This is a genomic window from Soonwooa sp., assembly GCF_030151385.1.
Classification (GTDB): Bacteria; Bacteroidota; Bacteroidia; order Flavobacteriales; family Weeksellaceae; genus Soonwooa.
In genome coordinates this window covers 1-57,671 of sequence record NZ_JASLDS010000073.1, presented here as the reverse complement: position 1 = coordinate 57,671, position 57,671 = coordinate 1, and the positions used below count along the sequence as shown (strand labels likewise).

General features: G+C 34.0%; 58 protein-coding genes and 1 tRNA gene (1 of these 59 running past the window's edge). 31 read left to right on the top strand and 28 right to left on the bottom strand.

Features of this window, described 5'->3' with window-relative positions:
• A protein-coding gene (locus Q1V95_RS14925) for an amino acid permease (protein WP_300675510.1) crosses the window boundary here: on the bottom strand, positions 1–1,011 show its 5' portion. It extends 396 nt beyond the left edge of the window; only the first 1,011 of its 1,407 coding nucleotides appear in the window; its start codon is at positions 1,009–1,011; the stop codon falls past the left edge of the window.
• Positions 1,012–1,223: 212 nt separating this feature from the next.
• On the opposite strand from Q1V95_RS14925, the gene Q1V95_RS14920 reads away from it, so the two are divergent.
• The 11 genes from Q1V95_RS14920 to Q1V95_RS14870 all read left to right on the top strand — a co-directional run bounded on the left by Q1V95_RS14920 (position 1,224) and on the right by Q1V95_RS14870 (position 11,611).
• On the top strand, positions 1,224–1,685 hold the full coding sequence (locus tag Q1V95_RS14920) for a RecX family transcriptional regulator (RefSeq protein ID WP_300675509.1): 462 nt from the start codon (positions 1,224–1,226) through the stop codon (positions 1,683–1,685).
• A gap of 311 nt (positions 1,686–1,996) precedes the next feature.
• A complete protein-coding gene (locus Q1V95_RS14915) occupies positions 1,997–3,019 on the top strand; it encodes an asparaginase (protein WP_300675508.1) in 1,023 nt (340 codons plus the stop codon).
• Between the two features lie 47 nt (positions 3,020–3,066).
• Positions 3,067–3,153 (top strand) — tRNA-Ser (locus Q1V95_RS14910).
• Between the two features lie 156 nt (positions 3,154–3,309).
• Positions 3,310–4,290, top strand: coding sequence for a WYL domain-containing protein (locus tag Q1V95_RS14905; protein ID WP_300675507.1), 981 nt, complete (start codon positions 3,310–3,312; stop codon positions 4,288–4,290).
• A gap of 69 nt (positions 4,291–4,359) precedes the next feature.
• Entirely contained in the window at positions 4,360–5,592 is a 1,233-nt protein-coding gene (locus Q1V95_RS14900; RefSeq protein ID WP_300675506.1) for a DUF2130 domain-containing protein, read from the top strand.
• A 94-nt stretch (positions 5,593–5,686) separates the two neighbouring features.
• Positions 5,687–6,001 carry an HIRAN domain-containing protein gene (locus tag Q1V95_RS14895; protein WP_300675505.1) on the top strand — a complete coding sequence of 105 codons (315 nt, stop codon included), beginning with the start codon at positions 5,687–5,689 and terminating at the stop codon, positions 5,999–6,001.
• 23 nt (positions 6,002–6,024) lie between these two features.
• Positions 6,025–6,591, top strand: a complete 567-nt coding sequence (locus Q1V95_RS14890) for an SHOCT domain-containing protein (protein ID WP_300675504.1) — start codon at positions 6,025–6,027, stop codon at positions 6,589–6,591.
• A gap of 122 nt (positions 6,592–6,713) precedes the next feature.
• On the top strand, positions 6,714–8,270 hold the full coding sequence (locus Q1V95_RS14885; protein ID WP_366143303.1) for a class I SAM-dependent DNA methyltransferase: 1,557 nt from the start codon (positions 6,714–6,716) through the stop codon (positions 8,268–8,270).
• Entirely contained in the window at positions 8,267–9,109 is an 843-nt protein-coding gene (locus tag Q1V95_RS14880) for a hypothetical protein (protein ID WP_300675502.1), read from the top strand. The genes Q1V95_RS14885 and Q1V95_RS14880 overlap by 4 nt, the downstream gene beginning before the upstream one ends.
• A gap of 14 nt (positions 9,110–9,123) precedes the next feature.
• Positions 9,124–10,314, top strand: a complete 1,191-nt coding sequence (locus Q1V95_RS14875) for a restriction endonuclease subunit S (RefSeq protein ID WP_300675501.1) — start codon at positions 9,124–9,126, stop codon at positions 10,312–10,314.
• A gap of 100 nt (positions 10,315–10,414) precedes the next feature.
• Positions 10,415–11,611: a hypothetical protein gene (locus Q1V95_RS14870; protein ID WP_300675500.1), complete on the top strand. Its 1,197-nt coding sequence runs from the start codon at positions 10,415–10,417 to the stop codon at positions 11,609–11,611.
• Here the strand turns inward: Q1V95_RS14870 and Q1V95_RS14865 are convergent.
• From Q1V95_RS14865 to Q1V95_RS14845, 5 genes are read right to left on the bottom strand one after another with little or no spacing between them, the layout of a single operon-like run.
• The gene (locus Q1V95_RS14865; RefSeq protein WP_300675499.1) at positions 11,573–12,067 is read right to left on the bottom strand and encodes a hypothetical protein; all 495 of its coding nucleotides are present in this window, start codon (positions 12,065–12,067) and stop codon (positions 11,573–11,575) included. The two genes, Q1V95_RS14870 and Q1V95_RS14865, sit on opposite strands and share 39 nt — an antisense overlap.
• Positions 12,064–12,603, bottom strand: coding sequence for a hypothetical protein (locus Q1V95_RS14860; protein WP_300675498.1), 540 nt, complete (start codon positions 12,601–12,603; stop codon positions 12,064–12,066). Before Q1V95_RS14860 ends, Q1V95_RS14865 begins: the two co-directional genes overlap by 4 nt.
• A gap of 5 nt (positions 12,604–12,608) precedes the next feature.
• Entirely contained in the window at positions 12,609–13,550 is a 942-nt protein-coding gene (locus Q1V95_RS14855) for a hypothetical protein (protein ID WP_300675497.1), read from the bottom strand.
• 24 nt (positions 13,551–13,574) lie between these two features.
• Positions 13,575–14,201 carry a hypothetical protein gene (locus Q1V95_RS14850; RefSeq protein WP_300675496.1) on the bottom strand — a complete coding sequence of 209 codons (627 nt, stop codon included), beginning with the start codon at positions 14,199–14,201 and terminating at the stop codon, positions 13,575–13,577.
• A gap of 50 nt (positions 14,202–14,251) precedes the next feature.
• Positions 14,252–14,908, bottom strand: a complete 657-nt coding sequence (locus Q1V95_RS14845) for a DUF6304 family protein (protein WP_300675495.1) — start codon at positions 14,906–14,908, stop codon at positions 14,252–14,254.
• 108 nt (positions 14,909–15,016) lie between these two features.
• Between Q1V95_RS14845 and Q1V95_RS14840 the strand changes: the two genes are divergently transcribed.
• Together Q1V95_RS14840 and Q1V95_RS14835 are read left to right on the top strand one after the other, a co-directional pair.
• On the top strand, positions 15,017–15,718 hold the full coding sequence (locus tag Q1V95_RS14840; protein WP_300675494.1) for a sterol desaturase family protein: 702 nt from the start codon (positions 15,017–15,019) through the stop codon (positions 15,716–15,718).
• A 131-nt stretch (positions 15,719–15,849) separates the two neighbouring features.
• A complete protein-coding gene (locus Q1V95_RS14835) occupies positions 15,850–16,776 on the top strand; it encodes a hypothetical protein (RefSeq protein ID WP_300675493.1) in 927 nt (308 codons plus the stop codon).
• A 59-nt stretch (positions 16,777–16,835) separates the two neighbouring features.
• Here Q1V95_RS14835 and Q1V95_RS14830 read toward each other — a convergent pair whose 3' ends face one another.
• Entirely contained in the window at positions 16,836–17,228 is a 393-nt protein-coding gene (locus Q1V95_RS14830) for a hypothetical protein (protein WP_300675492.1), read from the bottom strand.
• Positions 17,229–17,591: 363 nt separating this feature from the next.
• On the opposite strand from Q1V95_RS14830, the gene Q1V95_RS14825 reads away from it, so the two are divergent.
• The 7 genes from Q1V95_RS14825 (at position 17,592) to Q1V95_RS14795 (ending at position 22,431) form a co-directional block, all read left to right on the top strand.
• Positions 17,592–17,963 (top strand): hypothetical protein, encoded by a 372-nt coding sequence (locus Q1V95_RS14825; RefSeq protein ID WP_300675491.1) that lies wholly within the window; start codon positions 17,592–17,594, stop codon positions 17,961–17,963.
• A 149-nt stretch (positions 17,964–18,112) separates the two neighbouring features.
• Positions 18,113–18,415 (top strand): urease subunit gamma, encoded by a 303-nt coding sequence (gene ureA, locus Q1V95_RS14820; protein ID WP_300675490.1) that lies wholly within the window; start codon positions 18,113–18,115, stop codon positions 18,413–18,415.
• Positions 18,416–18,426: 11 nt separating this feature from the next.
• On the top strand, positions 18,427–18,795 hold the full coding sequence (gene ureB / locus Q1V95_RS14815) for an urease subunit beta (RefSeq protein ID WP_300675489.1): 369 nt from the start codon (positions 18,427–18,429) through the stop codon (positions 18,793–18,795).
• A 1-nt stretch (position 18,796) separates the two neighbouring features.
• Positions 18,797–20,518 carry an urease subunit alpha gene (ureC, locus tag Q1V95_RS14810; RefSeq protein ID WP_300675488.1) on the top strand — a complete coding sequence of 574 codons (1,722 nt, stop codon included), beginning with the start codon at positions 18,797–18,799 and terminating at the stop codon, positions 20,516–20,518.
• 78 nt (positions 20,519–20,596) lie between these two features.
• Positions 20,597–21,271: a hypothetical protein gene (locus Q1V95_RS14805; protein ID WP_300675487.1), complete on the top strand. Its 675-nt coding sequence runs from the start codon at positions 20,597–20,599 to the stop codon at positions 21,269–21,271.
• On the top strand, positions 21,261–21,773 hold the full coding sequence (ureE, locus tag Q1V95_RS14800) for an urease accessory protein UreE (protein ID WP_300675486.1): 513 nt from the start codon (positions 21,261–21,263) through the stop codon (positions 21,771–21,773). Before Q1V95_RS14805 ends, ureE begins: the two co-directional genes overlap by 11 nt.
• A 1-nt stretch (position 21,774) precedes the next feature.
• Positions 21,775–22,431: a helix-turn-helix domain-containing protein gene (locus tag Q1V95_RS14795; RefSeq protein ID WP_300675485.1), complete on the top strand. Its 657-nt coding sequence runs from the start codon at positions 21,775–21,777 to the stop codon at positions 22,429–22,431.
• Positions 22,432–22,580: 149 nt separating this feature from the next.
• On the opposite strand, the gene Q1V95_RS14790 is transcribed toward Q1V95_RS14795, so the two are convergent.
• Together Q1V95_RS14790 and Q1V95_RS14785 are read right to left on the bottom strand one after the other, a co-directional pair.
• Positions 22,581–23,351 (bottom strand): hypothetical protein, encoded by a 771-nt coding sequence (locus tag Q1V95_RS14790; RefSeq protein WP_300675484.1) that lies wholly within the window; start codon positions 23,349–23,351, stop codon positions 22,581–22,583.
• 42 nt (positions 23,352–23,393) lie between these two features.
• Complete coding sequence (locus Q1V95_RS14785; protein ID WP_300675483.1) at positions 23,394–24,176, bottom strand: hypothetical protein; 783 nt, start codon at positions 24,174–24,176, stop codon at positions 23,394–23,396.
• 120 nt (positions 24,177–24,296) lie between these two features.
• Here Q1V95_RS14785 and Q1V95_RS14780 point away from each other — a divergent pair, with 120 nt between their 5' ends.
• Positions 24,297–24,713: an EamA family transporter gene (locus Q1V95_RS14780; protein WP_300675671.1), complete on the top strand. Its 417-nt coding sequence runs from the start codon at positions 24,297–24,299 to the stop codon at positions 24,711–24,713.
• A 132-nt stretch (positions 24,714–24,845) separates the two neighbouring features.
• Positions 24,846–26,012: a hypothetical protein gene (locus tag Q1V95_RS14775; protein WP_300675482.1), complete on the top strand. Its 1,167-nt coding sequence runs from the start codon at positions 24,846–24,848 to the stop codon at positions 26,010–26,012.
• Positions 26,013–26,054: 42 nt separating this feature from the next.
• Here the strand turns inward: Q1V95_RS14775 and Q1V95_RS14770 are convergent, their stop codons facing one another.
• The 10 genes from Q1V95_RS14770 to Q1V95_RS14725 all read right to left on the bottom strand — a co-directional run bounded on the left by Q1V95_RS14770 (position 26,055) and on the right by Q1V95_RS14725 (position 34,726).
• Positions 26,055–26,726, bottom strand: a complete 672-nt coding sequence (locus Q1V95_RS14770; protein ID WP_300675481.1) for a TMEM175 family protein — start codon at positions 26,724–26,726, stop codon at positions 26,055–26,057.
• Positions 26,727–26,792: 66 nt separating this feature from the next.
• Complete coding sequence (lgt, locus tag Q1V95_RS14765) at positions 26,793–27,665, bottom strand: prolipoprotein diacylglyceryl transferase (RefSeq protein ID WP_300675670.1); 873 nt, start codon at positions 27,663–27,665, stop codon at positions 26,793–26,795.
• Positions 27,666–28,069: 404 nt separating this feature from the next.
• Entirely contained in the window at positions 28,070–28,309 is a 240-nt protein-coding gene (yidD, locus tag Q1V95_RS14760; protein WP_300675480.1) for a membrane protein insertion efficiency factor YidD, read from the bottom strand.
• A 341-nt stretch (positions 28,310–28,650) separates the two neighbouring features.
• Positions 28,651–29,259 carry an alpha-ketoglutarate-dependent dioxygenase AlkB gene (locus Q1V95_RS14755; protein ID WP_300675669.1) on the bottom strand — a complete coding sequence of 203 codons (609 nt, stop codon included), beginning with the start codon at positions 29,257–29,259 and terminating at the stop codon, positions 28,651–28,653.
• A 227-nt stretch (positions 29,260–29,486) separates the two neighbouring features.
• Complete coding sequence (locus Q1V95_RS14750) at positions 29,487–30,467, bottom strand: chorismate-binding protein (RefSeq protein WP_300675479.1); 981 nt, start codon at positions 30,465–30,467, stop codon at positions 29,487–29,489.
• Position 30,468: 1 nt separating this feature from the next.
• Complete coding sequence (locus Q1V95_RS14745) at positions 30,469–30,891, bottom strand: PaaI family thioesterase (protein ID WP_300675478.1); 423 nt, start codon at positions 30,889–30,891, stop codon at positions 30,469–30,471.
• Between the two features lie 17 nt (positions 30,892–30,908).
• Entirely contained in the window at positions 30,909–31,475 is a 567-nt protein-coding gene (locus Q1V95_RS14740; protein WP_300675477.1) for a 1-acyl-sn-glycerol-3-phosphate acyltransferase, read from the bottom strand.
• A gap of 314 nt (positions 31,476–31,789) precedes the next feature.
• The gene (locus Q1V95_RS14735; RefSeq protein ID WP_300675476.1) at positions 31,790–32,614 is read right to left on the bottom strand and encodes a GLPGLI family protein; all 825 of its coding nucleotides are present in this window, start codon (positions 32,612–32,614) and stop codon (positions 31,790–31,792) included.
• Between the two features lie 23 nt (positions 32,615–32,637).
• On the bottom strand, positions 32,638–34,386 hold the full coding sequence (locus Q1V95_RS14730; RefSeq protein WP_300675475.1) for a PspC domain-containing protein: 1,749 nt from the start codon (positions 34,384–34,386) through the stop codon (positions 32,638–32,640).
• A 10-nt stretch (positions 34,387–34,396) separates the two neighbouring features.
• Positions 34,397–34,726: a PadR family transcriptional regulator gene (locus tag Q1V95_RS14725; RefSeq protein ID WP_300675474.1), complete on the bottom strand. Its 330-nt coding sequence runs from the start codon at positions 34,724–34,726 to the stop codon at positions 34,397–34,399.
• Positions 34,727–35,611: 885 nt separating this feature from the next.
• Between Q1V95_RS14725 and Q1V95_RS14720 the strand changes: the two genes are divergently transcribed.
• Complete coding sequence (locus Q1V95_RS14720) at positions 35,612–36,493, top strand: hypothetical protein (RefSeq protein WP_300675473.1); 882 nt, start codon at positions 35,612–35,614, stop codon at positions 36,491–36,493.
• 240 nt (positions 36,494–36,733) lie between these two features.
• Here Q1V95_RS14720 and Q1V95_RS14715 read toward each other — a convergent pair whose 3' ends face one another.
• Positions 36,734–38,032: a dihydrolipoamide acetyltransferase family protein gene (locus Q1V95_RS14715; protein WP_300675472.1), complete on the bottom strand. Its 1,299-nt coding sequence runs from the start codon at positions 38,030–38,032 to the stop codon at positions 36,734–36,736.
• Positions 38,033–38,373: 341 nt separating this feature from the next.
• Between Q1V95_RS14715 and Q1V95_RS14710 the strand changes: the two genes are divergently transcribed.
• The 3 genes from Q1V95_RS14710 (at position 38,374) to Q1V95_RS14700 (ending at position 44,627) form a co-directional block, all read left to right on the top strand.
• A complete protein-coding gene (locus tag Q1V95_RS14710) occupies positions 38,374–41,013 on the top strand; it encodes a T9SS-dependent M36 family metallopeptidase (protein WP_300675471.1) in 2,640 nt (879 codons plus the stop codon).
• A 131-nt stretch (positions 41,014–41,144) separates the two neighbouring features.
• Positions 41,145–42,950: a translational GTPase TypA gene (typA, locus tag Q1V95_RS14705; RefSeq protein WP_300675470.1), complete on the top strand. Its 1,806-nt coding sequence runs from the start codon at positions 41,145–41,147 to the stop codon at positions 42,948–42,950.
• 87 nt (positions 42,951–43,037) lie between these two features.
• Positions 43,038–44,627, top strand: coding sequence for a family 10 glycosylhydrolase (locus tag Q1V95_RS14700; protein ID WP_300675469.1), 1,590 nt, complete (start codon positions 43,038–43,040; stop codon positions 44,625–44,627).
• Between the two features lie 89 nt (positions 44,628–44,716).
• Here the strand turns inward: Q1V95_RS14700 and Q1V95_RS14695 are convergent, their stop codons facing one another.
• From Q1V95_RS14695 to Q1V95_RS14670, 6 genes are all read right to left on the bottom strand, one after another.
• Positions 44,717–45,550: a hypothetical protein gene (locus tag Q1V95_RS14695; RefSeq protein WP_300675468.1), complete on the bottom strand. Its 834-nt coding sequence runs from the start codon at positions 45,548–45,550 to the stop codon at positions 44,717–44,719.
• Between the two features lie 9 nt (positions 45,551–45,559).
• Positions 45,560–46,555 (bottom strand): glycosyltransferase, encoded by a 996-nt coding sequence (locus Q1V95_RS14690; RefSeq protein ID WP_300675467.1) that lies wholly within the window; start codon positions 46,553–46,555, stop codon positions 45,560–45,562.
• A gap of 219 nt (positions 46,556–46,774) precedes the next feature.
• Positions 46,775–47,005 carry a hypothetical protein gene (locus Q1V95_RS14685; RefSeq protein ID WP_300675466.1) on the bottom strand — a complete coding sequence of 77 codons (231 nt, stop codon included), beginning with the start codon at positions 47,003–47,005 and terminating at the stop codon, positions 46,775–46,777.
• Between the two features lie 58 nt (positions 47,006–47,063).
• The gene (locus tag Q1V95_RS14680; protein ID WP_300675465.1) at positions 47,064–47,687 is read right to left on the bottom strand and encodes a hypothetical protein; all 624 of its coding nucleotides are present in this window, start codon (positions 47,685–47,687) and stop codon (positions 47,064–47,066) included.
• Positions 47,688–48,045: 358 nt separating this feature from the next.
• Complete coding sequence (locus Q1V95_RS14675) at positions 48,046–49,290, bottom strand: hypothetical protein (RefSeq protein WP_300675464.1); 1,245 nt, start codon at positions 49,288–49,290, stop codon at positions 48,046–48,048.
• A gap of 55 nt (positions 49,291–49,345) precedes the next feature.
• Positions 49,346–50,506, bottom strand: coding sequence for a THUMP domain-containing protein (locus tag Q1V95_RS14670; protein ID WP_300675463.1), 1,161 nt, complete (start codon positions 50,504–50,506; stop codon positions 49,346–49,348).
• 132 nt (positions 50,507–50,638) lie between these two features.
• Between Q1V95_RS14670 and Q1V95_RS14665 the strand changes: the two genes are divergently transcribed.
• The 4 genes from Q1V95_RS14665 to Q1V95_RS14650 all read left to right on the top strand — a co-directional run bounded on the left by Q1V95_RS14665 (position 50,639) and on the right by Q1V95_RS14650 (position 53,989).
• Positions 50,639–51,367: a class I SAM-dependent methyltransferase gene (locus Q1V95_RS14665; protein ID WP_300675461.1), complete on the top strand. Its 729-nt coding sequence runs from the start codon at positions 50,639–50,641 to the stop codon at positions 51,365–51,367.
• Between the two features lie 7 nt (positions 51,368–51,374).
• Positions 51,375–52,073 (top strand): ZIP family metal transporter, encoded by a 699-nt coding sequence (locus Q1V95_RS14660; RefSeq protein ID WP_300675459.1) that lies wholly within the window; start codon positions 51,375–51,377, stop codon positions 52,071–52,073.
• A gap of 143 nt (positions 52,074–52,216) precedes the next feature.
• Positions 52,217–53,194 (top strand): DUF4349 domain-containing protein, encoded by a 978-nt coding sequence (locus Q1V95_RS14655; protein ID WP_300675457.1) that lies wholly within the window; start codon positions 52,217–52,219, stop codon positions 53,192–53,194.
• 114 nt (positions 53,195–53,308) lie between these two features.
• Positions 53,309–53,989 carry an AraC family transcriptional regulator gene (locus tag Q1V95_RS14650; protein WP_300675455.1) on the top strand — a complete coding sequence of 227 codons (681 nt, stop codon included), beginning with the start codon at positions 53,309–53,311 and terminating at the stop codon, positions 53,987–53,989.
• Here the strand turns inward: Q1V95_RS14650 and Q1V95_RS14645 are convergent.
• A complete protein-coding gene (locus Q1V95_RS14645; protein ID WP_300675453.1) occupies positions 53,896–54,294 on the bottom strand; it encodes a PepSY domain-containing protein in 399 nt (132 codons plus the stop codon). The two genes, Q1V95_RS14650 and Q1V95_RS14645, sit on opposite strands and share 94 nt — an antisense overlap.
• A 70-nt stretch (positions 54,295–54,364) precedes the next feature.
• On the opposite strand from Q1V95_RS14645, the gene Q1V95_RS14640 reads away from it, so the two are divergent.
• A complete protein-coding gene (locus Q1V95_RS14640; RefSeq protein WP_300675451.1) occupies positions 54,365–56,584 on the top strand; it encodes a TonB-dependent receptor in 2,220 nt (739 codons plus the stop codon).
• Between the two features lie 117 nt (positions 56,585–56,701).
• Here the strand turns inward: Q1V95_RS14640 and Q1V95_RS14635 are convergent, their stop codons facing one another.
• Positions 56,702–57,568: an RNA polymerase sigma factor RpoD/SigA gene (locus Q1V95_RS14635; RefSeq protein ID WP_079665561.1), complete on the bottom strand. Its 867-nt coding sequence runs from the start codon at positions 57,566–57,568 to the stop codon at positions 56,702–56,704.
• Positions 57,569–57,671 lie beyond the last annotated feature (103 nt).

Below are 57,671 nucleotides of genomic sequence, written 5' to 3'. Positions count from 1 at the left end.
GAAAACGCGTGCACCAGCGAGGGTAATACCATTAACACAACCAAAAGTTGAAATCATCACCAGAACTGCCATAATAATTGTCCCAGCATTTCCAAAGATTTTTTCAGCAGAGGCTACGGCAACACGGTCATTGGCTGCAAAAGCGATTTCGTCGCGTGTTAAGGTGTTGAGATAGACGAGATTAACCAAAAGATACAAAATCATTACAGAACTTGTCCCAATAATCATGGCACGAACAACATTCTTGCGAGGATTTTCGATTTCGCCCGAAACAAAAGTGACATTTTCCCAAGCCACAGAACTAAACACAGAACCTACCATTGCTGCTGCAATGCCACCCAGAACTGTTGTACCCGAAATTGGTAGCCAGCTTGCTGGTTCTTTGTGACCATTAACTTCGGTTCCGAAATTCTGAAAAGCTTCCCAACCAAATTGGAAGTTATTAGCCAACTGAGAATGTTCTACTAAAATAAATCCTAAAGCAATTAATCCTAAAAGTGCGATGATTTTGGATGACGTGAAAATATTTTGAAGCATCTTTCCACTTTGGACGCCGCGTGTATTGATGAATGTTAGAATTAAAATAACAAAAATTGCTAAAATCTGAATCCATGTAATTTTGAAACTTCCACTTTGGAAAAGAGGCGCAGCATCGTTAAGACTCGGAATGAGATAAGCTGTAAATTTTCCAAAAGCCACGGCAACAGCAGCGATTGTTCCAGTTTGGATGACTGTAAAAAGTCCCCAACCGTAGAGAAAACCCATCATTTTTCCGAAAATCTCGGTAATGTAGGTGTATTGTCCTCCAGCTTTTGGAAACATGGCGGATAATTCGCCATAGCTGATTGCGGCAGCAACGGTCATAAGAGCGGTCAACAACCAAACGACAATGAGCCAATAGCCCGAACCAAGATTTCGCATAATGTCCGAACTTACAATGAAGATTCCGCTCCCAATCATTGATCCCATCACAATCATTGTGGCATCCCAAAGTTTTAGTTTCTTTTCCATAGTTTTATTTGAATCAAATATATAAAAGTTTAGAGAAAATTAAAGGAAATTAATTTTAGTGTGATTTTTTTGTAATATTATTTTAATTTGTTTGTCAAAAGCTAATTTTTGAAAGGACTTTGGATGAAAATCATTTTAATGATTTAGCTTTTTTAGTTAAAAATAAATTTTAGTTCTTTGCAAGATATTAGTGAAAGAAAGAGAATGTCGCCATGGAAAAGAAGTCCTACACCTTTGAAGAAATAAAACAGAAGATGCTCAACTATTGCGTTTATCAAGATCGTTGTCATTATGAAGTGGAGCAGAAGATGCGTGATTTTTTGTTGATTCCAGAGGCTAAGGAGGAGATTTTGATGTACTTGATTCAGGAGAAGTATCTGGATGAAGAGCGTTTTGTGCGCAGTTATATTCGAGGGAAGTTTTACATCAAACATTGGGGGCGCAACAAGATAAAACTCAATCTTAAACAAAAACAAATCAACGATAAATTGATTAGTCGTTGCTGGGACGAAATCTACGAGGACGATTATCGCAAACAGATTCAGGTATTCATAGAAAAGCAGTCGGAGATTATTTCTGAGTCTAATGCTTTTAAGAAGAAAAATAAGATTATTAAATTTCTGCTTTCTAAAGGTTATGAATACGAGGTGATTTTGGATGCTTTTGAGGATTAGTTTTTTGCATTGTTCTGAAATCCGCGATTAAGTATTGTTGATAACACGTCTTAAAACATGACGATTAAATCGTACATCTTAAATCTTTGATCATAAATTCTTAAATAATTATCACCAATTTTCTTTTGTTGACAAATCCCTAGCCCCGATGGAAGCGGCATCCTTTTGTGGTGGCGCGAGGCGACGGAGCGTAGCGGAGTCGTCCGAGCGACACAACAAAAGGATACAGCGGACAGCGGGATAAAGCTCCTAATAAAATTGAAGCTTTGTTTTCTTTGTTTTGAAATGGGATATTTGTTTATTTTTGAAGTATGAAAAGAAAGGTTTTGATCATCTATACTGGCGGAACAATCGGGATGGAGAAAGATTATGCGACGGGAAGTCTTGTTCCTTTTGATTTTTCGAATATTTTTAAACGTATGCCCGAAATGAACCTTATGGAATGTGAGGTTTCGGTAAAGTCTTTTGACTATCCTGTGGACTCGTCGGATATGGGACCAAAACAGTGGCAAGGTATTGCAAAAATTGTTCAGGAAAATTATGAAACTTTTGATGGTTTTGTGATTTTGCACGGTACAGATACAATGTCGTATACTGCGTCGGCATTAAGTTTTATGCTTAAAAACCTTAGCAAACCAGTTGTGTTAACTGGCTCACAATTACCAATCGGAGATTTGAGAACTGATGCGAAAGAAAATCTCTTGACAAGTATCTATTATGCCAGTCTTTATGAAAATGACGAAGCAGTTATACAAGAGGTGACTTTGTATTTTGAATACAAATTATTGCGTGGTAATCGTAGTTTGAAGTTTTCGGCAGAATATTTTGATGCTTACCAAAGTCCTAATTATTCAATTTTGGGGCAATCTGGTGTCCATCTAAATATTGATAAAGATAGTCTTCTAAAACCTACATCTAATGATTTTGAAATCGATCTGCATCTTGACGAAAATGTATTGTTTTGGCGCATCTTCCCTGGAATGAATTTTGACTTTTTATTAGAGGTTACCTCTGTTAAAGTCCTTATTCTTCAGGTTTTCGGGTCGGGAACGATTTTTAATAACGAACAGACAGAACGCGTTTTGCGCGAACTTCGTAGCCGAAATGTTGAGATTATCGTCATAAGCCAGTGTGTTTCTGGTGGTATTAGTTTTGGAAAGTATAGCAATAGCAATATTTTTAGCCAAGTTGGTGCTATTAACGGTAAAGATATGACCGCTGAGGCTGCGATTACAAAATCGATGCACTTGCTAAATAATCCTAGGTATAAAGCTAGTTTCGCAGATTTGTTCGATGAAGATATTTGTGGGGAGGTTACTAAAGATTTCCATTAAATATTAGGCAAAGCCAAATAATTAACTATATTTGCAGACTTATAAAAAGAGAGGTGTCCGAGTGGTTGAAGGAGCTAGCCTGGAAAGTTAGTATAGGGGTAACTCTATCGAGGGTTCGAATCCCTTCCTCTCTGCAAAACTTATTGAATATCAATAGGTTACAGAATTAACACCCAAAAAGACACCCACTAATTAGCGGGTGTCTTTTGTTTTTATACCTATCATAACTAGTTTCTTTTGGATTTATATGGTATATTTAAGTACTTTTAAAGGTCATCAAAAAATAAATAATGGCCACTAACAAGAATGCTCAATTACGTTACAATGCATTAGATAAATGCTTTTCCAATCAATATAAAAAGTTCTTTATTGATGATCTAATTGATTATTGCTCCCTTGTTCTAACTGATCATTATGTAAAAGAAACAAAAGTTTCTAGAAGACAGATTTTTGATGACATTGATTTTATGAAAAGCGATGCTGGATTTAATGCACCTATTGTAAGTTATAAAGACGGCAGAAAAGTATATTATCGTTATGATGATCCAGAGTTTTCTATATTAAAAACACCCATTAATCCTGCCGAATTAGATTCTTTAAGAGAAGCATTAGCAACACTCAATAGGCTAAACTCCCTTCCTGGATTTGATTGGGTAGCAAGTTTACAGGCAAAATTGCAATCGGGGTTAAATACAGATTCAAGCAATCAGCAAATTATTAGTTTTGAGGAAAATGAGTTTTTAAAAGGTGTTGAATATCTTAACCAACTTTTTCAATATATTTCAAATAAGCAAGTATTAGAAATCGTATACAAAAGCTTTAAGTCTGATAAGGAATCTTCTTTTTTAATCTCTCCTTATTATCTGAAACAATACAACAATCGCTGGTTCTTGTTTGGTTGGAATCATAAGCTTTCTGTAATTCAAAATCTTGCATTAGATCGAATAAAATCACTTCAACAATCAAAAGATTCGTTTATCAAATCAGAAGAGAACTTTGACGAATACTTTGACGATATCATAGGAGTAAGTAATGATCCAACGAAGAAAGCTGAGAAAATAAGTATTAAACTCACTCCCAACATCATCCCATACATTTCTTCAAAACCAATTCACGGATCTCAAAAAATCAAAGAAAACATCTTAACGATCGAGGTTAAGCACAATTATGAGCTAGAAAGTTTAATCTTGTCTTATGGTGAAAACATGAGGGTTTTACAACCTGAAACATTAAAAGAAAGTTTATCAAATCGTATTTCTAAAATGCATTAATTTCATCAGTGCACCTCCTCTGCACTGATTTTTTTCATCTTTGTACAATAATCATAAAATGTATTAAGTATGAAAACTCAAGAAAGTCAAAACACAAAAAACGAAATCATTTGTCCAAGTTGTAAAACAGCTTTTAAAGTTGATGAATTTGGATTTAGCGAAATCCTGAAACAAATCCGAAACAAAGAATTTGAAAGGGAAATTGATGACAGATTAAAGTTAGCAGAAAAAGAAAAAACATCTGAAATTACTATCACCGAGGAAAGGGTAAAATCCGCATTTCAAAAAACCATTACCAATAAGGATTCAGAAATTTCAGATTTAAGATCCAAACTTAATCAATCTGAATTGGTGAAAAAGCTAGAGTTATCCGAAGCATTAAAATCCTTAGAAAAGGAAAGAGATGATTTAAGATTTGAAGTCAAAATTAAAGAGTCAGAAAAGTTGTTGATTGAAAAAGAAGTTGAGGATAGATATAAAAATAAGATAAACTTGAAGGATCAAACTTTACAAATGAAAGATGATGAAATTGCAAGACTAAGAGATTTTAAACAGAAACTTTCCACTAAAATGATTGGTGAAACTTTGGAGCAACATTGCGAAATAGAATTCAATAAATTGCGCTCTTCTGCTTTCCAGAATGCTTATTTTGAAAAAGACAATGATGCTAAAACAGGTACAAAAGGTGATTTTATTTTTCGCGAAACTGATGTGTCTGGTAATGAGGTTGTTTCTATTATATTTGAAATGAAAAATGAAAATGAAGAAACCAGTTCTAAGAAAAAAAACGAAGATTTTTTTGCCAAATTAGATAAAGATAGAGTTGAGAAAAAGTGTGAATATGCAATTTTAGTTTCCCTTTTGGAAGCAGATAACGAGCTGTATAATTCGGGTATTCTAGATGTTTCTTATAAGTATCCAAAGATGTACGTTATTCGTCCTCAATTTTTCATACCATTAATTACACTATTGAGAAATGCTGCACTGAACTCAATGCAGTATAAATCAGAATTAGCCAACATTAAAAATCAAAACCTAGACATCACCCATTTTGAAGAAAAAATAAATACGTTCAAAGACGGATTTGCCAAAAACTACCTTTCTGCTTCTAAGCATTTTCAAAATGCCATAGCGGAAATAGATAAGTCTATTGCTAAGATGAAAAAAGTTAAGGAAGAATTAACAACAAGTGAGAATCAACTAAGACTGGCTAATCAAAAAGCAGAAGATTTATCGATCAAAAAGTTAACCTACGGAAATGCCACAATGAAGGCCAAATTTGATGAGTTGAAGGTAAATTAAATTATCTCTTTTTTTATAAGAATATATTTTATACTGTGCACTTCCTCTGCACACTTCAATCTCACCTTTGAATTATTAATTAAAACTTTAAAAAATGAAAAAAGAACACTTGTCGCATTTCGACATCGCGGGCTTCACTTATTATGATGGAGTCCTTGCCTTTAAAGATTTAAGAATTGGAACTAAGCTTCGCTTAAAGATTGACAAAGAAAACAAATATGATGCTCGAGCAATCGCCATTTATTATGAAGATTACAAATTAGGATTTGTACCAAGATCCGAAAACAGAATATTTTACAAACTCTTTAGCGTTGGATTGCACAAGTTTGTGGAAGCTCGAATCCAAAGAATTTCTAAAGATGCTCATCCAGAAAATCAAATCTCAGTTGTTGCTCATTTAGTGAATTAATTAACCTTTTAATATTTTAAACTATGAAAAATTTAGTACTACTTTCTCTACTATTAATTGGAATTTTTGCTTCTGCACAGCAAGAACCAAAATTCGAAAATGACACCTTAACAACGTCTACTGGTTTTAAAGCCTACGAAGGACTTGAACTGAAAATCGGAACAGGATCTATGAACGATGGCGACTTTAAATTTATCCGTACCAATGCCAGCTCATTGTTTAATTATACATCTACAACCGGTTATAAAGGCTTAGCGAATCAGGCAAATTCTTTCGCAAGAAGTAATTCGGGTTTATCCTACAGCGTAAAAAAAATTATGCCGCGCGGAAGTAAGAAAAACGGTTACGTCTATTATGTCAAAATTGGACGAGGCTTAATGAACTACGAAGTTGACTTGGAAAATGCAATTAGATCAGGAGAAATAATAGTTCCAAACGAGTTTATGCCAAAATCTAAAAATCAAACGCAGGTTGTTATTTCTGAAAGCAAGTATGACAAACTGAAAAAGATTAAAGAGCTGAAGGATAACGGAATACTTTCGGATGACGAATTCCAGAAAGAAAAAGACAAAATTATGGCTGAAAAATAATTGACAGCCTAAAAAGCCTTGTTAAGATTCAGAGCCTTAACAAAGCTTCCAAAAAAACAACAAATCAAACCCTAAAAACCATGGAAAATATCCCTATTTTTACGTCTTTTAAGAAAAGATATATGATTACTGGCGAATTAAAATCCCAAATAGATAAAATCTGGAACGACTTCTGGACAGGTGGAATTTCTAACCCACTTACTGTTATCGAGCAATTTACGTATTTGATATTTTTGAAACAGTTGGATGATCGTCAGATGCTGTACGAAAAAGACATCAATAGATTGGGAAGTTCTCAACGTAAGCCTATTTATAAGGACAATCAAGAAGCCTTACGCTGGAGCAACTTCAAGGATAAAGATCCAGAAGTAATGTTCGATATCTTTACGCGTCCAAAGAAAGAACTTAATGGCATCACAGCATTCGATTTCATGAAGACTTTAGGTGCTGATGGTGGTAAGTTTTCCGAGTACATGAAAGGTGCAACCTTTATGATTCCAACTTCCAAACTATTGGATAAAGTGGTTCAGCAAATCGACAAATTACCTTTGGAAAAGAAAGATACCAAAGGTGACTTGTACGAATATATGCTTTCTAAAATTGCCGAAGCTGGTACTAATGGGCAATTCCGTACACCAAGACATATCATCCGTATGATGGTAGAATTAATGGAGCCGAGTGAAGAAGATACGATTTGCGATCCAGCAATGGGTACCGCAGGATTTTTGGTGAACGCCAGTCAATATCTTCATGAGGTGCATGAAGATTGGTTTTTAGAAAAAGACTTTAGAGAACATTACAATAAAAAAATGTTCAACGGAATCGAGATTGACCCTTCCATGATGCGTATTGCATCGATGAACCTGCAATTACATGGTATCGAAAATCCGTCTCTAACAGGCGGAAGTGCCTTGGCAGAAAGCAACGAAACAACCAATCAATATTCATTAATTCTTGCAAATCCACCTTTTAAAGGTGCTTTGGACTATGACGAAGTAGAAAAAAGCTTGTTGCAAACCACCAAAACCAAGAAAACAGAATTATTGTTTTTATCATTAATTCTCAGAATGCTAAGAACAGGCGGACGCGCTGCTGTTATTGTACCTGACGGCGTTTTGTTTGGAAGTTCGGGCGCTCATAAAAATATCCGCAAAGAATTGGTAGAAGAACATCAGTTGCAAGGTGTAATCTCTATGCCAAGTGGTGTTTTCAAACCTTATGCTGGTGTGAGTACAGCCATCCTTATCTTCACTAAAACCAATTCTGGAGGTACAGACAATGTTTGGTTTTACGATATGAAGGCAGATGGATTAAGTTTGGACGACAAACGTAATCTATTGATTTCTGAAGACGCTTTTGATCAAGTTTTTTCTGAACCTGAAAACATCAAAGACGAAGTCGCTGGGAAATGCGATATCCCAAACATATTGTTGGATTGGAAAACCATCTACCAACAACCATCAGCCGAAAACTACAAAGACCGTACCCAACAATCTTTCCTGGTTCCTAAAGCAGAAATCGTCGCCAACGATTATGATCTTAGCATCAACCGTTACAAGGAAGTCGTTTACGAAGCTGTGCATTATGACGCTCCAAAAGATATTATTGCAGACATCAAAACCTTGGATGCACAAAGACAAGCTGCCATTATTGAACTTGAAAAAATGTTGCAATCATGAGTTATCACGGTTTTGTAGTTTGCAGATGCTATCAAGATGGGAAGACCATTGCACCACCATTTCCAGAATTGGTTATATTGGATGATGATGGAATTGGTTACAATATTTCTGAGGATAATTTGAAAACAGATGAAGAATGGAATGACTATTTCGATAAAAATGATTTGTTGGATCAATGGAAGCGCACAGCATGTCCACATGAAGACATGGAAATTTCCTCAGAACACATTTGCAATTCTGCGGGAATGTCTGGCTTCAGAAACTATCTTTTTGAGCAAGGAGGAAATGAAAAATTCCCTACTTTGTCCAAAGAATTGCCCACGCATAATGGCGGAGCAATGTCTGCATCACAATCTGAAAAAGCTTTAGCCGAATTGCAATTGCTAAAGTCGTTACAACCCAAAATCGATAAGATTGTATTACGAGAGACAAAGAGTCATGATGTCATTATGATTGGTGACTATAATGAAACAATACGATTTGGTTTTTTTGATTATAACAAGAGCTTGGTATTAGATAGTAGAGGTTTTTTCATACTTGAGAAGAAAAAAATTGGAGGTGTCGAAAACGAATACATATTGTTTCACGCAAAAGAATTTTCGACGGTTGTCGTTGATGAAAAGCGAGTAGCATTTATTGATGAGCATGCAAAAGGTTTAAATATAGGTTCATATTTCCCAATACAGTTAGGCGAAAACAAACCTGCTGAAACCGAAATCGCTTATGAAGTGGTTAAAGAAGAATTTGATGGCGACGACTATTGGATGTCCGTTATAGAATCCTTAGAAAATCTTTGTAAAGCCTCAATAGAAACCCAAAATCCAGTTCACTGGTGTTAGAAATAAAATAAAAAATGGAGAGAATTAGATTAGGTGAATTAGTTAAGGGAAACGGACTTTTTAAAGATGGAGACTGGATTGAAAGTAAAGATCAAGATTTAAATGGAGAAGTAAAACTGATACAATTAGCTGATATTGGAATACGTAATTTTATTAATAAGTCAAATCGATTTATGAATTACGAAAAAGCTTTAGAATTGAAATGTACTTTTTTAGAAAAAGGAGATATTTTAATTGCAAGAATGCCTGATCCAATTGGAAGATGCTGCGAATTTCCTTTTGAAGAAGTAAATAAATATGTTACAGTTGTTGATATTGCTATTTTTAGAAATAAGAACAATGATCTTGATAATCGTTATTTAGTTCACTACATTAATTCTGAAAGTTTTTTAAATAAAGTTTCATCAGGTGTTACAGGTACTACTAGACAAAGGATTTCAAGGAAAAAGTTAGAAGCCATCGAAATCCCACTTCCCTCTTTAGACCAGCAAAAAGCCATTGCGGCAAAGTTGGACAAAGCCGATGAAATCCGCCGCCTCAACCAACAACTTATCGACAAATACGATGCACTTACCCAATCGCTTTTTATCGATATGTTTGGTGATCCTGTGAAAAATGAAATGGGTTGGGAGAAAGTGAAACTGGGAGATTTATGTGGAGTCGGATCTAGTAAGAGGGTTTTTGTAGAAGAGTTAAAAGAGAATGGTATTCCTTTTTATAGAGGTACTGAAGTAGGTGCTCTTGGAAATGATGAAATGATTAATCCAACTTTATTCATATCAGAACATCATTATCATAAATTAAAAAAAGATTCTGGTATACCACAAGTAGGAGATTTATTAATGCCTTCTATTTGTCCAGATGGAAGAATTTTTGAGGTGAAGAATAATGATCCATTTTATTTTAAAGATGGTCGTGTTTTATGGGTTAAAGTAAATCAAACTAAAATTAATAGTACCTTTCTAAAGAAAAATTTAAAAGCAAATTTTGCAAAAAATTATTCAAAAATTGCATCAGGTACTACTTTCGCTGAATTGAAAATTTTTGCATTAAAAGATCTAATTATTTCGAATCCCCCCATTTCTCTTCAAAACCAGTTTGCAGAACGTATTGCAGTAATAGAAGCGCAAAAACAATTCACACAAGACGCCTTAGCCAAAAGCGAAGCGCTTTTCAATAGTTTGTTGCAAGAAAGCTTTTCATAGTTATTGCGTAGCGTAATCATATAACATAACCAATCTTTTTAGGGGTGATTTTTTCACTCCTCTGGAGATTGTTGTCTAAAACTTAAACCAAAATAATAAAATGGAAACAACAACAATTAAAGAAATCGCAAAGCTTCGTGACGAAATCAAAGAAGCATTAAAGACTGTAGACAAATCAACATATTCTAGTACATATGGCAGTGAAAATGAATATTCTGGAAAAGGTATTTATTTAGGGCTTGAATCATTATTAGTTGATATTTCCTATCTGGTAAGATCGCATAATCAATTTATTAAGATTTCTACCTACAATGAAAGATACTCGATGAAAAACCTACTCGTAAATATAAACTCATATATTTCTAGCCCTTCAACTCTAGCTAAATATGTTGATGAGCTTAAGGTTTTATTAAGATCGTATAATGTATCTAAAAATAAGGAAAGATGGGAGCTGTTTCAGGAGGCGAATAAAAAACTATTAGAACAATGTGACGAATTTGCAACGGTACTTGTTGAAGCTAATAATCAAAAAACGAAAATTGATGAATTAACTGATGGAGCTGAAGAAAAGTCAAAAGAACTTAAATCTAAGTTTGATGAACTTCAAGTTGAGCTTGAAACAATTGAGGAATATAAGTCAGAAATTGAAGATAAATCTGAAAATCTAAAAAGTATAAATTCCAAACTGGAGGAAATAAAGGAAACTGCAGACGAAAATTTGGAATCTATTGTTAATCATCTAAACGAAGCTAAAAGTAATGAAAAATTGATAGATGGATTTGCCAAAAAAGTACAAGAAAGAGAAAATCGCTTAGGAGAATTAGAACAAAGGACAAGTGAAAATGACAAAAAGTTAGAGGAATATGAAACCGAACGGAAAAAGGTCTTAGGTGAGGCAGAGCAGTTAATACAAAATGCAAAAACAGCATTGCATTATTCAACAGCATCAGGTCTTAGTGAGTCTTTTGATACTCAATATACCGCTGCCAAAAAATGGCAACTTAGTGCTTTATGGATTGGTGGTGCTACTTTTTTTATCTTGGTAGCTATTGGGCTTGGTATATGGATTACCGTTGAAAAGACAAGCGATCTGCATTTACTGATAGGGAGAATTGCATTATTACCACTTCCCATTGTTGCTGCTATATTCTGTTCAAACCAGTATGTAAAGCAAAAAAATATCATAGAAGATTATGCCTACAAGATGGTGCTAGCAAAATCTATTGTTGGTTTTTCAGAACAATTGAAAAAAAATCCGTCAGAAGATAATACCAAGTATTTTGTTATCAATACTTAGCGTGTCTTTTTGTTGTCCAGAACTGCTATACAAAAAATCTTCTGTGGTCTTTTGGATCTCTTTTCCATCATAAGCGTCGGCAATGAGATAGAAATCTTTTGTTTTATGTTTAAATATTAAACGTTCCAAAACAGTGTTATTAAGCTTTGACGCTTTCAAAAGTTTCCAATCTTTACTGTTTTTGAAATACGTTTTCACACCGTAACCTGCGCCCCAATACAAATTAGTGACTGGATCTTGTCCATTGCCAATCCCTGCCGGAACGGGAACAATGCCTTGATATTTATTATCGCATAATGCTACAAAAATATGAGCAGTTTGGACGGAAGTATCGAATTTTATTTCTTTTTTAAGTTCTGGCACAGTTGATTTGCTCGTGTCTGGTGTAGGTTCGCTTTTCGATTGACAACCAAAAAGTGCAGACGTAATTAAAAAGACATTTAGGAACAATTTCATGATTTCTGAAGTTTTATCGTTTCAATTTTGGCTTCAATATTTTTGATTTTTAGATGCCAATAATCAATTCCTTCTTGATTTTTCACAATTACTTTGTCGTAATTTGAATTGACAGGCGATAATTTATGCCGATTTCGCTGCCCGTCTTTAATGCGTTCTTGCTTGGTTTCTGGTTCGACTCGTGAACGCCAAAAGTCCAACTCGGAAAAATAATGCGTTTTGATATTTTCAAAATAACGAAGCAAAGTCTCATGATCTCGCGGAATATAACCTGGACCCGTGCAACCGCACGAATGGAATGTAATTCCAACGTCATAAAGGTTTTTGAGGTGAGTCCAAGCTTTATCATCATTCATTTTTGGCGATTCAAAATCTTTTCCCATCGATACCATTTCACCACCACATTGCGGACATTTTGCGGGCGAATCTTCTTTAGCGCCTTTCTTAATATCAATCCACAAGCGACGTTTGAAAGTCTTTTGACAATCAAAACAAGCAAAATGGTTTTTATAAGCAATCATCGCATACTTGCACATAATGTTTACAGATTTTCGAGGATTAATCTTGTCCTATCATAAGGCGTTTCCCAAAATCTTCTAATTGTTGTTAGTAAGTTTTTTCGCTTTGTCAACGCATCATCATAGGAATCTTCTGTAAAGATATCAGTATCCGTTGACTCTACCGAAATCGAAATATTTTCAACTTGATCTTCGAAATAATTGTCATTTTTTAGTTCCCGTAAAACGTCTAAACAAAGTAAATCCAAAGCTTTTTTATTCGTTAAGTTAGATTCTTGTTTTAGAAAACTAAAATCCAATTTCCCTTGATACTTAGATTTTTTCGTATTAAACAAGTCGTTATAATTGATGTTCTCAGAATCTGTTTTGATTTTAAAATCATTGAAGCTTCCACAAGAAACAGTATAGTTTGCGTTTTCATCTTTTGAAATTATGATAGAATACAATTGATCGTCATTTTCTGTGGCTTCATTTTTTAGATTTTCAATTGCCAATTTAATAACCTCCGAAACTTCATTTTTATGTGACAAAAGTGATTGATAAGCGGTGTCAATTTCTTTGTAAATATTGTAGTCAAAAGGCTTTAGAGAATCCGTAATTTCCTCTAACATTTGCTTAAAGTTTATTTTTAAATCAAACAAATGATCGTCTTCCAATAAGTACAATTGACTGCTTTCAAGATGTGCTAAAATTAGATTTTCTCCGTATTCATCGCCGATGACAATATAATCTTGATATTCATCCATTTCTCGGATAAATTCATTTTGATCTATAAAATCCGATTCGTCATTAAAAATGGTCCAAAATAGATTTTCATCAAAACCAAAATGTTCCAAATAATCAACAAAAAACGCTGGAATCTGGAATCCTAAATTCTCGTTTAGTTCTTCGATTTCAGAAGCGCCAATTGCTGAATCCGCATTGTATTGTTCGTGTTGTTTTAATGTTTCAACAATATTTTTCATTCGTTTGCTTTTCAAATTTAAATCTTATTTTTTGACTATCTTTTTAGCTTTACTCAGTAAATCTTCTGCCTTTAGTTGAATACTCTTAGGCAATTTTTTGAAGTTTTCGTCTTTTTCAATTCCATCTTTTGCGTCAGGTTGGTACGATAACCAAGCCGTTATTTTAGATTTTTCAAAAGCCTTTCCATTTCTGGAGTAAACAATTACTTTTAGCGGTTTTGCGTCTTCACCATCCGAAGATTCAAAATAGGTGAGATAAAACTCGGGACTTTTGTTTTTGTCAGCATCTGTTGCAATACAATAATCCAGTAAATAATTTGGTTGCGAAAGGGGTCCAGCAAAATCTTTGAAAGTAATCTGCTTCAAAATTCCGCCATGATCTTCAATGTAAAGTCCAGCATACAAATCCTTAGGTTTTGGTGTTAAATAGGATTCGCCTTTTGATTTAGTTTCATTAAGAAAGAACAAATAACTGCCTTCCTTTTCCGCAAAGTAATTGATTAACAAAACAGGATTTCCCTCCAACGGATTTCCAATTTCTTCTATATAATCCTTGAATTTTTGTTGATTGGGTAAAAGTCTTTGAATTTTGTCTTGTGCCTCAGCCATAAACACGCCAAGGATTAATGTTAGATATAATATTTTTTTCATGTAATATTTGTTATGCAGATTTAGTCGGAGCGGGTTAATGAATATTAAACCTAAATCACAGTTCCTCTATAACCAACCGATTTATCACGGATTTCGTATTCGTCACAGCAAAATATCTCTTGTTGCGTGGATTCTTGAGGACCTAAATCCATGTATTCATCTTTGTTTTGAACTTTAAGATAGGCTTCTTTTTGATTTTTAAAACATAAAACTGGTCCCATAAATCCTTGTCCGTAAACCGAATAATCGCCGTATAAGCATCCATAACAATTTTTGAAACGGTATTTTCCGTCAAATTGTTTTTGTAAGTTGTCAAAAATTAACTCCATGAATCCGTTTTTAGCTTCGAAGTAATTGTCATTTATTTTAAATACAATTCTTGCTTCTTCATGCTTTTCGCTCAATTCAAAATGAAAATCCAAATCGACTTCGATTTCTTCCTTGGAGTCCATGTCAATAAGTCGTTGCGGAATTTTTAAATCAAGTTGATAATTCGTTAACTCAAAATAATCTTGCCGTTTTACAATATCAAAATTGGATAAATCTTCATCAGTGAAACTTTCTACATTCTCAAGTTCAAAAGCATCCAAGTCGAATCCAGTAAACTTGAAATCTTTAACTTGAAAATGAAAATTTTTGAAATCGTTTAAAATTTCAATTGGATAAGTTCCTGTTTTGTTGGTGAAAGTTCCTTTATAGATTGGCATTCTGTATTCTAAGTAAAATCGTTTAATGACCAAAAAGATAAAGAAAATTCTCTATTTAATTCTGCTGTTTTTCTGAAAATTCTTATTTTTAAGTAAAATTAATATTCCTTGGAGTTATTTCAATCACTTGAAAAATTTAGCGTTGTCGAATGGATCGTTTTTAGCCTTGCAAGCAATTTCGGATTGTATCTGTTTTCCATTGCTTTGTACATTTTTATTGATAAAACTTGTCATAAAGATAGAATCCAGAAGGAAGATTTTCCAGTTTCAAAATCTGATATTTTTTTGAGTTTGCTTACAGTCATTCTAAATGCCGTTGTTATGTTGATGGGCGTTTTTCTTTGGAAACAGCATTGGATTGTGATGGATGATTCCAAAAGTGTTTTTGAGGTTGTTGCGGAAATTGTTTGCATCACAATTATTATGGATTTCCTAATGTTTGTTTTTCATTATCTCGCGCATTTGCCTTTTTTCTACAAGATTTTGCATCATAAACATCATGAACATATTAGCACCAATTATTTAAGTCTATTTGTCTTGCATCCTTTCGAAACATTAGGTTTTGGCGTAATGATGATGTTGGTGTTTGTCTGTTATGATTTTTCAATGATTTCGATTTGTGCCTATCTGTTTATTAATTTGGTTTGGGGAACAATCGGGCATCTCAATCGTGAATTTTTCCCAAAGTGGACGGACAAAATATTAGTTGGAACCACCAAATTTCATAACCAACATCATTTGGATGAACGCCATAATTTTGGTTTCTACACATCAATCTGGGACCATCTTTTTAGAACTTATAAAAGGTGAGTTCGTGTTTGAAAATATTACTTCAATGCTCGAAATTTTTGGTGTCCGAATTAGTCTGTTTTTAGTTTCAAAATCCTTTACTTTATAAAAAATCCTTTTTCAGTTTTTTGAAAAAAAATAAATCCTTGAATATGAAATCTTTTATTGTTTTAATTTTCAGTTTGTTATCAATACATTTTGTCGCTCAGAATCGTTATGAGGTTTTTAAATTCGAGGACAAATACGGAGTGGTGGATACGAGTAACTTCTCCGAGTATATTGCGCCAACTTATGAAAAAAGCATGATAAAGGTTTTTTCGGATTTGGTTTTATTCAATGACAATAAGTACAAGTTTGTTGATAAGAAAACTGGAGCAACAGAAGATTATGTTGACTTAAATAATGATTTGTACTGTAACAAAATTTATTACCAAGCTTTTGAAAAAGATGGGAAAACGGTTTTAATTCCAAAAAATACATCAAAAAAATTGGTTTTTAACAAAAAATATACAAGTGCGATTGGTGTTGAAGATGCTGTGATACTTGGCGATTCTAGTCATTTTGATGTTTATATCAATCCTGATTTCCAAACACCAAAACTGAAAAATATCGCGGCGACGAATGTTTTGACTTTAAAAATGTTGAATAAAGCATCGCAAAAGACAGAAGAAGTAAGCGTTTTTTATGGTCTTGATAAGATACTTGTGTATGATTCGAAATTTAATCTTCTAAAAACCTATCCGAAAAAAGTAAATAGTGAATCTAAAGTTAAGGAAGTTATAGCACCAAATTTTGCTGAGGTGAAGGCTGGGAGGAATACGGCAGCTATGGTTGTACCTCGTGAATTTTCAACAGAATTAAAAGATGATGTTACCATAATTACAAGCACTTCGTCGTCAGAAAGTTTTAGTATAAAAGGTAAATATGAAATAAATATTTACTTAATGAAGGGACCGGAATGGATTGAAATTATTAATGAAGAAACCAAGAAAAGCTATATTTTCAGAATAGATTTTTATAACAAGCAATTTATGTTACCAAAGACCTATCAGGAAGCATTAGGATTAAAATTTTTATAGATTATGCATTTTAAAAATTCGGAAAAGTTTTAATTTTCTTGTTGTAATTAATTTCATAATTAATGTTGTTCAACTTTGTTCGAATACATTTTTCTTCCAATAGCAAAACCTACGAATGGAATAATAAATGAACAAAAAATAATAAATAATATCGCAAGTGATTCGCTGATGCCTTCGAGAGGAGTTAGAAAAGGGTAGAGGTAGGAATTGATTGTGTATTGGAATAAAACAACCAGAACCGAATCCGTACTTCCGCCAAAAATACTAAATTGTGCTCCTAAAACTTCAATAGCAAAGATGCTCGCCAAACCGAGAATCAAATTAAAAATACCAATCCAAAAGATGGATAATATTTTTTTCTGCTTTTTTGCATTTAGAAAACCTCCAAAAGCAAGAAATAAAATTTGAAAAAGGGAAAAGATAATTCCAAATATTTTTTGGAAATCATCCAAAAATAGGAATGCGAGCAATCCAACAAAAATATTGATGATATAAAATATTGTTACGTAGTTAATTAGTTTTGACACTCCGAAGCTGTAGTTTTTTTTGTTTTGTAATAAGTATGGATATACAATGTTCAAAATTAAGGTATAAATTTTTTAAAAGCTAATATAAAAGCATTATTTTTGATAATAAAGAAATGGAATTTTAGTATTCTAAAATATTACGAACAATATCAGATTATAATTGTTTGATTAGTATTCTTTCAAAAATGAAATATGAAATAACAGAATCTATTTTGTCACGATTTTGAACATTTTAAATTAGTTTTTGATAACCGAAAAAAGACAAAGCTTACTAATTTTACTATTCTAATGAAGCAGTCAAAAAGAATATATTTCTTGTCATTTTTCATTGTGTTTTTTAGTACAATGCTTTTCGCAAATACGCGAAAGAATGCTTCACATATTCTACAAAAGCAATCTCACCAAGCGCATAAAAAACAAAGTAAATCAACAACAGATTCTATAAAGTTTTTTAATGCGGTTGATGATGATCAAGATTCCTCTGGTCTTGATGATCTTGAAAAAATAAAAGATACTTTTGGTCTGTTTGTTGAAAATTGGCAATATTGTTTTTACCAATTGTTTCAAGAAAACACAAATACATTCCCCGTAAATCATAAAGTATATGTTGGTGTTCCCAAATATATACTATATCATTCTTTGTTAATAGCTATCTGCTAATCTTTATTACTCAATCTTTTAACCTATTTCAGAGACTATAAAAACATAGTTTCGGGGGTTCTTATTTTCATAATTCAAAGTACGACATATTCATCTCACATTCTATGTAGAGACTAATATATCGATGTTCAATCTTAATAATAAAAAAAATGCATTTAACACCAAGAGAAACCGAGAAGCTTTTACTCTTCATGGCAGGAGAGTTAGCCCTTAAAAGAAAGGCCAGAGGTCTAAAATTAAATTATCCAGAATCAATTGCGGTCATTAGCCATTTCTTATTAGAAGGCGCTCGAGACGGAAAAAAAGTAGCAGAGCTAATGCAAGAAGGCGCTCAGGTACTTACAATTGATGATGTTATGCCAGGAGTGGCAGACATGATACACGATGTACAAATTGAAGCAACTTTTCCAGATGGGACAAAGTTAGTAACTGTTCATAATCCAATTCGTTAAAACAAAATTTTATGATACCAGGAGAAATTTTTGTAAAAGAAGGTACAATAATCTGCAATGAAGGCAGAGATACTGTAACAATAAAAGTGATTAACACAGGCGATAGACCAATACAAGTAGGATCGCATTTCCATTTTTTTGAAGTCAACAAAGCAATGAGTTTTGATAGAGAGAAAGCCTTTGGAAAACGACTAAACATTGTTGCAAGTACTGCTGTGCGATTTGAGCCAGGTGAGGAAAAAGAAGTTGAACTCGTAGAAATTGGTGGTGCTAAAAAGGCTATGGGTTTCAATAATCTTGTTAATGCTTCTGTAGAATCTGCGGAGCAAAAAGAAAAAAGTCTAAACAAAGCAAACGAGTTAAACTTTAAAAATTTGTAAAATGAGTCTAAACGTAGATAGAAAACAATATGCCAACATCTTGGGACCAACAACTGGTGACAAAATTAGATTAGGCGACACTGATATTATCATTGAGATAGAAAAAGATTATACCTATTACGGGGATGAATCTGTTTTTGGTGGAGGAAAAACAGTTCGAGATGGAATGGGACAAAATGTAACCAAAATGAGGGACGAAGGCGTTCTTGATTTATGTATTACAGGTGCAACGATCATTGACCACTGGGGAATTGTAAAAGCTGACATTGGCGTTAAGGATGGTAAAATTGTAGGTATTGGAAAAGCAGGAAATCCAGACACAATGGATGGCGTTTCCCCAAATATGATTATTGGTGCATCTACGGAGGTACACGGTGGTAAAGGCTACATCGTTACAGCTGGTGGAATCGATACCCATATCCATTATATTTGCCCTCAACAAATAGAAACTGCTTTGTTTAGTGGTGTTACAACAATGATTGGCGGTGGTACGGGTCCTAATGATGGCACCAATGCAACGACGATTACACCAGGGAAATTTAATATTCAAAGAATGTTAGAAGCTGCCGAAGAATATCCTATGAACTTGGGATTCTTTGGAAAAGGAAATTGCGCTGCAGAGGCACCAATTGAAGAACAAGTTGAAGCTGGTGCGTTAGGTGTTAAAATCCATGAAGATTGGGGTGCAACACCTGCAACAATTGATGCTTCCCTTAAAGTTGCAGATAAATATGACGTTCAAGTAGCGATCCATACAGATACATTAAACGAAGCTGGTTTCTTAGAAGATACCATGGCTGCTATTAATGGTAGAGTTATACATACTTTCCATACAGAAGGTGCTGGTGGTGGGCATGCTCCAGATATTATAAAAGCAGCAATGTACCCTAATGTACTACCTGCATCAACCAATCCAACACGTCCATATACCGTTAACACGATTGATGAACATTTGGATATGCTAATGGTTTGTCATCACCTCAGCAAAAATATTCCGGAAGATGTGGCTTTTGCGGATTCCAGAATTCGACCAGAAACTATTGCAGCGGAGGATATTCTTCACGATATGGGCGTTTTTAGTATTATGAGTTCAGATTCACAAGCAATGGGAAGAGTTGGCGAAGTAATTACAAGAACATGGCAAACTGCCAGCAAGATGAAAGATCAGCGAGGTTCTTTGGAAGAAGATAATGGTACCGAAAATGATAATTATCGTGCTAAACGTTATATTTCTAAGTATACAATTAATCCTGCTATTGCTCATGGAATTTCGGAATATGTTGGATCAATTGAACCAGGTAAAATTGCAGATCTTGTGATTTGGAGCCCTGCTATGTTTGGGGTTAAACCAGAAATGATCTATAAAAGTGGAATGGTAGTTGCGAGTAAAATGGGGGACGCTAATGCTTCCATTCCTACGCCACAACCTATTATTTATAAAAATATGTTTGGGGCTCATGGACGTGCGAAATTTGCAACTTGTGCAACATTTGTTTCTCAAATATCTATCGATAATGGCTCAATTGCAGATTATAAATTAGAAAAGATGATTCTTCCAGTGAAAAATTGTCGCAATATTTCTAAAAAGGATCTTATACATAACAACAAAACACCAGTTATTGAAGTCAATCCAGAAAATTACAAAGTTACGGTTGATGGTGTACATGTGACTTGCGAGCCAGCAGAGAAGTTGCCACTAACGCAGCTTTATTACTTGTTTTAAAATCAAATATAGTTTTCAACGATTATTTATAAAAAAGAGCTCAACAAAGCTTGGGCTCTTTTATAAAATTTAAAATAAATGAAATATATAAAAAATTGGATTCTTCCTTTATTTGCTGCAGGGATGATGTCGATTCCAACATTAGGTCATGCACAGGTATTGGGTGGACGTCGGTTGAAAAGTGATGAAGATGGACCGAAAGGACAATGGATGATTTATGGTTCTTTGGACTATTCAAAAACGAATTCGCCAACAGGCAGCAACAGCTCTTTCGGGACAAGTGCAGATGCAAGTGTACCAATTGGTGTTGGTTATTTTATCAATAATAATGATGTTATTGGTGTTAATTATGCTTTTGCCAGCAACCATATCGATGGAAAAAGTATCTATAAACAAAACGAAGCTGGTCTTTGGTATAGCCCATCGGTTACATTGGGAAAATATTTTGCATTAATCGCGCAAGTTGATGCCCATTATGTTTGGGGACAAAAGTTGGCAGAAGATGGTGCAATAGATCCCGCAATGAACAATTTTAATGGATTTCGACTTCGCGCATATCCTTTATTTGCAGTCTTTTTGGGAAGTGGCTGGGCTTTGAAATTCAAATTTGCAGAGTTATCGATGTTGCAAACAAAAGTAAAAGGCGAAGGATGGACAAAAACTTATGTTAGTGGCATTAGCGCCTCAACATTTGGGGTCGGAATTTCTAAGAATTTTGATTTTAAGAAAAAAGTAGAAAAAAATGATAATTAACGAAACAATAGGCAACATCATAGACAAGCCAATTGTTGACAAGTCTATCGATTATCTTGACCTTGAATGGTTTGAAACGACCAAAAGAATTCAGCGTAAAAAGACAAGACAAGGTGATGACATTGCTATAAAATTTTTGAGAGAAGGTCAACGTTTGCGAGAAGGCGACATTCTATTTGAAAATGATCAAAAGGCTATTGTTGTCAATGTTTTAGAAACCGAAGCTATTGTGATTACGCCAACTTCTATGTTAGAAATGGGAACTGTTTGTTATGAAATTGGCAACAAGCATATTCCACTATTTATTCAGGAGGATAAAGTCTTATTACCTTTCGAAATGCCAATGTACAGATGGTTAGAAGCCAGTAATTTTCGACCAGAAAAGGAAACCGTGAAATTACTCAATCTTCTAAAATCTAATGTAGAACCTCATGGTCATGGTAGTATTGGATCGACCTTGTTTACTAAAATTTTAAAAATGGCTTCGCCAAAAGATGAATAAAATGAATAATAGCTTTTTAGCAAGTCTTTTACATATTTCGGATCCTACATTGCCAATTGGTGGCTATATTGAGGGTTTTTTCTTGGCTTATGAAAATAACATTCTATCAGAACAAGAACTTCCAAAACATAAGACAAGCATTTTTTTTATGACATCTTGGCTCCAGCTGGATCAACTTTCTTACAGCACTTTAACACAACTGCTGGTTATTTTGGAACAAGAACTTCTGTTAAATAATCTGAATGTTGATGATGTCACTATCACCATGTTGCATTTGATTTTAATTAAATTATTAAGTGTAGACTCAAACAAGCATTTGAAAAGTGCAACACGACCAATGGAGCTGTCTCTGCAGTTTCGTGATCTATTGTTTAAATATCATATTAATGAAAAAAGAGTTGTGTTTTATGCTGATAAACTTTCAGTAACTGAAAATTACCTTAATAAATGTGTGAAAAGTGTTACACAAAAATCTCCTAAACAATGGATTAACGAGATTGACATCAATTATGGAAAAGCCTTGCTGTATTCAACACGTGACATTGCCGAAATTGCATACGAACTTAATTTTCATACTGCATCACATTTTACACAGTTATTCAAAAAAGTAACAGGAACAACACCCAAAGATTTTAGAAATTTAATTTTGAATAAATAGCTTTTATTTGCCTTTATTGCAGAATTTTTTTTCTTAAAATAGGTGCTGATTCTAGTATTTTCTTAATTGGTTGTCTTTAGTTTTTGCTAGATTAAAAGAAAACATTTACGGCAATTATCTTTTGATTTATAAAAATTTGCAGTAACTAATTATTTAATATATACAACTGGCGCTTTGTCTTGTAGGTCCGTTAATAACTTATCGAGTATATCATAGTTTTCGATTTGCGCTAAGTATTGAATTTCGTCGCAGAAATAATGTAGAACTTTTATGTTATAGGAAAGATTTGCCTTTGCTTCTTTAACATCATTCCATGAATAAGTTTTGGTATCGATTTTTAAATAATTCAAATTCATTTCTATGTTCTTGGTGTTTTGAAAATATGACTCAGCATTTGGTGAGTTTGCTAAGGCTTTATAATTCTCAAAATCATGGAATTTGAAGACTACAGTTTGGTTATTTTTAATTTTTTGTAGATAATTCGAATATTGATGTTTGGTAATGTTTTCGATAATAAAATCAAAAGAATGTAGTTTTGGTTTTACAAGTATTCCCGAATTATTTTCGTCGTCTTTTAGGATTAATCGATTGATGTTATAGAGCTGCCAGTAAGATGTTATGTTGGTATAAGTAAGGCGCTTTTCATTCTTTTTGCCCCAAATAGTAGCATCATAAATCCTAATATAATCTTCATCAAAAAAATAAATTTTTACATTTTTGTAGGTAGGAATTACGATGGCTATAAAGATAAGATAAAGCAAAGCGAGCTCAACAAATATAAGAACCAAACTATCATAGTATGTACTTAGAAACATTAAGAAGCCACCAAAAATCATCAGCGAAAATACCTTTGCGAAAAATAAAATTTTGTCTTTTAGTTGAGGGAATTTTAACGTCGTAAATCTGTTTTTGTTAAACATTTTTTTGTTTTAAGAAGAGGAGTTATTTGATTAACATTTTCATTAATTAATATAGACAATAGGCGCTTTGGCTTGTAGGTCCGTTATTAACTTGTCAAGTATGGCGTAGTTTTCAATTTGATTTATGGATTGGATTTCGTCGTATAAATAATGTAGAACTTTTATATTGTAGGAAAGATTTGCTTTTGCTTTTTTAACATCATTCCATGAAAATGTTTTGTCATTGATTTTCATAAAGTTGTTATTGATTGTAATCTTTTTATCGTTTTGGAAATAAGCCGCAGCATTATTAGATTTATCCAATATTTTTAAAGTTTCCATATCGTGAAAACCAAATTCTAACGTCTCTTGATTTTCAATTCTTTGTAAGAAAGCTTCGTATTGGTATTTTATCATATTATTAATAATAAAATCAAAAGTTTGAAATCTTGTACATATAAGAATCACTGCATTATTTTCGTCATCTTTTAATATAAAATTATAGAAGTCGATTGGCTGATAATAAGCTTTTAGATTGGTGTATTGTAGTATTCTTTCATTTTTTTTGGTTGCCCAAGTTGACGCATCATAATGCTGGATGTAATCGCTATAAAAATAATAGATTACAACACGCTCTAGAGATCGATAAACGACTACCAAGAAAAGTAAAAAACCGACAACAAATTCCGCAATTATTAAGACTATACTTTTAAAATTGATGCTGTAAATCATGAGTATTCCAGTAATAATCATAAGTACAAAAACCTGTCCTATAAATGAGAATGCGGCAATTGCTGACGGAAATCTTTGTGTGGTGTACCTCTCTCTTTTTGTAATTTTAAACATTAAGTTCATACTCGATTTAATCGTTAACCGAAAATAAGCTTTATTTTTTATTTTAAGTTGATTTTAGTGCAAATGATTTTGTTGAAAAGCCTAACTTTAATTCTCTAAATGTTCACAATTATGTGGTGGATTTATGCATTATTATCAGCCTTGTTTGCTGCGCTGACAGCCATTTTTGCGAAAATTGGTGTCGAAAATGTTAACTCTAATTTGGCGACTGCAATTCGGACAGTTGCGGTTTTAATTATGATTTGGCTAATTGTAATTGTTAAAAATGAGGTACGAGGTATTACAGAATTGAGCACGCGCAATTGGGTTTTCCTGATTATTTCTGGATTGGCAACGGGTATCTCTTGGATTTTTTATTTTAAAGCTTTGCAAATGGGAGAGGTGTCCAAAGTCGCTGGGATTGACAAATTGAGTTTAGCATTAACCATAATTTTTGCCGTCGTATTTCTACACGAAGAATTATCTTGGAAAACTGCTGTAGGAGCAAGTCTCATTATCGCAGGCACTTTGTTTTTGATTTGGAAATAAATCCGATTTTTAAAAATTAACTTTTCGCTAACTAACTTTAGATATTCCTTAATATTTTGCTGTGATTTTTAAAAATATATTTGTCTACTTACTTTTTTGGAGTGGTATTATTAATTTTTTTAAACACAGCCTATGAAACATTTTTCTTTTTTTCTTTCATTTTTTTCGATAATGCTATTTGCGCAACAAAAAATAAAAATTGTTGATAGCGAAACACAATCGGCACTTCCTGATGCGAGGATTATTGCCAATAATCAAATCTATTATACCAACGATGATGGATTTTGCTTAGTTCCTGATAATGCAATTATGGACATTTCGGCGGGAGGATTCCAAAGCTTGAAAGCTGTAAAAGTGCAAGCTGTTATCCAGCTAAAGCCGTTGTACAATGCTATGGATGAAGTCAAAATTGTGTCAATCGACCCAACATTGGTTTTAAAAAAAGTTCTTAAAACTTTTGACAAAGTATATTACACCAAACCAATTACTTATAATATAAACGTTAATCAAAAAGTCTATGAAAATAATGATTTGATGTTATTGATGATTGCGGATGGGAAATTTTGGTCGCGTGATGGTAAATTTAATCCAAAAGAAGCTTTTAAAAAGAACTTCAATAATTTTGTACAAATTCAGGTTGATAATTTACCCTATTTGAAGTCCAAAGAAATACTTGGAAAAGTGAAAGTGAAAGATAAAGATGCTGGACCAGATGATGTCGGGGATTTTTTCTTAAACTTTGAATTAAACAGAACATTATCATTTATGCAAACACGGAGTTTGACGACTTCTGGACGCATTATTTTTGAAGATGAAGAAGTACAAGAGATTGCTTTTAATATGAAAAGTGATAAGTATAGTCTGTATTTCAAAGGAAAGTTTCTGTACAATAAAGCCGATAACGCAATCACGCATTTTGAGTTGGATTTTAAGCAAAGTGATTCTAAACCTAGAAAATTGAAAGACGAAGACGGGAAAGACTACGAGAGTCAATTAGGCGATGGTCTTATCTATTTTGATTATTACAAAAAAGACCAATATTATTATCCTGCAAGATTAGGAGTTAAAAGCGAAAAATTTAAAAAAGTACTTTCTTCAGGTACTTATGAATATAGAACGGCACGGGAATTTATTTTTAAAAGTATTGCAGACTATGACTCCAAAGGATTGCCAAGACCTGTTTCTTTAGGAAATTACTTCTGGAAAGACCTTAAAGTGTCCACAGATAAAGGTGATGTTTTGTTATCAAAAGAGGAAGAAGCATTTATAAATGAAGCAACATCGAACAAAAAAGACTAAAAGCGGTTTTTAATAAAAGTCGCAATAAAATTTAAACAAGCTCTAAGTGTTAGCTTCTTTTTCTTTAGGTACTTTCTCTTTTTTAGGTGCAAGCATTTTCATAAAAAACGGAATTGTAAAGAGTAACATTCTTCCATATAATGGTGTTACAACTGTTAAAAGAAGTGAAGCTAAAAATATTGCAGGTATTGCTAAAGCTCTATATAAAGTAGATTTTTGATTTTCCTTAGATGGTAATTCGCTGGAAACACCGTTTTTTGGATTGTAAATGTATTTTAACAAAAAGAATTGCATGACACCTGTAAAACACAGATTACTCGCATACAAAGCATAAGGACCTATTAATTGTATATGTTCTTCCGTCGAATAACCGCTGTATACCGAAGTTGTAAACGGAAGTAAAACAATCGAAAACAAAAAAATAAGGTTTAACCAAATTAACTTTGAAGTGTAATTGATAACATAGCCGAACATCTTGTGGTGCAAAAACCAATATAATCCAATGATAAAGAAGCTTACGACGAAACCTAAAAATTTCGGTGCTTCTTTAAAAAGCGCATTGATAAAATCCGTTTCCGTTGCACTTTTTGCAATTATCGGAACTTTGATGTCAATCACCAAAAGTGTTATCGCAATGGCAAACACCGCATCAGTAAACAAAATCATTCTATCAATCTGAAAATTCTTACGTTCGGGATGATGCTGGTTTTCCATTAATTTGGCTTTTTTGTTAAATTAAAAATAAAAAAAAGAGGTCATTTTCACAACCTCTTTTTTGTTTTATTTTTCAAGTTTCCAATTTTTGGAGTATAGCATAATCGCAAAACCTGCGATCATAAAAGGAATACTTAGCACTTGTCCAGTGTTTAATCCAGCAATGTGGATAAATTCGTTGCCTTGTGGTTCTTTCAAGAATTCTACGAAGAATCTGATTGCCCAAAGGATAATGAAGAATAATCCAAACAACCATCCTTGCTGGTATTTTTTGTCTGTTTTGCGATACAAAAACCAAAGTAAAACAAATAACAAAACATAACCAACCGCTTCAAAAAGTTGCGCTGGATAACGTGGGATTGTCACACCATATTCTGAGCTTTGTTGTGGAAATAATAAGGCAAAAGGTGACTTTGGATCAACCGGTTTTCCAATAATTTCGGAGTTAAAAAAGTTACCCATTCTAACAAAAGCACCTCCAAGAGCGACCACAATTCCTAGTCTATCATACACCCAAAAAGGATTCTTTTTGATAATTTTAAAACTGTAATAAAGCGTTGTAAAGATCAAAGCTATGGTTGCGCCGTGACTTGCAAGTCCAGAAAATCCTGTGAAATGTAATCCATCTTTAGTAGAAATTGGTAAGAAAACACTTAGGAAATCTTCTTTGAAAAGTTCGGGTTGATAAAAAATAACATGTCCCAAACGTGCCCCAAGAATGGTTCCAATCAACGTCCAAGTGAATAAAGGATCCAAATACTTCTCGTCTACATTATCGATTTTGAAGATTTTTTTCATCAAAATATAACCAAATCCAAATGCGAAAACAAACATCAAACTGTAAAAGTGCAATGTTCCGAATCCTAAATTAATACCATTGGCTGGATCCCAAATTTTAAAATCGGTTTTTAAAGATACAGTATCAGTCGATTTAATCATATCGTTTTGATTAAATGGATGATACATGTATTTGATGTTCTGGATATCCTTGATGTCAACAACATTATCAATCAATTTGAAATACTTTGTCAAAAATTGATAATTATGATTTTTGTAATTGTCAAAAGTAGAAACAATGAAAGCTTGGTAATCTGCATTAATAGGATCTATGTTGTCTTTATTAACGATGATAAAAGAGTTTTTTGCAGGCGTTTCACTAGAATATTTACTAAAAGTTTTGCCATTAACCGTTGCAAAAATCTCTATCGGAATATTTTTTCCTTGGATATTAAGTTGTGCAGAAGTTGTAGCAAAATCTGGGTTTTGCGCTGAAACGAATTGGAAAAGTCCAACCAATAATGTGAAATAAAAGCTAAAAAGTTTTTGTCGCATTTAATAGTATTTTAATGTTTGCATTTTGGCGGGACAGGATCATAACCTTCGCCGCCCCAAGGATGACAAGACATTATTCGCTTTATCGATAGCCAACTGCCTTTGAAGAGTCCGTGGACCCGCAAAGCTTCGACTGTATAATGCGAACAAGTAGGCTCGTAACGACAATTCTTACCTAACCAAGGCGATATCGCAAGTTGATAAAACTTGATCAATGCAACCAACGGAAAAGTAATAATCTTGTTAAACATCCTTTTGTTAAAGCTACAAAAATAAAGGATTTTTATTTTAAAATAGATTTTTTGCTGTTAAAGATTAGCTAACATGTGATTGCCACAACTAAAGACATTACAAAAACTTATATTTTTTGAATGGAAATTATGAAATGCTGAAGAAAAAAAATTGGCTTACTTATTTTAAGAAAAATTATTCAACCACACAAGTGCAGAAATTTTAGAAAGCAATTTAGAATGAACAAAAGACCAAAAAAGTAGACATCAATTTTTGTATACTTTTTGAGTGTTAGTTATTGTAGTTGTTTTTCTTTTGTGGTTAATTTACAGGAATATTGTCCTTTTTTTGCTGTTAAAGATTAGCTAACATAACATCTGAAAGTTAAGTTAACTCTCGGATCGAAGATTTTTTTTGTGGGCGGAAGACGGTGCAGCCAATGTGATTGCGTCTGATCCTTCATGACCAAAAGACTTCCGTGATCCAATGTTAAGGATACAACTTCGCCGGTTGATTTATGTTTAAACGAAAATTTTCGTTCTGCACCAAAGCTTAAAGAGGCAATTGCTCCATTTTTTTTCAAGGCTTTTTCGGCGTCGCTGTGCCAAGCCATACCTTCGTTGCCATCGTGGTAAAGATTGAGAAGACAGGAGTTGAAAGAATCTGTTGTCAAAGCTTCAACTTTCTTTTTGATATCCAAAAGATCTTGAGTCCACGTTTTTGCAATTTTTGTCCTTTTAGAATAGGTGTAAGGGAAATCGCCATCGCCATACCAAGCCACTTTTCGTTTGGTCGTGATTAGTTTTCCGTAGATTAAAGCTTCGTCATGTTGCCAATCGATGTCGTTCAATAATTTAGAATAATAATAATCGGCTTCCTCCGTTGTGAAAATTTTGCCATAATAAAGAACCGTTCCATCGAAAGGAAGTAGATTTTTACTAGAATCAAATTCGTCTGGAAATAATGACAGCATATTTTTATCTTGATTTAAGAGTCTGTTTAGAAATTTTACCGAAATATATTTTTAACCTATTCAGAACTTCTTTGATAAATTTTAATGCTCTTTTAAGCCAATTTTTTGTTTCTCATTTTCGATTTAGCCCGCTAAATCTTCAAATATGAAATAAAAAATTCATCTCAAAATAGCTATGAAAATTTTATCAATAAAATTTAAACAGGCTCTAAAAAAAGAAATGTCTAATCAAATACCAAATTATTTTGGATTGCTAAAGATTTTAATTCCGTTTCTTTCCATTCTTGCTTGGGATCGCTTTTTTCGGTAATTCCACCGCCAACATACAAGATTGCATAACTTTTGAAAAACTCGGCACAACGCAAATTAACAAAGAAATAGACTTCGTCCTCTGTTTCTACTTTGATGTACCCCGAATAAAACTCGCGGCTGTTAAACTCAATGATTTTGATGCCTTGCATGCAAACATCTTTTGGAAAACCACAAACTGCAGGCGTTGGATGCAATTCTCGAATCAGATTTTCTAAATCTTGAGGATATACCGTCGCCTTAAAATCAGTTCTTAAATGTTTGATATTCCCGGAAACATGATCCTGAACTTTGGAAACGCTAATGTCAACCGCAAAACGTTTTAACACCGATTGCACATAGTCTGTGACAGGTTTTTGCTCTTCGATTTCTTTTTCGGTCCACGCTTCATCAACAGGCATCGTTCCTGCGAGACTCATGGTTTCGAAAGCGTTGGTTTTTTTATTATACTTTCCTAAAACTTCAGAAAAACCGCCCATCCAACACTGCGAATCTTTTTCGAAAAGATAGCAAAATGCATTTGGATAGTTCTCGCAAAATTGCAAAAAACTCTTTCCTAAAGCTAGTTTTTTATCATGCGAAATATCTGTGTACATCAAAATTTTTCCTCGAGAGATAACCAATTTTCTTAGTTGATTAGCTTTGATGTAATCCACCGCTTGGACAACTTTGCGCGAATAAGTATCTTCGGTATCTTTATAAAGCTCGATACGATCTTTTTTAGACTTCGGTACAAAATCTTCCTCCGCGATTTCTTCTGCAGAAATTTCGATGAGATTTCCTTTAAAATCAAGTTCTTTTTTTCGGTCAAAACTTACGAAACTTACATTCAGTTCGCTGTTGTCATCGTCCGTTGTGTAGAACTTGTCACTGTCAGGAAAACGAAAATATAACATATTATTTACGAATTACGATATTGGTCATCGTGGTATGGTTGAGAAGTTCACCTTTTTCGTTGCGGATTTCGATTTCAGAATAATGCAAAGTCGCTCCTTTTCTGATAAATCTCGCAGTACCAGTTACAATACCTTTGGTGGCACTTTTTAGGTGGTTGGAGTTGATGTTAGTCCCAACCGCATAATATTTATCCAAATCCAAAACTGATACCGAAAGGGTAGAGCCAAGACTTTCTGCCAGCACGCAACTTGCGCCACCGTGCATAAGTCCCATTGGTTGGTGTACCTTCCAAGTTACAGGCATTGTCGCTGTTAGGCTATCTTCGGTAATATCAGTAAAAGTGATGTCTAAAACTTCTAGAATTGTATGTTTGCACCATTCGTTAAGGTGCTTAAGTTTTGCTTCTTTCGTCGCTTGATCCATTTTAATAAAAACTTAAATTAATAGATTTGAGGATTCCAATTTTCTGGAACTTTTGGAGTTACTTTTTTCAGATAGTTTTGGATTTCTTCCATCACATCCTCGAATGAGCGCGACGCCAAATCTTCGTAACTAATCTTATAACCCAAATACATGGTTTTGTTGGCAAAATCTCCCGCAGCCATCACCAATGGTACTTTAGCTTCTAAAGCCATGTGGTAGAAACCTTTGCGCCACTTTTCCACGCGAGATCGTGTGCCTTCTGGCGTAATCACCAAACTGAAATCTTCTTTTTTAAATAAATCAGCAACAAATTGCACCAAATTATTTTTTTGTGATCTATCGATACCAATGCCGCCAAGACCTCTTACTACGGCGCCGTACCAAGCTTTGGTGTGCGCATCTTTAATGATAATCTTTAGCGGTTTTTGTAATTTCCAATATGCTAGATTCCCAAGAATATATTCCATATTATGGGTGTGAGGTGCAACCACTAAAATACAACGGTTAAGATTGTTAACATCGCCATCGAGAACGATTTTCCAACCCAGTAATTTTAGCATCAAGCTTCCTATTAGTTTTTTCATAAGAAATTATTTATGACAAAAAAAAGTATAACCATACGGCTATACTTTACAAAGCTACATAAAAATTAGCGTTATTTTTTGATAAAAATATTTATTTTATTTCCGTATATTCTAAGAAAGAAATATTGCGGAATGACCTTCTGTTTCTAATGTTTTTAGAATAAGTTGGATATAAAATCTACAACTTTGATCGCGAATTCAATGACAATCTGTATCATGTGATTTGGTTTTATAGTTAGCAAAATTAGTGTTTATTTTTAAGATAAAGGCTTTTATGTTATTAATGTTTTCATAAAATTCCAGAATTTAACTTATTAATTAAATTTTGGTGCTTTATCACGCTCAAGATAGACGAATCGATCTTTGATAACTTTCTGTATGGCGGCTTTCTTTTGGTTAAGCTCATCCATTGTTGTTACTTTTTCGTTTTTGAAACTTATCGATTTTCCGTTTTGCATTGCAGCAATCATATCACGCAGCGGGTTTTCGTAAAAATCAACAACATACTTATTGTAGTTTTCATTGGTGGTTGGAAGCGCTTTGTTTCCGTAATGTGTTTCTACAAAATCTGTGGTTACTTGCTCATAGTTTAGTTTTTTGTTTTGAACCAATTGGTATACAAAATCCTTTTCTGAATCTTCTAGGATAAAAATAAGTCCTGGCAAACCTCGAAATTTATATGGTCCTTCAGGAATATTGATATCCTTGCAGAACCAAGCTGTCCAAGCGCGTCCTCCGAAATTGGTTGTCGCTTTCTGAAGCTGATAATTGTTGTATTTGCGCGTTTCAGAATCTAGTTTCCAATTCAGTTGGTCGTTCGATGTTATTACAAAATAATCTTTGAAGTCCCTGTACCAAGTGTTTTGATTGCTTCCAGGTTTTCTTACAATAATTTGATCCGTCTTGGAACTCGTTCTCGAGCTGTATCCTTCTTTATTGTTTTTGTTAATGGAATCATACTTCAAAAAATCTTCATCGTAGAACTTGATGCTTTTGGGATTAATATCCAAAACCATATTGTTAGTCGTGAATTCTTTGGTCGAATCCTCACGAGATTTTAACTCGTAGATAAATCTATTGGTTTGCGATTTGGCAACAAAACCAAAGAAGATTGCTAAAATAATAAGAGGCATTTTCATAGTTTGTGATTTGGTGTTGTATGTTATTTGCCTGCTTTTATTCTGACTTCATCTTTGCCATCTTTAATGTGGATGTCCAGATTTTTAAGATCTGCTTTGTCAATTTTCAATCTGTCCAATACATCGTCTGCGCTATCTATAGGATAAGTTTTACCATTTATTTTAATATACTTATCGTCGTTAGAATTGTACTCGATGCTGTTACCATTAATTTTGATTTTGTTTTTCTCAATAGTAATTCCAGTTTCACCTTTAGAATATTTATCATAGTCAAAATCTTGGCTGTCGTCAGTATTTCCACTGCTGTCTGTATTGTCATCATCACCACCATAGCTGATTCGGCTTTTATCGTTTTTAACAACAACCATTTTACTTGGCACCACCAATTCGTACTCTACATTATAACCTCGGAATCTGTACTCATACGGATATGAAAAATGGTTTGGAAGTAAAATTTTGTTACCAACTACCGAAACAGGAACCGTCATTCTTAGAGGAATATTATAGCCATCTGCATCTTTATTAATAATTAAATAAGGTTGTGCAACATCGGCTTTTCTCGTGATTTTCACATAAGGATAATCGTGTTTATAGATTGTCTTTTTGTCCGAATAGATGCGTCCCCAATAAGATTTGAAAGCTGTTGGAATTTCAACATTTTTACTATCGATAATAATACTGTCAGATTTTGTGTTGATGGAAATATTTTCTTTTTCGTCGTTATTACCTTCGAATTTACTTTCCACCGAAATCGCACAATAAGCAAATATTCCAATAACAGCCAGCCAAAGCAATCCTAAAAGTGCTAAAAATCTACCAACATAAGTGAATTTTGATTTTGGTGAAAATATTTTGATCGCCAAGAATAAAAATCCAATTGCACATACCAACACTGGAATTGCTGCTACAGCAAAAACCAAATAACCAATATTATTTTCTTCCAAAAAGAATGAAAGGTTATCGCCAACATTCATCTTGCCACTATTGTAAGCTGCAAAAATTGCAAACATCCCTATAAAAGCACCAGCTGCACAAAGAAATGCAAAAATCCCAATAATGTATTTTAAGACATTCCAAATGCTGCTACCAGCTTGGTTAATGTTTTGCTTGTTGTTGTCGTAGATTTCACCAACACGTTGCGTTGACTCGTTCGCGAATTGTACAATCTTGCTAGATTCTTCTTTTAGGTTGTCAAAATTAAGCGGTTTTCCTTTTAGTTTGAGATAATCAGAAGCTGATTCTGCTTTTGGAAGTACCATCCAAAGGATTACATAAAGTAAAATCACTAAAAATGAAGATCCTGGAGCAACCCAAAGTAAGATAAATACACCAATCCAAATAAGGCGCATCCAAGTAACATCCATCCCGAAGTATGCTGCAAGTCCTGCGCAAACACCAGCTATTTTTTGTTGTCCTGGATCACGGAACAATTGTCTTTCGCCGTTGATGCTGTGCGCGAAGCCAGATTTTGTTTTTTTAGTATTTTGTTTACTTTCAGAGTAGTAAGCTTCCTCTTGCTCGTCGATTTGCTCGGGAGTTCCGATTTGTGCAATCACTTTTTCTACGTCAACGTCGTTGATAACTTCTCTTTTGCCAAGGCTTTCTTTGAAGATTTCAACCATACGGATTTCGATATCATTCATCACCTCGTCCGCTTCTGACGCGTCTAGAGAACCACGCAGCGCACTAAGGTAGTCACTAAGTTTTATATAAGCATGCTCATCAATAATAAAGGAAAATCCTGCGAGTGCTATTGATAATGTCTTGTTCATAGTTTTAAGTTTATTGTGGTTTTGTAATTTGGTTAACCGACTCTGTCAAGTCGTTCCAAGTATTTTGTAATTCTTTCAAGAAAAGACTGCCTTTTTCGGTTATTTGATAATACTTTCTTGGTGGACCGCTAGTAGATTCTTCCCAACGATAGTTAAGGAATTCACCATTTTTTAATCTGGTCAGCAGAGGGTAGAGCGTTCCTTCTACCACATCCAGTTTTCCTTTTTTGAGTTCGTCAATCAGATCCGAAACATACATTTCTCGGCTCTGAATAAGACTCAAAATACAGAACTCCAGAATGCCTTTGCGCATTTGCGCTTTTGTATTTTCTGTATTCATAGTGTTTTATGATTATTAATGATCGATATTCTCGAAAGGCATTTTAACCTTTCTACGCACTTTAAGTAATATTACATAGCAAAGATATGTATTAAGTTTGGTATTATGCAATACAAAGTAGTAAAATATTTTCAGTAGTGCATTTAACTTGTTGATTTTCAATACTAAAATTTTCAGGAGCCATGAACCTGCTTTCGCTACTCGCTGTTACAAAGCCTAGTTTTTGCCCTCAACTTTTTGTAACGAGCTCATACAGACCGCTCAATCAGGGCTAGGGATTTGCGGGTTTTTTAGGGCAGATTACAAGAATTATAACAAGTGGAACGAAGTCTTTTCTTGTATTTTGAGATTCCTTGTTCCATCGAAAGCGAGGATTTGGTTTAGTTAATGACCAAAAACAACAGCAAATATTTCAGAACGAAATGCAGTGAAGAGAAGGATGTGCTTATTTAGTTGAGATTCCTCACGATGTTCGGAGTGACAAGCGGGGAAATTTTCACCAAGTGTTATTCAGGACGAAAGGTGGTGGAGAGAAGGATATTGTTGTTTCCTTGGTGATTTTGGTTAGCTACAAATATTTTTTACATCTTAATATGGGGTGATTTTCAATTTACGTTTTCAAAATATGCTCCAGCGGAGCATTCTGTTAGTAGAATTTTGCTGAAAAAAATTGTTAGAGCTCCGTAGGAGCGACCTGTTAGATTTTATGTTATCAATAATAGAGTAGAAATTCATTAATTATTCCGAAGTAGTGTGATGTTGTTGACTTGAAACGCTTTTAATTTGTTGTTAGAACCGTTGATTGAAATAAAATACATTTTTATTTAATTTTCTGTAAAATTTTAATTCAAAAACTTATATTTGAAAAAGACTAGAAAAAATATTATGATGAAATTAATCCAAACTTTAGCATTAATCATTGTCCTTGTTTCATGTAATAAAGGAACAACAAAGGATGTTGTGCAAGAGAAACAGCCTACTGTTTTTGAGGATAATTCTAAATTTAATTTGGAGCAAGTTAACTTTAATGAAAATGTCCCCGAGTTATATTCTCAGCATTATATCAATGAATTTGCTTTCGATATGGAAGGCAAGTATGATCCAAAAGGAAAAGGAGCAGACTCGATATTTCGATATAAAATAGATGACGGGATTTTGAGAGAACTGGATAAGAAAATTCCTTTGCCAGCTAAGGATTTTGGTTTTTTGTATACAGCACCAGAATTGGATAGTGTCGCGAGATATCAAAATATCTATTTCCAAAATGTAAAGATTCTTACTGACCTTAAGAAAAAACCTGTCGCTTATTTTGCAAGTGCGGAATTGCCAAATTGGAAAATTAGAAAACAATTTATTGATGATTTTACAAAAGCGCATGGTGCGCCAAAACATGCTTATGCGCTTTCGAATGAGTTTAAGCACAATTCTTACGAATGGGATTTGGGAGATAGAACGGTGCAAATCGGGACTTCGAATGGTTTTGGTTTTACTGCTTCAACAGATGGTAGTAATAAAAGTGGCATAATCTATAATCTCGAAATGCTAATCATTGATAATAAAGCTAAAGATGCCATCGATGATGCGCATATTAGAATACTTCCAGATATGTTTACAATTGATGGAAAGTCACATAAGCTAGAAGAACTACAAATTCCTAAGAAGTCAAAAGTTGCGGATGATTTTCTGTTAAATTCGGCAACGGAGCGTGTTAAAAATGATTCGATAGGAGAGTTTGATATTAATCGTGCTGAACCTGATGCTGATTAGCAGTTGGTAGTAAAATAGCCCCGATAGAAGCGGCATCCTTTTGTGGTGGAGCGAGGCGATGGAGCGTAGCGGAGTCGTCCGAGCGGCACTACAAAAGATATAGCGGATAGCGGGAAAAAGCTTCCGAAAAAAAATAGTAAAAAAGATAACCAAGCTAGTTGAACACTAAAAGATCATCTCATACAAGCAACAAAAAAGCCTTCAAGAATTGAAGGCTTTTGTATTTTGAAAAATCGAATTTTAGATTTCTGTATTTGGATCCCAGTTTTCTAGGTAATCGTGAACATGTTTTAACATCATTCCTCCCAAAGATCCGTCAACAACTCTGTGATCATAAGAGTGCGACATGAACATTAAGTTTCTGATTGCGATAACATCCCCATCTGGCGTTTCTAGAACTGCAGGCTTTTTAACAATCGCACCAATTGCTAAAATTGCAACTTGTGGTTGTGGAATGATTGGTGTACCCATAAGGTTTCCAAAGCTACCAACGTTAGAGATTGTATAAGTTGCACCTTGCGTATCTTCTGGTCTTAATTTCTTATTTCGCGCTCTGTAAGCCAAGTCATTGATTGCTTTTGCAAGTCCAGAAAGAGACAATTGATCCGCATTTTTGATAACAGGAACAATTAGGTTGCCATCTGGTAAAGCTGTTGCCATACCGATGTTGATGTTTTTCTTTTTGATGATGTTTTCACCATTTACAGAAACATTGATCATTGGGAAATCTTGAATGGCTTTAACAACCGCTTTTACGAAAATTGGCATGAAAGTCAGTTTTTCACCTTCTCTTTTTTCGAATGCTGATTTGTTTTTAGCTCTCCATTTTACAACGTTGGTAACATCTGTCTCGATGAAAGAAGTCACGTGTGGTGCAATTTGTTTCGCCTTAACCATGTTTTCTGCGATAATCTTACGCATTCTGTCCATTGGGATAATCTCGTCACCAGCAGCAACCGCGATTGGTGTCACTGGAGCAGTCGTCGTAACCGCTTTTGGAGCTTCCTGAACAGGAGCAGCTGCAACTGGAGCAGGTTGGTTACCACGATTTGCTACGTAAGCTAAGATATCTTCTTTTGTAATTCTGTTTTCTAAACCGCTACCTTTAATGGTTTTAAGTTCAGCTTCAGAAATGTTTTCTTGTTGTGCGATAGACTTTACAAGTGGCGAAAGATTAAGGTCTCCCGAAAGTGCTACTGGAGCAGCAGCTTGTAAAGGTTCTTCGATAGTTTTTAGCGTTTCTGCATCTGGTTGTGTTTCCGCAACTGGAGCACTTTCCGTAGAAGCTGATCCTTCTCCTGCGATTTCTAAAATGGCAATGGCTTCACCAATTTTAGCAACTTCATCCTTTTGTTTTAGGATTTTTACAATTTTACCAGAAACGGGTGTTGGAACGTCTGAGTCAACTTTGTCCGTTGCAATTTCTACAACAGAATCGTCTTCTTTAACCATATCACCTTCATTGTATAACCAACTGATGATTGTCGCTTCCATCACACCTTCACCCATTGAGGGTAGTATTAACTTATATTCAGCCATTTTACTTTTTTTGAATTTGTACAAAAATACATTTTTTTTTGATAGATATATAACGTTCTAGAAAATATTGATAAAAAATGTATGAATTGCTTTTAAAGATGGTTTTTAGGTCTTTTGTTAAAGATATGAAAGGAAATATCTGCGAATTTAAGTTTTGACATCATTTATTTATGATTGATAAATCTGAAATTAATTTGATTATTTTTATGAAAATAACAAATATGTTTGGATTTAATTTTAATTAAAATTTAATTAATTAACAATTTAATTTTAAATTCAATAAAAAAAAGCTGTACATTAGGGCGTTCAAAAAATCAAATTATACAATAGGTAGTATTAAAATGAAAAATTCTTTATTAAAGCGTTCAGTTGGAGTTGGAGCATTGTTCTTTATGACTGTAATGAACGGACAAAGTACAGAAACTATCATTAGAGATTTTATCTCAAATGATGTAAGTTTTAGAGGTGTGTCAAAAGCGGTAGAGTTCAAAATCCTTAACGAGGATAGCTCTGAAAGTTTGAAAGCGAATGTTGTTGACGTACAACAGACTGTTAATGGAATTCCTGTTTATCATTCTTTGGCAAAAGCTGTAATCAAGGATGGTAAAATGTGGTCTTTCAATAATAATTTTGATAGAGTTCAGAATGTATCAAAGTATGCAAAACCTAATTCGGTAGCTTCTGCATTTTCTGCGGCGGTAAATAATTTAGGTCTTAATGAATCTAATTATACTTTGGTTGCTGATGGTGTTTCAGTTGATAACCCGAAAGCTGAGCAAGTTGCAAATTTTGCTTACTATTACCAAAAAGATGGTAAATTAGTGCCTGCTCGTTTATTCTTTATCGATGATTCTAAAAACCATGCAGTATGGCAAGTGATGGTTAACCTAGAGAATAACGAAATTCTTGAAAAGTATAATACAACGCTCTCTTGTAACTTCCATGATGGTGCTTATTCAGAAGTTGAAGGTAATTCTGTTGCGCATAATCATGTACATTCTTTACCGGCTTATGTTGAGAATCAATTAGCGCAGGCTAACAAAGCAGCATCTGCGGCAGTGATTAGTGCATCTTATAATGTATTCCCTTTTCCTACAGAAGCGCCAACATTTGGTCCTAGAGCGGTTTTAACAGATCCTTGGGATATAACGGCATCTCCTTTAGGTTGGCAAGATAACGGAACTTCTAGCTTTACATACACGAGAGGTAATAACGTACATGCATATTTCGATAATGCTGCGACCAATACTCCTCCTACAACAGATAGAACGGATGGAGGTCCATCTTATAATTTCAACTTCCCGTATGCTGAAGGACCAAATATTTCAGCCTATGATAATAAGCATTCTGCAATTACGAATTTGTTTTATGCCAATAATATGATTCACGATGTGTTTTATAGATTTGGATTTACAGAATCTTCTAAAAATTTCCAAACCAATAACTTTGATAAAGGAGGTAGAGGCAATGATGCTGTGAATGCTGAAGGATTTGATGGTAGTGGTTATAACAATGCTAACTTTAATGCCGGTTACGAAACTGAAACAACTGTTGCAGCACCAAGAATGCAAATGTTCTTATGGAAGTCTGGAGAAATGGGTATTAAACAGAAATTGTTTTATAATTCACCAGCAGACGCTGTCAATAGACCACCTGTTGCTGCAGGAGGTGCGGTTTCGGGAAAACAATTGTTCTCAATTCCTGTTACTGGTGATGTAGTTATTCCTAATGTTGCAAATGGGTGTTCAACTCTGACAGCTGGTTCGCTTAATGGGAAAATTGCTTTGTTGAACTGGGCTCCAGGTGGAGCTGGAGAATGTACACCACTTGCTAAAGTTAAGAATGCCCAAGCTGCTGGTGCAAAAGGAGCGATTATACATCGTACAAATTCTAATACACCAATTGATGTAGCAGGAACGGATCAAACAGTAGTTATTCCGTCTATAATGATTGGATTAGATGAGGGGAATTATATATTGTCTCAAATTAATGCTGGAACTACAGTTAATGTAGATCTAAAAGATATGGGCTTTGGGTATAAAAACTCAAGTTTTGATAATGGTGTTATGATACACGAATATGGTCATGGTATTTCTAATCGTTTGACAGGGAATAGTATGGGATGTCTTAATAACGCAGAACAAATGGGTGAAGGTTGGTCAGATTTCTTCGCTTTGATGCTGACTAACAAACCTAGTTACACTGCAGCAACCGCTAGAGGTATTGCTACATATTCTAATGGTCAAGATCCTTCTGCAGTGGGTATTAGACCAAGAAAATATTCACCAGATTTTGCAATTAATGATTATACATATGGTCGTACCAATGGTATGCAGTATAATGATGGAGGAGTTATTAGAGTAGATGTGCATTCAGTAGGATTTGTGTGGGCTACCATGCTTTGGGATCTTCACTGGAAATTAGCTGAAAAGTATGGTTACGCATCTGATATTGTGGCTAACCCTAACAGTGGTAGTGCAAAAGTTGTTCAGTTGGTTGTAGATGGACTTAAATTACAACCTTGTAGTCCTGATTTCGTAAGTGGTAGAGATGCTATTATCGCGGCAGATCTTGCAAAAGGAGGTGATAACGAATGTTTAATCTGGAATGTTTTTGCTAGAAGAGGACTAGGTGTTAATGCTAGTGCTGGATCAAACAATAGCATCAATGACCAAGTTGAAAATTTTGACCTTCCTGAACAATGTAAATTGGCAACTTCTGATGTTAATAAAACTAAAGCATTTAACGTATATCCGAATCCTGCAAAAGGGGAATTCTTTATTGCTGGAAAACCAACTCTGAGCCAAGGTTCTGTGAAGGTTGATATCTATGATATTTCTGGTAAAGTTGTTAAATCTTTTGAGAGAAAGAAAAATAGTGTAGATGCAGTTTCGACGGCTAATATGGCTAAAGGTATCTATCTTGTTAATATCTCTGAAAACGGAAACATTATCCAAACAGATAAATTGATTGTAGAATAATTAATTTTTGCAATTGTAAATTCTAAAAAGTCCACTCGCAAGAGTGGACTTTTTGTTTTTTTGTTAATTTTTTGTCACTTATAATTTTTTTTTCTGAAAATTCCGTAATTTTGCACCCGTAAAAATCCTTTATGCAAAACATTAGAAATATTGCGATTATCGCTCACGTTGACCACGGTAAGACAACTTTGGTTGATAAAATCATCCACGCAACCAATATCTTCAGAGAAAATCAAGAATCTGGAGAATTGATTATGGATAATAACGACCTTGAAAGAGAAAGAGGTATTACTATCTTATCTAAAAACATTTCTGTTACATACAAAGACACAAAAATCAACGTTATCGATACGCCTGGTCACGCCGATTTTGGTGGAGAAGTAGAGCGTGTTTTGAAAATGGCTGATGGTGTTATCTTGTTAGTTGATGCTTTCGAAGGTCCAATGCCACAAACGCGTTTTGTTTTGCAAAAAGCTTTAGAATTAGGTCTTAAGCCAATCGTAGTTATTAATAAAGTTGATAAACCAAACTGTCGTCCAGAGGAAGTACACGATCAAGTATTTGATTTGTTCTTTAACCTAGATGCAACAGAGGAGCAATTAGATTTCCCAACATTCTACGGATCATCTAAGCAAGGTTGGTTTAACACTAGTCTAGAACCTACAGATAGTATCTTACCAATTTTGGATGGTGTGCTTCAATATGTTCCTGAACCAAAAGTTGAAGAAGGAAATCTTCAAATGCAAATCGTTTCTCTAGATTACTCTTCTTTCTTAGGAAGAATTGCAATCGGAAAAGTTATTAGAGGAAGCATTAGCGAAGGTCAATGGATTGGTCTTGCACAAGAAGGTGACAAAATCGTGAAAGGTAAAGTAAAAGAGCTTTATGTTTTCGAAGGTCTTGGTAAGAAAAAAGTTACTGAAGTACTTGCTGGAGATATCTGTGCAGTTGTAGGTTTCGATGCTTTCCAAATCGGTGATTCATTTGTTGATTTAGAAAATCCAGAGCCACTTCCAAGAACGTCTATCGATGAGCCAACGCTTAACATGACATTCTCAATTAACAACTCGCCTTTCTTCGGAAAAGATGGTAAATATGTTACGTCTAACCACCTTAAAGAAAGATTAACAAAAGAATTAGAGAAAAACTTAGCACTTAGAGTTCAACAGACTGAAGATGCTAACACATTCTTAGTTTTCGGTAGAGGTATTCTTCACTTATCTGTTCTTATCGAAACAATGAGAAGAGAAGGTTACGAAATGACAATTGGTCAGCCACAAGTTATCCTTAAAGAAATTGATGGTGTACAATGCGAACCTTACGAATCTTTGGTTGTGGACGTTCCAGAAGAAGTTGCTTCTAGAGTTATCGACTTAGCAACACAAAGAAAAGGTGATCTTCACATCATGGAAACTAAAGGTGAAATGCAACACTTAGAATTCGAAATTCCGTCAAGAGGATTGATCGGATTACGTTCTCAGATGTTGACTGCAACAGCTGGTGAAGCGATTATGGCACACAGATTTACAGAATACAAGCCTTACAAAGGTGCGATTCCTGGAAGAAATAATGGTGTTTTGGTTTCTAAAACGCAAGGTCCAGCAACAGAATATTCTATCGCGAAATTACAAGATAGAGGTAAGTTCTTTGTTGATCCAGGAGAAGAAATCTACGCTGGTATGATTATCGGTGAGCAAAATAAACCAGGTGATCTTGTTGTTAACATTGTTGAAGCAAAACAATTGAACAACATGAGAGCTTCTGGTAAAGATAAAGATACTGGTGTTGCGCCAAAAATCTTACTTTCTCTTGAAGAGTGTATGGAATACATCCAAGCTGATGAAGCGATTGAGGTGACACCTAACTTCATCCGTATGAGAAAGAAAATCCTTTCTGAAGAAGAAAGAAAACGTGTAGAACGTAATGCAAAAGGATAATAAGTTTTAATTATTATATGAAAGCCTCGATTTTCGAGGCTTTTTTTATTATTTTCGAACAATATTTAATAACATAAATTTTTTAGAATGCTGAAGAGAAATTTTAGCCTGTACAAACTTTTTTCTTTAATGCTGATGGCATTGATTTTTGTGCATAGTTGTACAACTCAAAAGAAACCTGTTAATACAAAAACGCCGCCTACAAAACCAGTTGTAACAAAACCAACCAAACCCACAACTACACCAGCTAAGTCTGATGATTATCGTGTCGATCTTCCAAAGTTGGATCGTGAGTTCCGTGGTGCTTGGATTGCGTCGGTGGCTAATATCAACTGGCCTTCAAAAAATAGTTTAACGACTGATCAACAGAAAGCAGATGCTATCGAATTGTTGGATATGTTGAAGGATAACAATTTCAATGCGGTGATTTTACAAGTTAGACCTTCGGGAGATGCTTTGTACGAAAGTCCGCATGAGCCTTGGTCTTATTTCTTAACTGGTGAAACAGGTAAAAAACCTTATCCATATTATGATCCACTTAACTTTTGGATTGAAGAAGCTCATAAAAGAGGTATGGAGCTTCACGTTTGGTTAAATCCTTATCGTGCACATCATTCTAATGGTGGACGAGTGGCAAGCGCATCTTTGGTAAATAAATTTTCAGAATATACTTATCGTTTAAAAAATGGAATGTATTGGTTTGATCCTGCAAGTAAGGATATTCAAGATCATGTTTCTAAAGTTGTCAAAGATTTGGTAAAGCGTTATGATATCGACGGCGTTCATTTTGATGATTATTTTTATCCTTATGCAACTTATAACGGTGGTGCGGATTTTCCCGATTCTAAAACTTGGAATGCTTATCAAAATTCGGGCGGAAATATGTCAAGAGCAGATTGGAGAAGAGATAACGTGAGTAAATTTGTAGAACGTGTTTACAAAGAAATAAAAGCGGAAAAAAACTATGTTAAATTCGGGATCAGTCCATTTGGAATTTGGAAGCCTGGTTATCCTGAGGGAATTAAAGGCTCTTCGCAATATGACGAATTATATGCTGACGCTAAATTATGGTTAAATAAAGGTTGGGTAGATTATTTTGCACCACAATTGTATTGGCCAATCAATTCTTCTGGACAGCCTTTTCCAAAACTTCTAGAGTGGTGGAATAGCGAAAATACCATGAAAAGACATCTTTGGCCAGGTCTTAATACTGTGGAGGTAAAAGCGCCAGATCGTCCTGCAGAAATTGTAAGCGAGGTAGAGGTTAGTCGAAACATTCTTAAAAATAGTCCTGGAGAAATCCACTGGAGTATTGCCGGTTTAACAAAAAGTTGGGCGATGCAAAATGCACTCAAAACTAAAGTTTATCAAGAAAAAGCTTTGATTCCACAAAGTCCTTGGTTAAAGATTAATCCAATTTCTAAACCGAGTTTGAGTTATAAACAAGACAATGGTAACACGACTGTTTTTTGGTCAGTAGACAACAAAGCGGACGTTTTCCAATGGGTGTTGTATTCTAAATACGGAGATACTTGGCAAACTGAAATCTTGACTGCAGATGTTACTTCTTTGGCAGTTCCAGCTTCTAAAAATGGAAAATCACTTAATGCTGTTGCGATTCAAGCGATTGATAAGCTAAGCAATCCAAGCGAATACAAAGCGCTGAAAGTCAATTAGAAAATAGTAATTCTTATAATATTGATTGCAATTCGATTTGAATATTTTTATTCCGATTGAATTGCAATCATTTTTTTTGCTCTAAAAAATTACGGAATTAACTTTAATCGAATGTATTGGTATTTGTTGTTTAGGAATCCGTCCTCTCTCCAATAAGTTTTGGTATTGTGAACAGCTAAATACAAATAGCCATCCTTGTTCCAAAACATTTTTCCATGTTCCATTAATGGCATCCAGTTTTTAAAACTTGCTTTCATAATTGGGATAACTTTTTCGTTTTTTATTTCGAAAAGTTCCATATCAGCAGTTGTTTCGTAGCCGTTTGCATTAATGCTAATAATATGTTTTTTATCTGGAGAAACGGCAGGAATGTCATTAAATGAATTGGTTTTAGCACCAGTTGTTTTATCGATGAAAAAATATTCGCCGTCCTCGTAATACGAAACCGCAACAAGATATTTGTTTAGCACATCGATTTGTCCAACATAGGTGTAAGTTTCCATGCTGTCATTATCATTAGGATTGTCAACCAATTTTACAGTTTTAGCTTTGCAAACTAATTCTGTAATGCCATTTTTCTTCTTATTTGGAACCGTGTCGTATCGAATAAAATTAACGGAATCCTTCATCTTCGATTTAAAAAGTGATTCGGTAATAAGTTCAAGTTGTACGTATTTGGTTAAGGCTTTTCCTTTGTCAAAAAATGAAGTATTTTCATTGGTATTAATAGATGAAATAACATTAAGCTCAGAAGCTGTCAACAAGCTATCCTTTGGAGAAGTTGCAACTTGTTGTTCCGCTGGTTGAGAAAGCGAATCCTTTGTTTCCTGATTGTCTGAAACGGTTTCGGGTGTTTTGTTATGACAACCTAAACAGGTTAAAATCAAAACAAATATTGCTATTACATTAATTTTAGCCATCATAATTTGGTGTTAATGAAAATGAGACGGAAATGCTTCTTTGGGACTTTGACGCAAAATATTCAATTTAATCCACGATATTAAAAAACCATAACCATAAGAAAACATTTGGACGTATGTTGCTATAATTGCCATCGCTGCGATATTGATGTTTTTCGTTACGATTAAGGCATGAAAAAAGACCACGAATGTATAGATGCCGTAAAGTGCCAAAACGAGCCCATACCCCCAAACAAAGTAATGAAATAATCCCATCACATATCCAAGCAAAAATATGGTGGGAAACCAAAATGTCGGTTTCACATATTTGGGATGTCTTTGGTTAAGAATTGGTCGTGCACATCCAAATTGATAGACTTGTTTCGAAAATTTTCCAAGGTCGGTTCTTCGCTTGTGATAGACACCAATATTATCGAAAAAAGCAGTTTGGTATCCGTTTTCCCAAAGCGTCATCGACAAGTCTGGATCTTCACCAATTCGCATTTCGGAAAAGCCTCCAACTTTCAAAAAAACCTCTTTGTTAACACCCATATTAAAACTTCTCGGCTGGAATTTACTCACCGCTTTTTTGTTTCCTCTAATACCACCTGTTGTAAAAACCGACGTCATCGAATAGGAAATGGCTTTCTGCATAATGTTAAAACCTTTGTGCGCTTTGTCTGCACCTCCGAAGGCATCGCAAGGGATTTCTGTCAAATCTTTTTTTATGTTTTCGATGTAGTTTTCTTCAACAATAACATCCGAATCGACGAAGACTAACCAATCATTTTTGGCACGTTTTGCACCATAATTTCTGCTTAGTCCTGGACCTGAATTAGTTTTTTGATAAAAGTGTATATCAAGTTGATTTTCAAATAGTTTTATAGTTGAACTTAAATCTATTTTTGAACCATCATCCACAACGATAATTTCGAAATCTTTATCCGTTTGGCGGAGTAAAGAATTCAGCAATTCAAAGAGTTCGTCGCGGCGATTATATATGGCTATGATGATGGAAATAGAATTCAAAAGATAAATGTTTTAATGTGAAAAATTGCGCAGAGCAAAGGTAATAACTTTAGATTTCATACACACCTTTTTAAAACATCATGTCTAAAATATCTACTACTTTAAGTTTAAAAAAAAGAAAGCATCTTTAGTGTTTTCTAGATACCAAAGATGCTTTTATGTTAAAGTTTATTAGTTTTTTGTATTTCTAATGGAATTTAGAAAATAGGATAGAAACTTCTATTCAGCATATTTCTTTAATACTTCCATAATCATTTCTCGTGTGTTAAGTGCCGATTTGCGTCCTTCTTTAAATTCAGAAATACCAAATTCTTCTGCAATTTTTTTTTCGTTGTCAACAAGTTGGTAAATGTCAAAATTTGGAAGAGTCTTATCTTTTGACGAAATAATAATATAACTTTTACCTGTTGCTGATTCTAATTGATAAAAATTAATAGTTGGTTTTTTCATGTTTGTTATTTCTAGAATTTGTTATTTATGTTTGTTAAATTCAAGTGGAATAAATCTTTTAATTCCAATTTTCTAACCATTTCTCATAAATGAAATTTGATAAATTTCTTTCCAAATTAGGATTTGAAGGTTGGTATCCTTTCATCTGAAATCTCGCATTTTTGGATGGTGTTAATAGGTGTGAGAATCGAATATTGTTTTTGTGACAGTATTCTTTTATTTTATTGATTTCATGATCAAATAAATCGACACCCTGATTCCTAGTGAAATATACTTTTTTAATCGAAGGTCTTTTTTCTAAGATTTGAACAATATCAGTCATTTTAAAACTTTCAAATGTGCTTGCAAATTCATGATCTTTAAACTTAGATATTATTTCAAAGTGATTAGCATTGTTTTTTTCTGCATCGTCAATTGAAGTAATTAGATCGGTTAAAGCAACTTTGTTTCTTGAACAAAAATTTTTCCAATCATTAGAAGTTGCGTTGCCTCGTAAACTCTTTTCTTCAAACATTCTTGGTAAAGTATCCCAAAAATAATTATTGTTTGTACGGCCATAAAACCACCTAGCATAGTTGTCCTCTGGCCATTCTGGGTTGTAGGTTCCTATGATAAGGGTTTCTGGTTCGAAATCTAGATTTTCTAGATTCAAATCCTGCATAAATTTATGATTACATGCCATTATTAAGATGAATTTAGTTTTTAATTTAGTCTAACAAGAGTATTAATGTCAAGGAATATGGAAATAGCTTCCTACCTTTTTAGTATAATGTAGCAGTTTAGTAATGAAGCAGTTTAATTTTCACCTTTTTTGTAATTCTAAAAGGTAATAATTTTTGTTTTTTTTCACTTTTTGGTGTTTTTAGAATGTGTTATTTGTGTTAAAGAAAATCAATTATAATCATTTCAAATTCGCAAACATGGAAGCTGTTTTTAAATTGAAAGTTGCAGACATGATTGATTATTATTGCGGCAAATAAATAACAATAGAATGACTTTTAAAAGTCCAAGTTAGTCCAAGTTTTATAAAGCTTAACTTTTTAGCTCTGATATGGAAATCGAGAATCAAGATTTTGTAAAATCTTGTAAATTTTTGTGTAATTAGTTTTGATAACTAAGGTTGTTAAATTGGAAAATATTTTTTTCTTTTTTTCAAAATTATTTGTCACAAGAATGCAATTTGTCAAATACATAATCTGTATGTAATCATGGTATAACAAGTCGGCTTCATCAGAAAAATCGGTATTTTCGATTTCAAAATTTTCGATATTAGGGTCAGCATTTGCAATATAAATCAAAGAAAATGTAACCTTCATGAAGGCTTTGTTCATTCCGAAATAATGAAGGAAACTTTTGTCTTTTCGTTTGTTATATCTTGACAAATAGGTTTTGGCTTCCTGCAAAATAGCATAAGCTTCAGTATATAGTTCTAACCAAAACAAAGTATTACAAAAGAAGATAAGCAATTCTTGATAGTTTTCTTCCGAATAATTTTTCTTTCGTAAATTTTGAAGATAATTGAAAATTATTTGTTCGGAATTAGATTTATCATTCATTAGACAGATTGTTGTATATCGCATTTCATGATATGACATATACTCAAAATCCACTTTGTATTGTTGATATTTCGAAGCAAGATTTTTAAAATTAAAATCAAATTCTGCTTTATTCTCCGAAAGAAATGCACCAAAGCAAAGGAAATTGTTTTGGGATAACTTAACATGTGAAATGTCTGTTTTGTTAATTTTATCTGCTAAAATTTTCCAAAACCAGTCTTGTCCGAAAAAATTGTAGTTAGGGATCCAAGCCAGAATATAGTCGGTTGCCCAATTGTTTTCGCCATATTTTTTGTAAAAGTAAAGTAGGTTTTCTTTTGATGAATATATGACTTTAGCATAATCATTTAAAGTACCTACAATACTGGTTTTTTGAAAATAATCTGTGTTAAATTTTTGACCATTTGCGAAAAATATCGACATACTATTGATCATAAATCGATCATTTTCGTGCATGCCTTTTTCATTATTAAATTCTGAAATAAATGTTTCCCAATCTAGAAATCCAATATACTTGCAAAGTAAAGAAAGCGAATAAGGGTAAGTGTTTTTACTAGATTCTATTTTACCAAAAAAACGCCTTAATGTTTGGACGCTTAATTCTGTGACACTGGACAGTTCTTCAAAGCTTTTTAAAGAGTCCAATGGCTTCGCAAATTTCTGTTTAATAAGAAATCTTAAATGGTCTTTAGCTTCAAAATTTTGCACAGTTTCTTTCGACGGTTTCATGTTGACATAGTAAAAATAGCATTTTCTCAAAAGCAAAATACAGTAGACTCTTGCTTTATTCTTCTATTTTATGCGTTTTTTTAGTGCCCTCGTACATTTCGTATTGTAAGAAACGCGTCTCCAATTTACCGTTGAAAAGTTTGACTCTTCGAGACGGTCTTAAACCTATTTTTTTAGACGCTTCAAGATCGGAAGTAATTAACCAAGCTAAAGTATTTGGATAGCCTTGTTTGAAGGTATCACCAATTTTTTTGTAGAAATCCTCAACTTCAATAGAAATTCTTTCGTTGTAAGGCGGATTAAAAACTACTAAAAGCGGGAATAATTCTTTTTTAGAATCGAAGAAGTTTTGCTTTTTAACTTCAATAACATCTTCTAGTTCAGCGGCTTCGATGTTTGTTCTTGCTGCGTTAAGTGCTTTTAAGTCAATATCGTAACCAACTATTTTGCCAGTAAATTCTTTTACACGATTGATTCTGAATTCTTTAATTGTTGTAAATAATTCGGCATCGTAGTTTTTCCAATTTTGAAAAGCGAATTTCTTTCTGAAAATCTGTGCTGGCAGATCCATAGCAATCATTGCAGCTTCCACTAGGAGTGTGCCACTTCCGCACATTGGATCTAGAAAATTACCTTTGCCATCCCAACCTGCAATTTGCAAAAGTCCAGAAGCCAAAACTTCATTAATAGGCGCTTCGGTTTGGATTTGGCGGTAACCTCTTTTGAAAAGCGGATCACCAGAACTATCCAAGCTGATACTCACAAGCTCTCTGTCAATATGCAAATGGAATTTGATGTCGGGATTTTTACTGTCGACATTAGGTCTGTCTCTGTATTTTACTTTGAAGAAGTCAACAATGGCATCTTTCATTTTCAAAGTCATGAATTGCGAATGACTAAAACGCTCGGAGTTGACTGTCGCATCTATCGCAAAACTTTGGTCAATCGACATATATTGATCCCATTGTACATCGAACAATCTGTCATAAAAACGATCGGCATCAAAGGCTTTAAAACTTTTAATAGGTACCAAAATTTTAACCGCCGTACGACAAGAATAATTAATTTTGTACAAGAAGCCTAGGTCGCCCTCGCAATTTACTGCACGATTTTTTATCTCAACTTTGCGTCCACCTAATTTCTTAACTTCCTCAGCCAAAATCTCTTCCAGTCCGAAAAAGGTTTTTATTTGTATTTGCAGATTGTCTGTATTCATCTTGCAAAATTAAGAATATTATGTTTAGAAATTAAAAGCAAATTCTTCTCTGTTTTAATAATAGATGTTTTGAATCGAAATTTAAACAATTATAAGCTTTTACTATCGGATAAATGTCGTATTTTTGCGCCTATGCAATGGTTTGAATCTTGGTTTAATACACCATATTATCATATTCTCTACAAGGATAGAGATTACAATGAAGCGGAACATTTTATCAATCTTTTGGTTAAAGATTTAGAATTGCCACCACACGCAAGAATCGTAGATTTGGCTTGTGGTAAAGGGCGTCATTCTTTATTTCTTAATCAATTGGGCTATAGTGTTTTAGGGCTTGATTTGTCAGAACAAAGTATCCATCATAATAAAGAGTTCGAAAATGAAACTTTACATTTCGCAATTCATGATATGCGCGATCCGATGCATATTAGCGAGCCTGTAGATGCGGTTTTTAACCTTTTCACAAGTTTTGGATATTTCGAATCTTCTTCGGATGATCTCAAAGTTTTTCAATCAGTTTATAATTCGATGAAGTCGGGTGCTTATTTTGTACTGGATTTCTTGAATGAAGCTTTTGTTAGAAATACTTTGGTGCCAGAAGCAGTTGTCGAAAAAGAAAATATTAAATTCTTGATTACTAAAAAGATAGAAGATAATTTTGTAGTTAAGGATATTAAATTTTCTGATGCTGGACAAGATTTTCACTTCTTCGAAAAAGTAAAATTGTCAACGCCTGATCAAATTGAAGCTTATGCGAAACAAGTTGGTTTTGAACGTGTTAAAGTTTGGGGCAATTACGAGTTAAGCGATTTTTATGCTGAAACGTCGCCACGTTGTATTAATTTATTTGTAAAAAAATAAAACAGAAATGGTCGTTTTATTATTGATTCTTAGCGTTTTACTAGGAGTTTTTCTAGGTAAGTACTTTGGTAGTCAACAGAAGTTTGCGAAGAATCTTCTGGTGATGAGCGCTGGATTTTTAATAACGATTTGCATCAACGAGGTTTTTCCCGAAATCTATGGAAGCGGTGAGCATAACGTCGGCATTTTTGTCATTGCGGGCGTTTTGCTACAGATGCTTTTGGAAAGCTTAACCAAAGGTTTCGAACACGGACACATCCATCATCATGCGGAAGACGAGCATATTTTGCCAGTTGCCTTAATTTTAGGATTGTTTGTTCACGCCTTTATCGAAGGTATTCCGTTGGCACAAGAAAAGGAAGTTTTCTCACCTTATTTAACAGGAATTTTATTTCATAATTTGCCAATTTCCTTTGTGTTGGGAAGTTTCTTAGCAAGAAGTAAAACCTTTTCGCCAAAGTTTTGGCTGGTGGTTTTAATCTTTGCTTTGGCTTCGCCGTTGGGAATGTGGATTGGACATTATTTTGATCCAGAAAACAAAATCTACTTCCTTGCTGTCGTTGCGGGAATCTTCTTACATATTTCGTCGGTTATTATTTTTGAAAGTAACAAAAACCACAAAATGGATTGGTCCAAAATTATTTTTGTGGTTTTAGGAATTGCGCTGGCAATGTTGGGACATTTGACACACAATCACCAGCATTAATTTTAGTTTTTTTCTTGTAAAATTTTTGTAAAACTGTATTTAATAATTGATAATCAGTTGGATATAGTTACAATTGTTTTGCTGAACTTTTACAATCTTTTCTGACAAAAAGCCCTTAGTTTTATCTCATAAATTTTTTGATTATGAAAAAAATTATTGCAGCAGTTATTATTCTTAATTCGTTGGTGATGTGCCAAAAGTCTGAAATTCAGCAAATGCATGATCACCTCAAAACAGCTGATAGCCTCATTAGTACAGTTAATGACAATCTCAAAAATATTGATTCGGTTTCCATTAATCTAGATTCTGTCAGTATTCCGCACATTATTAAAGAGAAAGAAAAACTCGAAAAGCTTTTTAATGATTCCAAAAAATCGATTGATTCTCTAGGATCAAGTATTGATAATTTTAAGAAAACTGTAGATTCGAAGGAGATTCAGAAGAAGATAGATTCGGTAAGTTCTAAAATTAAGAGTCTGGATGATCTACAAAAACTTAAAGAACAGGCTAAGGTTATTTATAAGGACAAACAAAAGACCAGCAAAGCGCCTGAACAACGTCCACAACAAAAACAGGATGTTCTTACTAAGTCTGCAAATATAGAAGTCAATGTTGATAATTTGACCTCAGCTAGACAACAATTGAGTCAAGATTTGTCAAGATTTGGTGGAAGAATTGAAGCGGAAAATGTTCTGAGTAACAATGAGTTACAAACGATGTATTTGACGGCAAAAGTTCCTATGTCGCAATTTGATTATTTTGTGGATGGCGTTAGCAATAATTTGGGTAGTGTTAAAACTAAAAATATTGAAGTAAAAGGACAGAATTTTGTTGATAATCAGATGTGTACGGTTCAATTGACTTTGGTTGAAAATCATAATGTAACAATTGAGAATAAGGATAAGCCTGAGAATCAAACTTTCTCTGAAAAAGCTGGCGACGCTTTTGGTAGTGGAGGAAAAGTGCTTGGAAATATTATTTTGTTTCTGTTACCGTTTTGGCCTTTGTTTTTGTTAGTGATTATTGGTTATGTTGTTTATCGATATAAGTTTAAGAAAAAAGAGCAACCAATTAAACCAACAGAAAAAGCGCAAGAACCAAAAGAAAAACAAGAAGATTAATATTTAGTTTTAAAATATAGTTACAAAGCAGTTTCAAAAGTGGAGCTGCTTTTTTTATGAATAAGAATATGAGATTTAATCATCTTATTCCTATTTTTGAAATAAAATTTTCAATTGGGCTTTGTAAACATTTTAACCAACGAAAAAATCTTCGAACATTTACTAATCGGGCATCCTTACCATCCAGAGACGCCTGCATTTTTAATGATTAGAAAAGGCTTTATCAAAATAAAAGCTCAGTTTAATATTTTGGAATTAAAACCCAATTCTCTTGTCTTAGTCGATAATAACAGCGTGTACGAGTTGATGGAGATTAGCGAAGATATTGATATTAAAATTTTGACTTATCAGAGAGAGTATATCGAAAATATTGGTTTAAAATTTAATAAACTCAATGCTTATAAAACAATAAGAACCGAGTTTCGCGAAGTGTACTATTCGACGCCTGATGAGTTTGATTGTCTGTGGCGCAATGCCGAAAATATGGCGTACTACATTGGAATTTTGCATCAAGAAGAGGATTACATTGACGAGATTCTTGAAAGTTTTTTTGCGGCATTGATTTATCAATTTGCAAATTTAATAATCAAGAAAAGAGCAATTTCTAAAGAAAAGATGTCTCGACCACAAGAGATTGTTTTACAGTTTATTAAGTTGGTTTCGGACTATTACTTGGTTGAAAAAAATGTGGAGTTCTATGCTCAAAAAATGATGATGTCTTCGCGACATTTGTCTTCTGTCCTGAAAGAAGTTACGGATCGTACTGCTATACAGATCATTATCGATCCTGAATAAGGGTTGACATACACCATATAATAGTCTTTCTTCGCATCTGCGGTCATCACAACAGTAGACCGATCTTTATCCATATACATGATTCTTAAGATGTCAAGATCTGGATGTGACTTTTGTACAATACTAATAATTTGAGAAGGCTTTAGGAAAGCCTTATTTTCAATACTAACTTTTCGATAATCATAAATACTGTCCTTGATATTATCCTGAAATGTGAAAATAGCTCCTGTAATAGACACTATGAAAACAACAATACCTGATAGTAGACCTAACCATTTGTGTATTTGTAGTATGAAATATTTCACGTAGTATTATTTTAATTTAGAAAGAATAAAAATTATATTTGCCGCAAAAATATAAAAAATAGGTTTACAAATGAAAAAACAATATGTATTTCTTGCGATGTTAACCTCTATGACGGCATTTTCGCAGATCGCTATTGATACAGTAGCTAATACAAAAAATATTGATGATATTGTTATTGTAGCTTCTAGAAAGCCAACTAAGATTTCGGAAATTCCTGGTACGGTTTGGGTTGTCTCCAAAGAAAAAATTCAGCAGCAGGCAAAAAGCGGTGTTCCTATTAAAGAGATGTTATCGATATTAATTCCTAGTATGGATATTGGTCCACAAGGAAGAACTAACTATGGACAGAACATGAGAGGTCGATCTGCATTGGTGATGATCGATGGCGTGTCGCTAAATAGTATCCGTCAGATTAGCCGTCAATTAGACTCTATTGATCCATTTAATATAGAAAAAATTGAAGTTTTGTCTGGTGCTAATTCCATCTATGGAGGTAATGCAACAGGTGGGATTATTAATATTATTACCAAAACCCCATCTAAAAAAGGAGTTAGTGGTGAGACGGAATTAGGCTATCGTACTGGATTTATGGGCAAAGACGATCACGATTGGCGTGCAGCCCAGTCAATTTCTGGTAAAGGTGAAAAACTATTCGGAAGATTAGGTGTTGCTTATCAACAAAATGGAGGTGTATATGGTGCAGATCAAAAGCAATTGATTACCGATATTACACAAACCGATTTGCAATACAATCAATCCATTGATGTCCTAGCAACAGGAGGTTATAAGTTTAACAATCGACACAAGATTACAGCTTCTATTCAATATTATAATTCTAAGTTTAATGGAGATAAAAGCTTATCTCTAGGTGAAAACCTTGCTGGTTTTTCGACAAAAAATCCTGCATTGCTACAAATGAAAGATGGCTTCTATTCTGATAAAAATATTGGGACAGAGCGATACATGGCAACTTTGGCTTATAATGGCAACAATCTGTTGGGAGGACAGGATATTTATATTCAGCTTGCAACAAGAGGAGAGAAGTTGGGCTTTTATCCTTTTCCAGGTAATGTGAAATTAAAAGCAGAAACTATTCCTTATATGTCTTCTTCGCAACAAAATACTTATTATTCTGGTCTTAAAGCTTTATTATCGAAATCTTTTGGAACTTTTAATATTTCTTATGGTGTAGATGTTGACTTTGAAAAATTCGAAGGAACACAATCTGTTTATAATATTACTAAGACCATGGCGAGTGGTGGACTCATTAATGAGACTCAATATAGTTTAGGAAGATATCCAACCAATCATTCCAAAAGTTATGCAGGTTATGCCCAAGCGACTTATGATATTCTACCAAAACTTCAATTAAATGCTGGTGTACGATATCAAAGTATTAATGTAGAAGTTGACGATTTTGTTGGTTCTGTACAGCAAACACAAGTTGCAATGGGATATGGTGCTTCTGCATCTGCTATTCCTGGTGGGAAAAGTTCGTATAATATGACATTGGCAAATGGTGGTTTATTGTATAAAATAAATACAAATAATCAAATCTGGGGAACATTCTCGCAAGGAATTACATTAGCCGATCCATCCAAGTATTATGGAATAGGTGTTTATGCTCTTAATGCTACTACTAATAATTGGGATGTAAAGTCAAGCATTAATATTAAAGAACAGCCTTTGCAAGGAATTAAAACTAATCAATTTGAATTAGGTTTTAGACATAACAATGATGGGTTAAGAAGTCAAATTGCAGCCTTTTATAGTAATTCTGACAAAACCATCGCTGTAGATAGAACAACTTTGCAAATCTTGGTTAACGATCTTAAGCTAAGAAATATGGGGATTGAAGCGGAGATTTCTTACAGCATGAGTAACGGTGTTTATTTTGGGGCAAGTGGCTTATTAATAAAGTCAGAAGTAGATAATAAAGGTGACTGGCAAAAACAAGAAATTTATAATGCATCACCGTCCAAATTAGTGACTTACATTGGATACAATATTTTTAATTGGAACTTTAGATTCCAATCATTACAGAATTTTAAATTAACAGATAGTATTAATAACGTAATTGATGGCTATAATACATCCGACTTAATGATTGGCTATAAATTGCCTTATGGTAAACTCAATTTAGGAATTCAAAATTTATTTAATACCGATTATCAAACCATTTGGAGTAAGCGATCTCAGGTGCTATATTCTTCGTATGGCATACCAGCTTTGTTTGATTATAAAGGACGTGGTAGAACTTTTAACCTATCTTATACGTTTGATTTTTAAAATTTAAATAATCAAACAATCTATAAATGTACAAAACCCCGAAAAATGTTTCGGGGTTTTTCTTTAAACAAAAAAAGGATCCGAAAACTCGAATCCTTAAATATTAAAATCGTTAAATTATTTACCCAAATATGATTTTAGGATTTTGCTTCGCGAATTATGTTTCAGACGCTTGATGGCTTTTTCTTTAATCTGACGAACACGCTCTCTTGTTAGATCGAATGTTTCCCCGATTTCTTCCAAAGTCATAGGATGCTTACCACCCAGTCCAAAATACAATCTTACCAAATCAGCTTCTCTCGGTGTCAAAGTATTAAGAGCTCTTTCGATCTCAATCTGCAAAGACTCAAGCATTAGGTCTTTGTCAGGACTAGGAGATTCTCCAGAACGCAAAACGTCGTATAGATTAGAGTCTTCACCCTCAACAAGCGGTGCATCCATTGATAGGTGACGACCAGAGTTCTTCATAGACTCTTTAATGTCGTCCTCACTCATGTCAAGCACTTCAGCCAATTCTTCAGGAGAAGGAGGTCTTTCGTTCTCTTGCTCTAGATGTGCGTAGGCTTTGTTAATTTTGTTGATAGAACCAATTTTGTTCAACGGAAGTCTTACAATTCTCGATTGCTCAGCCAAAGCTTGCAAGATAGATTGTCTAATCCACCATACAGCATAAGAGATAAATTTGAAACCTCTAGTTTCATCATAACGTTTAGCAGCTTTCATTAAGCCCAAGTTGCCCTCATTGATAAGATCCGGAAGAGAAAGACCTTGGTTTTGGTATTGTTTTGATACCGATACTACGAAACGAAGGTTGGCTTTGATAAGTTTTTCCAATGCAGCTCTGTCGCCGGCGCGGATACGTTGTGCCAAATCTACTTCTTCGTCAGCCGTGATCAATTCTACTTTACCAATTTCCTGTAGATATTTGTCTAGCGAAGCGGTTTCCCTGTTGGTAACCTGTTTTGTAATTTTTAACTGTCTCATTATAAAATCACTCAATGTAGAGTTCTATTATATTATACGAAGAAGTTTGCCAAAAGGTTACAAACAATTTACTTTAACTATTAATTATTATTTTTTAAGAGCC

What these genes read in the sequence shown, in the direction of transcription:
- Q1V95_RS14920 (WP_300675509.1), top strand. Translation starts at nt 1,224, where the DNA reads ATGGAAAAGAAGTCCTACACCTTTGAAGAAATAAAACAGAAGATGCTC.
- Q1V95_RS14915 (WP_300675508.1), top strand. Translation starts at nt 1,997, where the DNA reads ATGAAAAGAAAGGTTTTGATCATCTATACTGGCGGAACAATCGGGATG.
- Q1V95_RS14905 (WP_300675507.1), top strand. Translation starts at nt 3,310, where the DNA reads ATGGCCACTAACAAGAATGCTCAATTACGTTACAATGCATTAGATAAA.
- Q1V95_RS14900 (WP_300675506.1), top strand. Translation starts at nt 4,360, where the DNA reads ATGAAAACTCAAGAAAGTCAAAACACAAAAAACGAAATCATTTGTCCA.
- Q1V95_RS14895 (WP_300675505.1), top strand. Translation starts at nt 5,687, where the DNA reads ATGAAAAAAGAACACTTGTCGCATTTCGACATCGCGGGCTTCACTTAT.
- Q1V95_RS14890 (WP_300675504.1), top strand. Translation starts at nt 6,025, where the DNA reads ATGAAAAATTTAGTACTACTTTCTCTACTATTAATTGGAATTTTTGCT.
- Q1V95_RS14885 (WP_366143303.1), top strand. Translation starts at nt 6,714, where the DNA reads ATGATTACTGGCGAATTAAAATCCCAAATAGATAAAATCTGGAACGAC.
- Q1V95_RS14880 (WP_300675502.1), top strand. Translation starts at nt 8,267, where the DNA reads ATGAGTTATCACGGTTTTGTAGTTTGCAGATGCTATCAAGATGGGAAG.
- Q1V95_RS14875 (WP_300675501.1), top strand. Translation starts at nt 9,124, where the DNA reads ATGGAGAGAATTAGATTAGGTGAATTAGTTAAGGGAAACGGACTTTTT.
- Q1V95_RS14870 (WP_300675500.1), top strand. Translation starts at nt 10,415, where the DNA reads ATGGAAACAACAACAATTAAAGAAATCGCAAAGCTTCGTGACGAAATC.
- Q1V95_RS14865 (WP_300675499.1), bottom strand. Translation starts at nt 12,067, where the DNA reads ATGAAATTGTTCCTAAATGTCTTTTTAATTACGTCTGCACTTTTTGGT.
- Q1V95_RS14860 (WP_300675498.1), bottom strand. Translation starts at nt 12,603, where the DNA reads ATGTGCAAGTATGCGATGATTGCTTATAAAAACCATTTTGCTTGTTTT.
- Q1V95_RS14855 (WP_300675497.1), bottom strand. Translation starts at nt 13,550, where the DNA reads ATGAAAAATATTGTTGAAACATTAAAACAACACGAACAATACAATGCG.
- Q1V95_RS14850 (WP_300675496.1), bottom strand. Translation starts at nt 14,201, where the DNA reads ATGAAAAAAATATTATATCTAACATTAATCCTTGGCGTGTTTATGGCT.
- Q1V95_RS14845 (WP_300675495.1), bottom strand. Translation starts at nt 14,908, where the DNA reads ATGCCAATCTATAAAGGAACTTTCACCAACAAAACAGGAACTTATCCA.
- Q1V95_RS14835 (WP_300675493.1), top strand. Translation starts at nt 15,850, where the DNA reads ATGAAATCTTTTATTGTTTTAATTTTCAGTTTGTTATCAATACATTTT.
- Q1V95_RS14825 (WP_300675491.1), top strand. Translation starts at nt 17,592, where the DNA reads ATGAAGCAGTCAAAAAGAATATATTTCTTGTCATTTTTCATTGTGTTT.
- ureA (WP_300675490.1), top strand. Translation starts at nt 18,113, where the DNA reads ATGCATTTAACACCAAGAGAAACCGAGAAGCTTTTACTCTTCATGGCA.
- ureB (WP_300675489.1), top strand. Translation starts at nt 18,427, where the DNA reads ATGATACCAGGAGAAATTTTTGTAAAAGAAGGTACAATAATCTGCAAT.
- ureC (WP_300675488.1), top strand. Translation starts at nt 18,797, where the DNA reads ATGAGTCTAAACGTAGATAGAAAACAATATGCCAACATCTTGGGACCA.
- Q1V95_RS14805 (WP_300675487.1), top strand. Translation starts at nt 20,597, where the DNA reads ATGAAATATATAAAAAATTGGATTCTTCCTTTATTTGCTGCAGGGATG.
- ureE (WP_300675486.1), top strand. Translation starts at nt 21,261, where the DNA reads ATGATAATTAACGAAACAATAGGCAACATCATAGACAAGCCAATTGTT.
- Q1V95_RS14795 (WP_300675485.1), top strand. Translation starts at nt 21,775, where the DNA reads ATGAATAATAGCTTTTTAGCAAGTCTTTTACATATTTCGGATCCTACA.
- Q1V95_RS14790 (WP_300675484.1), bottom strand. Translation starts at nt 23,351, where the DNA reads ATGTTTAACAAAAACAGATTTACGACGTTAAAATTCCCTCAACTAAAA.
- Q1V95_RS14785 (WP_300675483.1), bottom strand. Translation starts at nt 24,176, where the DNA reads ATGTTTAAAATTACAAAAAGAGAGAGGTACACCACACAAAGATTTCCG.
- Q1V95_RS14780 (WP_300675671.1), top strand. Translation starts at nt 24,297, where the DNA reads ATGTGGTGGATTTATGCATTATTATCAGCCTTGTTTGCTGCGCTGACA.
- Q1V95_RS14775 (WP_300675482.1), top strand. Translation starts at nt 24,846, where the DNA reads ATGAAACATTTTTCTTTTTTTCTTTCATTTTTTTCGATAATGCTATTT.
- Q1V95_RS14770 (WP_300675481.1), bottom strand. Translation starts at nt 26,726, where the DNA reads ATGGAAAACCAGCATCATCCCGAACGTAAGAATTTTCAGATTGATAGA.
- lgt (WP_300675670.1), bottom strand. Translation starts at nt 27,665, where the DNA reads ATGATTAAATCGACTGATACTGTATCTTTAAAAACCGATTTTAAAATT.
- yidD (WP_300675480.1), bottom strand. Translation starts at nt 28,309, where the DNA reads ATGTTTAACAAGATTATTACTTTTCCGTTGGTTGCATTGATCAAGTTT.
- Q1V95_RS14750 (WP_300675479.1), bottom strand. Translation starts at nt 30,467, where the DNA reads ATGTTATATTTTCGTTTTCCTGACAGTGACAAGTTCTACACAACGGAC.
- Q1V95_RS14745 (WP_300675478.1), bottom strand. Translation starts at nt 30,891, where the DNA reads ATGGATCAAGCGACGAAAGAAGCAAAACTTAAGCACCTTAACGAATGG.
- Q1V95_RS14740 (WP_300675477.1), bottom strand. Translation starts at nt 31,475, where the DNA reads ATGAAAAAACTAATAGGAAGCTTGATGCTAAAATTACTGGGTTGGAAA.
- Q1V95_RS14735 (WP_300675476.1), bottom strand. Translation starts at nt 32,614, where the DNA reads ATGAAAATGCCTCTTATTATTTTAGCAATCTTCTTTGGTTTTGTTGCC.
- Q1V95_RS14730 (WP_300675475.1), bottom strand. Translation starts at nt 34,386, where the DNA reads ATGAACAAGACATTATCAATAGCACTCGCAGGATTTTCCTTTATTATT.
- Q1V95_RS14725 (WP_300675474.1), bottom strand. Translation starts at nt 34,726, where the DNA reads ATGAATACAGAAAATACAAAAGCGCAAATGCGCAAAGGCATTCTGGAG.
- Q1V95_RS14720 (WP_300675473.1), top strand. Translation starts at nt 35,612, where the DNA reads ATGATGAAATTAATCCAAACTTTAGCATTAATCATTGTCCTTGTTTCA.
- Q1V95_RS14715 (WP_300675472.1), bottom strand. Translation starts at nt 38,032, where the DNA reads ATGGCTGAATATAAGTTAATACTACCCTCAATGGGTGAAGGTGTGATG.
- Q1V95_RS14710 (WP_300675471.1), top strand. Translation starts at nt 38,374, where the DNA reads ATGAAAAATTCTTTATTAAAGCGTTCAGTTGGAGTTGGAGCATTGTTC.
- typA (WP_300675470.1), top strand. Translation starts at nt 41,145, where the DNA reads ATGCAAAACATTAGAAATATTGCGATTATCGCTCACGTTGACCACGGT.
- Q1V95_RS14700 (WP_300675469.1), top strand. Translation starts at nt 43,038, where the DNA reads ATGCTGAAGAGAAATTTTAGCCTGTACAAACTTTTTTCTTTAATGCTG.
- Q1V95_RS14695 (WP_300675468.1), bottom strand. Translation starts at nt 45,550, where the DNA reads ATGATGGCTAAAATTAATGTAATAGCAATATTTGTTTTGATTTTAACC.
- Q1V95_RS14685 (WP_300675466.1), bottom strand. Translation starts at nt 47,005, where the DNA reads ATGAAAAAACCAACTATTAATTTTTATCAATTAGAATCAGCAACAGGT.
- Q1V95_RS14680 (WP_300675465.1), bottom strand. Translation starts at nt 47,687, where the DNA reads ATGGCATGTAATCATAAATTTATGCAGGATTTGAATCTAGAAAATCTA.
- Q1V95_RS14675 (WP_300675464.1), bottom strand. Translation starts at nt 49,290, where the DNA reads ATGAAACCGTCGAAAGAAACTGTGCAAAATTTTGAAGCTAAAGACCAT.
- Q1V95_RS14670 (WP_300675463.1), bottom strand. Translation starts at nt 50,506, where the DNA reads ATGAATACAGACAATCTGCAAATACAAATAAAAACCTTTTTCGGACTG.
- Q1V95_RS14665 (WP_300675461.1), top strand. Translation starts at nt 50,639, where the DNA reads ATGCAATGGTTTGAATCTTGGTTTAATACACCATATTATCATATTCTC.
- Q1V95_RS14660 (WP_300675459.1), top strand. Translation starts at nt 51,375, where the DNA reads ATGGTCGTTTTATTATTGATTCTTAGCGTTTTACTAGGAGTTTTTCTA.
- Q1V95_RS14655 (WP_300675457.1), top strand. Translation starts at nt 52,217, where the DNA reads ATGAAAAAAATTATTGCAGCAGTTATTATTCTTAATTCGTTGGTGATG.
- Q1V95_RS14640 (WP_300675451.1), top strand. Translation starts at nt 54,365, where the DNA reads ATGAAAAAACAATATGTATTTCTTGCGATGTTAACCTCTATGACGGCA.
- Q1V95_RS14635 (WP_079665561.1), bottom strand. Translation starts at nt 57,568, where the DNA reads ATGAGACAGTTAAAAATTACAAAACAGGTTACCAACAGGGAAACCGCT.